57 protein-coding genes, 2 pseudogenes and 1 other annotated feature (2 of these 60 running past the window's edge) are annotated in these 56,649 nt (G+C 52.5%); of the genes and pseudogenes, 31 read left to right on the top strand and 28 right to left on the bottom strand.

All coding sequences use genetic code 11. The annotated features are described in order from the left end of the window. From trpB to trpL, 5 genes are all read right to left on the bottom strand, one after another. Positions 1 to 715: the 5' portion of a tryptophan synthase subunit beta gene (gene trpB / locus J1G48_RS12250; protein ID WP_000209485.1), read on the bottom strand. 479 nt of this gene lie to the left of the window's left edge; only the first 715 of its 1,194 coding nucleotides appear in the window; it begins with the start codon at positions 713 to 715; its stop codon lies off the left edge, out of view. Positions 716 to 724: 9 nt separating this feature from the next. After that, positions 725 to 2,083: a bifunctional indole-3-glycerol-phosphate synthase TrpC/phosphoribosylanthranilate isomerase TrpF gene (gene trpCF, locus J1G48_RS12245; protein ID WP_001195280.1), complete on the bottom strand. Its 1,359-nt coding sequence runs from the start codon at positions 2,081 to 2,083 to the stop codon at positions 725 to 727. 3 nt (positions 2,084 to 2,086) lie between these two features. Then, entirely contained in the window at positions 2,087 to 3,682 is a 1,596-nt protein-coding gene (gene trpD, locus J1G48_RS12240; protein WP_000763488.1) for a bifunctional anthranilate synthase glutamate amidotransferase component TrpG/anthranilate phosphoribosyltransferase TrpD, read from the bottom strand. Then, positions 3,682 to 5,244: an anthranilate synthase component 1 gene (locus tag J1G48_RS12235; RefSeq protein ID WP_001194386.1), complete on the bottom strand. Its 1,563-nt coding sequence runs from the start codon at positions 5,242 to 5,244 to the stop codon at positions 3,682 to 3,684. Before J1G48_RS12235 ends, trpD begins: the two co-directional genes overlap by 1 nt. Before the next feature lie 22 nt (positions 5,245 to 5,266). Then, positions 5,267 to 5,362: a sequence feature (Trp leader region), on the bottom strand. Beyond that, on the bottom strand, positions 5,339 to 5,383 hold the full coding sequence (trpL, locus tag J1G48_RS12230) for a trp operon leader peptide (protein ID WP_010989026.1): 45 nt from the start codon (positions 5,381 to 5,383) through the stop codon (positions 5,339 to 5,341). (Overlaps the previous feature by 24 nt.) A 121-nt stretch (positions 5,384 to 5,504) precedes the next feature. Here trpL and rnm point away from each other — a divergent pair, with 121 nt between their 5' ends. The 3 genes from rnm to rluB all read left to right on the top strand — a co-directional run bounded on the left by rnm (position 5,505) and on the right by rluB (position 7,990). Further along, positions 5,505 to 6,386, top strand: a complete 882-nt coding sequence (gene rnm, locus J1G48_RS12225) for an RNase AM (RefSeq protein WP_000500446.1) — start codon at positions 5,505 to 5,507, stop codon at positions 6,384 to 6,386. Positions 6,387 to 6,393: 7 nt separating this feature from the next. Continuing rightward, on the top strand, positions 6,394 to 7,014 hold the full coding sequence (locus J1G48_RS12220) for an L-threonylcarbamoyladenylate synthase (RefSeq protein WP_000077250.1): 621 nt from the start codon (positions 6,394 to 6,396) through the stop codon (positions 7,012 to 7,014). Positions 7,015 to 7,114: 100 nt separating this feature from the next. Beyond that, positions 7,115 to 7,990 (top strand): 23S rRNA pseudouridine(2605) synthase RluB, encoded by an 876-nt coding sequence (gene rluB / locus J1G48_RS12215; protein ID WP_001291233.1) that lies wholly within the window; start codon positions 7,115 to 7,117, stop codon positions 7,988 to 7,990. 86 nt (positions 7,991 to 8,076) lie between these two features. On the opposite strand, the gene cobO is transcribed toward rluB, so the two are convergent. Beyond that, positions 8,077 to 8,667: a cob(I)yrinic acid a,c-diamide adenosyltransferase gene (gene cobO, locus J1G48_RS12210; protein WP_001278856.1), complete on the bottom strand. Its 591-nt coding sequence runs from the start codon at positions 8,665 to 8,667 to the stop codon at positions 8,077 to 8,079. Continuing rightward, a complete protein-coding gene (locus J1G48_RS12205) occupies positions 8,664 to 9,425 on the bottom strand; it encodes a YciK family oxidoreductase (RefSeq protein ID WP_000559310.1) in 762 nt (253 codons plus the stop codon). The genes cobO and J1G48_RS12205 overlap by 4 nt, the downstream gene beginning before the upstream one ends. 237 nt (positions 9,426 to 9,662) lie before the next feature. Between J1G48_RS12205 and sohB the strand changes: the two genes are divergently transcribed. Continuing rightward, on the top strand, positions 9,663 to 10,709 hold the full coding sequence (gene sohB, locus J1G48_RS12200) for a protease SohB (protein ID WP_000422028.1): 1,047 nt from the start codon (positions 9,663 to 9,665) through the stop codon (positions 10,707 to 10,709). 41 nt (positions 10,710 to 10,750) lie between these two features. On the opposite strand, the gene J1G48_RS12195 is transcribed toward sohB, so the two are convergent. Beyond that, complete coding sequence (locus tag J1G48_RS12195) at positions 10,751 to 11,002, bottom strand: YciN family protein (RefSeq protein WP_000548616.1); 252 nt, start codon at positions 11,000 to 11,002, stop codon at positions 10,751 to 10,753. A gap of 402 nt (positions 11,003 to 11,404) precedes the next feature. On the opposite strand from J1G48_RS12195, the gene topA reads away from it, so the two are divergent. The 6 genes from topA to acnA all read left to right on the top strand — a co-directional run bounded on the left by topA (position 11,405) and on the right by acnA (position 19,039). After that, positions 11,405 to 14,002: a type I DNA topoisomerase gene (gene topA / locus J1G48_RS12190; RefSeq protein WP_000513597.1), complete on the top strand. Its 2,598-nt coding sequence runs from the start codon at positions 11,405 to 11,407 to the stop codon at positions 14,000 to 14,002. 410 nt (positions 14,003 to 14,412) lie between these two features. Then, positions 14,413 to 15,387 carry an HTH-type transcriptional regulator CysB gene (cysB, locus tag J1G48_RS12185; RefSeq protein ID WP_000776233.1) on the top strand — a complete coding sequence of 325 codons (975 nt, stop codon included), beginning with the start codon at positions 14,413 to 14,415 and terminating at the stop codon, positions 15,385 to 15,387. A 280-nt stretch (positions 15,388 to 15,667) separates the two neighbouring features. Then, complete coding sequence (locus J1G48_RS12180; protein WP_213083631.1) at positions 15,668 to 15,808, top strand: YmiA family putative membrane protein; 141 nt, start codon at positions 15,668 to 15,670, stop codon at positions 15,806 to 15,808. Further along, the gene (locus tag J1G48_RS12175; RefSeq protein WP_000029027.1) at positions 15,809 to 15,979 is read left to right on the top strand and encodes a hypothetical protein; all 171 of its coding nucleotides are present in this window, start codon (positions 15,809 to 15,811) and stop codon (positions 15,977 to 15,979) included. A gap of 109 nt (positions 15,980 to 16,088) precedes the next feature. Beyond that, positions 16,089 to 16,181, top strand: coding sequence for a small membrane protein YmiC (gene ymiC / locus J1G48_RS23335; RefSeq protein WP_223148964.1), 93 nt, complete (start codon positions 16,089 to 16,091; stop codon positions 16,179 to 16,181). 182 nt (positions 16,182 to 16,363) lie between these two features. Continuing rightward, positions 16,364 to 19,039: an aconitate hydratase AcnA gene (gene acnA / locus J1G48_RS12170; protein ID WP_000099470.1), complete on the top strand. Its 2,676-nt coding sequence runs from the start codon at positions 16,364 to 16,366 to the stop codon at positions 19,037 to 19,039. Between the two features lie 55 nt (positions 19,040 to 19,094). Here acnA and ribA read toward each other — a convergent pair whose 3' ends face one another. Continuing rightward, the gene (gene ribA / locus J1G48_RS12165; RefSeq protein WP_001176284.1) at positions 19,095 to 19,685 is read right to left on the bottom strand and encodes a GTP cyclohydrolase II; all 591 of its coding nucleotides are present in this window, start codon (positions 19,683 to 19,685) and stop codon (positions 19,095 to 19,097) included. Between the two features lie 195 nt (positions 19,686 to 19,880). On the opposite strand from ribA, the gene pgpB reads away from it, so the two are divergent. From pgpB to yciH, 5 genes are all read left to right on the top strand, one after another. Beyond that, positions 19,881 to 20,645 carry a phosphatidylglycerophosphatase B gene (pgpB, locus tag J1G48_RS12160; protein WP_000948651.1) on the top strand — a complete coding sequence of 255 codons (765 nt, stop codon included), beginning with the start codon at positions 19,881 to 19,883 and terminating at the stop codon, positions 20,643 to 20,645. Positions 20,646 to 20,794: 149 nt separating this feature from the next. Beyond that, the gene (locus tag J1G48_RS12155; RefSeq protein WP_000876301.1) at positions 20,795 to 21,103 is read left to right on the top strand and encodes a LapA family protein; all 309 of its coding nucleotides are present in this window, start codon (positions 20,795 to 20,797) and stop codon (positions 21,101 to 21,103) included. Between the two features lie 6 nt (positions 21,104 to 21,109). Beyond that, a complete protein-coding gene (gene lapB / locus J1G48_RS12150; protein ID WP_000891378.1) occupies positions 21,110 to 22,279 on the top strand; it encodes a lipopolysaccharide assembly protein LapB in 1,170 nt (389 codons plus the stop codon). 190 nt (positions 22,280 to 22,469) lie between these two features. After that, entirely contained in the window at positions 22,470 to 23,207 is a 738-nt protein-coding gene (gene pyrF, locus J1G48_RS12145; protein ID WP_001675160.1) for an orotidine-5'-phosphate decarboxylase, read from the top strand. Beyond that, the gene (gene yciH, locus J1G48_RS12140; protein ID WP_001285199.1) at positions 23,207 to 23,533 is read left to right on the top strand and encodes a stress response translation initiation inhibitor YciH; all 327 of its coding nucleotides are present in this window, start codon (positions 23,207 to 23,209) and stop codon (positions 23,531 to 23,533) included. The genes pyrF and yciH overlap by 1 nt, the downstream gene beginning before the upstream one ends. Positions 23,534 to 23,652: 119 nt before the next feature. On the opposite strand, the gene osmB is transcribed toward yciH, so the two are convergent. The 9 genes and pseudogenes from osmB to J1G48_RS12100 all read right to left on the bottom strand — a co-directional run bounded on the left by osmB (position 23,653) and on the right by J1G48_RS12100 (position 32,228). Next, complete coding sequence (gene osmB, locus J1G48_RS12135; protein ID WP_000481166.1) at positions 23,653 to 23,871, bottom strand: osmotically-inducible lipoprotein OsmB; 219 nt, start codon at positions 23,869 to 23,871, stop codon at positions 23,653 to 23,655. Positions 23,872 to 24,129: 258 nt separating this feature from the next. Further along, complete coding sequence (locus tag J1G48_RS12130; protein ID WP_001088593.1) at positions 24,130 to 24,882, bottom strand: DNA-binding transcriptional regulator YciT; 753 nt, start codon at positions 24,880 to 24,882, stop codon at positions 24,130 to 24,132. Positions 24,883 to 24,968: 86 nt separating this feature from the next. After that, the gene (locus J1G48_RS12125) at positions 24,969 to 25,148 is read right to left on the bottom strand and encodes a hypothetical protein (protein ID WP_001279854.1); all 180 of its coding nucleotides are present in this window, start codon (positions 25,146 to 25,148) and stop codon (positions 24,969 to 24,971) included. A gap of 121 nt (positions 25,149 to 25,269) precedes the next feature. Further along, positions 25,270 to 27,252 carry a cyclic di-GMP phosphodiesterase gene (gene pdeR / locus J1G48_RS12120; RefSeq protein ID WP_001675620.1) on the bottom strand — a complete coding sequence of 661 codons (1,983 nt, stop codon included), beginning with the start codon at positions 27,250 to 27,252 and terminating at the stop codon, positions 25,270 to 25,272. A gap of 261 nt (positions 27,253 to 27,513) precedes the next feature. Then, on the bottom strand, positions 27,514 to 29,448 hold the full coding sequence (locus tag J1G48_RS12115) for an exoribonuclease II (protein ID WP_000485048.1): 1,935 nt from the start codon (positions 29,446 to 29,448) through the stop codon (positions 27,514 to 27,516). Positions 29,449 to 29,692: 244 nt separating this feature from the next. Then, positions 29,693 to 30,670, bottom strand: a pseudogene (locus J1G48_RS12110) (CMD domain-containing protein); the annotation flags it as partial. Positions 30,671 to 30,869: 199 nt separating this feature from the next. Then, positions 30,870 to 31,658: an enoyl-ACP reductase FabI gene (gene fabI / locus J1G48_RS12105; protein WP_000506501.1), complete on the bottom strand. Its 789-nt coding sequence runs from the start codon at positions 31,656 to 31,658 to the stop codon at positions 30,870 to 30,872. Between the two features lie 117 nt (positions 31,659 to 31,775). Beyond that, a pseudogene (locus tag J1G48_RS23330) lies at positions 31,776 to 32,074 on the bottom strand (hypothetical protein). Then, positions 32,049 to 32,228, bottom strand: coding sequence for a hypothetical protein (locus J1G48_RS12100; RefSeq protein WP_014341090.1), 180 nt, complete (start codon positions 32,226 to 32,228; stop codon positions 32,049 to 32,051). Before J1G48_RS12100 ends, J1G48_RS23330 begins: the two are co-directional and overlap by 26 nt. A 34-nt stretch (positions 32,229 to 32,262) precedes the next feature. On the opposite strand from J1G48_RS12100, the gene steC reads away from it, so the two are divergent. Next, complete coding sequence (steC, locus tag J1G48_RS12095) at positions 32,263 to 33,636, top strand: SPI-2 type III secretion system effector kinase SteC (protein WP_001116913.1); 1,374 nt, start codon at positions 32,263 to 32,265, stop codon at positions 33,634 to 33,636. 466 nt (positions 33,637 to 34,102) lie between these two features. Continuing rightward, positions 34,103 to 34,810: a diguanylate phosphodiesterase gene (locus J1G48_RS12090; protein ID WP_001268405.1), complete on the top strand. Its 708-nt coding sequence runs from the start codon at positions 34,103 to 34,105 to the stop codon at positions 34,808 to 34,810. Positions 34,811 to 34,825: 15 nt separating this feature from the next. Here J1G48_RS12090 and sapF read toward each other — a convergent pair whose 3' ends face one another. The 6 genes from sapF to pspF all read right to left on the bottom strand — a co-directional run bounded on the left by sapF (position 34,826) and on the right by pspF (position 41,206). Then, positions 34,826 to 35,632 (bottom strand): peptide ABC transporter ATP-binding protein SapF, encoded by an 807-nt coding sequence (sapF, locus tag J1G48_RS12085; RefSeq protein ID WP_000230462.1) that lies wholly within the window; start codon positions 35,630 to 35,632, stop codon positions 34,826 to 34,828. Between the two features lies 1 nt (position 35,633). Continuing rightward, a complete protein-coding gene (gene sapD / locus J1G48_RS12080; protein WP_001128869.1) occupies positions 35,634 to 36,626 on the bottom strand; it encodes a peptide ABC transporter ATP-binding protein SapD in 993 nt (330 codons plus the stop codon). After that, positions 36,626 to 37,516, bottom strand: a complete 891-nt coding sequence (gene sapC / locus J1G48_RS12075; protein ID WP_001146150.1) for a peptide ABC transporter permease SapC — start codon at positions 37,514 to 37,516, stop codon at positions 36,626 to 36,628. The genes sapD and sapC overlap by 1 nt, the downstream gene beginning before the upstream one ends. Next, positions 37,503 to 38,468 carry a peptide ABC transporter permease SapB gene (gene sapB, locus J1G48_RS12070; protein WP_000583297.1) on the bottom strand — a complete coding sequence of 322 codons (966 nt, stop codon included), beginning with the start codon at positions 38,466 to 38,468 and terminating at the stop codon, positions 37,503 to 37,505. Before sapB ends, sapC begins: the two co-directional genes overlap by 14 nt. Continuing rightward, positions 38,465 to 40,114 carry a peptide ABC transporter substrate-binding protein SapA gene (gene sapA / locus J1G48_RS12065; protein WP_001241620.1) on the bottom strand — a complete coding sequence of 550 codons (1,650 nt, stop codon included), beginning with the start codon at positions 40,112 to 40,114 and terminating at the stop codon, positions 38,465 to 38,467. The genes sapB and sapA overlap by 4 nt, the downstream gene beginning before the upstream one ends. A gap of 111 nt (positions 40,115 to 40,225) precedes the next feature. Beyond that, positions 40,226 to 41,206 carry a phage shock protein operon transcriptional activator gene (pspF, locus tag J1G48_RS12060; RefSeq protein WP_001676912.1) on the bottom strand — a complete coding sequence of 327 codons (981 nt, stop codon included), beginning with the start codon at positions 41,204 to 41,206 and terminating at the stop codon, positions 40,226 to 40,228. A 170-nt stretch (positions 41,207 to 41,376) separates the two neighbouring features. Here pspF and pspA point away from each other — a divergent pair, with 170 nt between their 5' ends. The 8 genes from pspA (at position 41,377) to tyrR (ending at position 47,606) form a co-directional block, all read left to right on the top strand. Continuing rightward, a complete protein-coding gene (pspA, locus tag J1G48_RS12055) occupies positions 41,377 to 42,039 on the top strand; it encodes a phage shock protein PspA (protein ID WP_000511011.1) in 663 nt (220 codons plus the stop codon). Between the two features lie 59 nt (positions 42,040 to 42,098). Continuing rightward, on the top strand, positions 42,099 to 42,323 hold the full coding sequence (gene pspB, locus J1G48_RS12050; protein ID WP_001274953.1) for an envelope stress response membrane protein PspB: 225 nt from the start codon (positions 42,099 to 42,101) through the stop codon (positions 42,321 to 42,323). Continuing rightward, positions 42,323 to 42,682 (top strand): envelope stress response membrane protein PspC, encoded by a 360-nt coding sequence (gene pspC / locus J1G48_RS12045; protein ID WP_000508938.1) that lies wholly within the window; start codon positions 42,323 to 42,325, stop codon positions 42,680 to 42,682. Before pspB ends, pspC begins: the two co-directional genes overlap by 1 nt. A 22-nt stretch (positions 42,683 to 42,704) precedes the next feature. After that, the gene (gene pspD / locus J1G48_RS12040) at positions 42,705 to 42,923 is read left to right on the top strand and encodes a phage shock protein PspD (protein ID WP_001097610.1); all 219 of its coding nucleotides are present in this window, start codon (positions 42,705 to 42,707) and stop codon (positions 42,921 to 42,923) included. A gap of 75 nt (positions 42,924 to 42,998) precedes the next feature. Further along, a complete protein-coding gene (gene pspE / locus J1G48_RS12035; protein WP_000913432.1) occupies positions 42,999 to 43,313 on the top strand; it encodes a thiosulfate sulfurtransferase PspE in 315 nt (104 codons plus the stop codon). Positions 43,314 to 43,461: 148 nt separating this feature from the next. Further along, positions 43,462 to 44,859, top strand: coding sequence for a YcjX family protein (locus tag J1G48_RS12030; RefSeq protein WP_000825860.1), 1,398 nt, complete (start codon positions 43,462 to 43,464; stop codon positions 44,857 to 44,859). Beyond that, positions 44,856 to 45,917 (top strand): YcjF family protein, encoded by a 1,062-nt coding sequence (locus tag J1G48_RS12025; protein WP_001294466.1) that lies wholly within the window; start codon positions 44,856 to 44,858, stop codon positions 45,915 to 45,917. Before J1G48_RS12030 ends, J1G48_RS12025 begins: the two co-directional genes overlap by 4 nt. A gap of 147 nt (positions 45,918 to 46,064) precedes the next feature. After that, positions 46,065 to 47,606 carry a transcriptional regulator TyrR gene (gene tyrR, locus J1G48_RS12020; protein ID WP_001235493.1) on the top strand — a complete coding sequence of 514 codons (1,542 nt, stop codon included), beginning with the start codon at positions 46,065 to 46,067 and terminating at the stop codon, positions 47,604 to 47,606. An 89-nt stretch (positions 47,607 to 47,695) separates the two neighbouring features. Here tyrR and tpx read toward each other — a convergent pair whose 3' ends face one another. After that, positions 47,696 to 48,202, bottom strand: a complete 507-nt coding sequence (tpx, locus tag J1G48_RS12015) for a thiol peroxidase (RefSeq protein WP_000084401.1) — start codon at positions 48,200 to 48,202, stop codon at positions 47,696 to 47,698. A gap of 115 nt (positions 48,203 to 48,317) precedes the next feature. Between tpx and ycjG the strand changes: the two genes are divergently transcribed. Then, positions 48,318 to 49,283 (top strand): L-Ala-D/L-Glu epimerase, encoded by a 966-nt coding sequence (ycjG, locus tag J1G48_RS12010; RefSeq protein WP_001258064.1) that lies wholly within the window; start codon positions 48,318 to 48,320, stop codon positions 49,281 to 49,283. On the opposite strand, the gene mpaA is transcribed toward ycjG, so the two are convergent. Then, entirely contained in the window at positions 49,258 to 49,986 is a 729-nt protein-coding gene (gene mpaA, locus J1G48_RS12005) for a murein tripeptide amidase MpaA (protein ID WP_000219111.1), read from the bottom strand. The genes ycjG and mpaA overlap by 26 nt on opposite strands. Positions 49,987 to 50,175: 189 nt before the next feature. On the opposite strand from mpaA, the gene J1G48_RS12000 reads away from it, so the two are divergent. After that, complete coding sequence (locus J1G48_RS12000) at positions 50,176 to 51,789, top strand: peptide ABC transporter substrate-binding protein (RefSeq protein WP_001216563.1); 1,614 nt, start codon at positions 50,176 to 50,178, stop codon at positions 51,787 to 51,789. A 96-nt stretch (positions 51,790 to 51,885) separates the two neighbouring features. Here J1G48_RS12000 and J1G48_RS11995 read toward each other — a convergent pair whose 3' ends face one another. Next, on the bottom strand, positions 51,886 to 52,815 hold the full coding sequence (locus J1G48_RS11995) for an aromatic alcohol reductase (RefSeq protein WP_000814354.1): 930 nt from the start codon (positions 52,813 to 52,815) through the stop codon (positions 51,886 to 51,888). Between the two features lie 118 nt (positions 52,816 to 52,933). Between J1G48_RS11995 and J1G48_RS11990 the strand changes: the two genes are divergently transcribed. Both J1G48_RS11990 and J1G48_RS11985 read left to right on the top strand, forming a co-directional pair. Further along, positions 52,934 to 53,839: a LysR family transcriptional regulator gene (locus tag J1G48_RS11990; RefSeq protein WP_000359195.1), complete on the top strand. Its 906-nt coding sequence runs from the start codon at positions 52,934 to 52,936 to the stop codon at positions 53,837 to 53,839. A gap of 275 nt (positions 53,840 to 54,114) precedes the next feature. Next, positions 54,115 to 54,984, top strand: a complete 870-nt coding sequence (locus tag J1G48_RS11985) for an aldo/keto reductase (RefSeq protein ID WP_000456781.1) — start codon at positions 54,115 to 54,117, stop codon at positions 54,982 to 54,984. Between the two features lie 90 nt (positions 54,985 to 55,074). Here the strand turns inward: J1G48_RS11985 and bdcA are convergent, their stop codons facing one another. Continuing rightward, positions 55,075 to 55,788, bottom strand: coding sequence for an SDR family oxidoreductase (bdcA, locus tag J1G48_RS11980; protein ID WP_000979084.1), 714 nt, complete (start codon positions 55,786 to 55,788; stop codon positions 55,075 to 55,077). A gap of 77 nt (positions 55,789 to 55,865) precedes the next feature. Here bdcA and J1G48_RS11975 point away from each other — a divergent pair, with 77 nt between their 5' ends. Both J1G48_RS11975 and J1G48_RS11970 read left to right on the top strand, forming a co-directional pair. Then, positions 55,866 to 56,456, top strand: a complete 591-nt coding sequence (locus tag J1G48_RS11975; protein WP_000208474.1) for a TetR/AcrR family transcriptional regulator — start codon at positions 55,866 to 55,868, stop codon at positions 56,454 to 56,456. A 128-nt stretch (positions 56,457 to 56,584) separates the two neighbouring features. Then, positions 56,585 to 56,649, top strand: partial view of a YgdI/YgdR family lipoprotein gene (locus J1G48_RS11970; RefSeq protein ID WP_001168014.1) — the beginning only. The gene runs 172 nt beyond the window's last position; 65 of the gene's 237 nt are visible here — the first part of the coding sequence; the start codon lies at positions 56,585 to 56,587; its stop codon lies off the right edge, out of view.

The raw sequence follows: 56,649 nt of genomic DNA, 5'->3' as shown, positions 1-56,649 counted from the left end.
CGATAGCGTTTGAGCCGCCGCCGACGCAAGCGATAACGGCATCTGGCAGACGGCCCTCTTTGTCGAGGATTTGCGCTTTCGTCTCTTCGCCAATCATGCGTTGGAACTCGCGAACGATGGTGGGATAGGGATGCGGTCCTGCCGCCGTGCCGAGCATATAGTGCGCGGTTTCGTAACTACCGGACCAGTCGCGCAGCGCCTCGTTACAGGCATCTTTTAGCGTAGCGGAGCCGCTATGAACCGGGATAACCTCAGCGCCCATCAGACGCATACGGAAGACGTTCGGCGACTGGCGCTCAACGTCTTTGGCACCCATATAGATACGGCATTTCAGACCCAGCAGGGCGCTGGCGAGCGCAGAGGCGACGCCGTGCTGACCGGCGCCGGTTTCAGCGATAATCTCGCTTTTACCCATCCGTTTGGCCAGCAGCGCCTGACCCAGTACCTGATTGGTTTTGTGTGCGCCGCCGTGCAGTAAATCTTCGCGCTTTAAATACAACGTGGTACGCGTACCGGCGGTAATGTTCTGGCATTTCGTCAGCGCGGTGGGGCGTCCCGCGTAGTTTTTTAGCAGATCGGCGAATTGCGCCTGAAATTCAGGATCTTTTTGCGCGCTGACGAAGGCCTCTTCAAGCTGGTTCAGCGCAGGCATCAGGATCTGCGGCACATACATGCCGCCGAATTCACCAAAGTAGGGGTTGAGAAGTGTTGTCATGTTTTTTCCTTAATATGCGCGCAGTGTCTGAAAAACCGAGGCCAGAAGACGAGCATCTTTGATGCCCGGCTGTGACTCCACACCTGAATTAAAATCGAGACCGGCACAGCCGACTTGCGCCGCCTGGACGCAGTTATCGGCCGCCAGCCCGCCCGCCAGTAACACATCATCCAGCGGTTGCCCCTGTAGCAGTGACCAGTCGAAGCGCTGCCCGCTGCCGCCTTGCCCATTGTCGAAAATGTATTTATCGACATGGTGATAATCGCGTGCGGGAAGGGCATTGCTAACGCTCAGCGCCTTCCAGATTTGCACATTGCGCGGCAACGCCTCGCGCAGCGCGTTGACATACGCCTGGTCTTCGCTGCCATGTAGCTGTACGGCAGAAAGCGACAGGACGGCGGCTTTCTGGCAAACATCGGCGATATCAGCGTTCTGGAAAACGCCGACATACTGCAATGGCGCGCCGCTTATCACTTCTCGCGCCTGCTCAACGCTCACCGCGCGTGGAGATGAGGGCACAAAAATCAACCCGCCATATATTGCGCCAGCGTCACAGGCCGCTTTAGCGTCCTGGGCGCGGGTCAGGCCGCAGACTTTATTTTCGCCAAGCAGCACGCGACGGACGGCGGCGTTAAGATCGTCATGCGCCATTAACGCCGAGCCAATTAAAAAACCGTTGGCGAAGTGGCTCAGTTCGCGTACCTGACCATAGGTGTTAATCCCGGACTCGCTGATGACAGTCACGCCGTGGCCCAGTTTTGGCGCCAGCTGGCGGGTGCGATTCAAATCAATCGACAGATCGCGCAGATCGCGATTGTTGATACCTACCACTTTTGCGCCTAACGCTATCGCGCGCTCCCGTTCTTCGTCATTACTGACTTCCGTGAGCACGCCCATTTTCAGACTGTGCGCGACGGCGGAGAGTTGGCGATACTGTTCGTCATCCAGAACCGAGAGCATCAGTAAACAGGCATCGGCCTGATAGTAACGGGCAAGGTAGATCTGATAGGGATCGATAATAAAATCCTTACACAGAATCGGCTGCGGTGCGCTTTGGCTAACGACCGGCAGAAAATCGAAGCTACCCTGAAAATATTTTTCGTCGGTGAGCACCGAGATTGCCGAGGCGTAATGTTGATAAATATTGGCAATACGCGCCGGATCGAAATCATCGCGAATCACGCCTTTTGATGGCGATGCTTTCTTACACTCCAGAATAAAGGCGGTACGCGCGCCCTGGAGCGCATCATAAAAATGGCGTGTACTTGGCTGGATCTCATTTTGAAAGCTGGCCAGCGGCTGTTGCTGTTTGCGGGCTTCTACCCAAATCGCCTTGTCTGCGACGATTTTCGCTAAAACGGTTTGCATTATTTACCCTCTTGCCGCCAGTGCGGTGACTCTGTCATATGCGGTGCCGTTGCGCAGAACATCAAGCACGGTTTGCGCGTTGGCTTTGAGATCTTCCTGACCATGCAGACGCATCAGCATCGCCACGTTGGCGGCGACGGCGGCCTCATGCGCGGCATCGCCTTTACCTTGTAATAACCGCGTCAGAATGTCACGGTTTTCTTCCGGCGTGCCGCCAGCCAACTGATCCTGATGGTAAGGCGTCAGGCCAAAATCCTCCGCCGTAAGTTGATAGCTTTTAATTTCGCCGTCATGCAGCTCCGCGACAATCGTCGGCGCATGGAGCGAAACCTCATCCATGCCGCCGCTATGTACCACCGCCGCGCGCTGATAGCCCAGTACCCGTAAGGTTTCCGCAATCGGCAGCACCAGTTCCGGGCTATAGACGCCAATCAATGCCAGCGGCGGATGCGCCGGGTTGATCAGCGGGCCGAGTACGTTGAACAGGGTTCGCGTTTTTAACTGTTGGCGAACCGGCATCGCGTGACGGAATCCGGCGTGATATTTCGGCGCGAACAGGAAACAGACGCCCAGTTCATCTAACGCCTGACGTGATTTATCGGCGTTCATATCCAGATTAATACCGAACGCCGCCAGCAGATCGGATGACCCCGATTTGCTGGACACGCTACGGTTGCCGTGTTTCGCCACTTTCAGTCCACAGGCCGCTGCGACAAAGGCGCTGGCGGTAGAGATATTGATACTGTTACTGCCATCGCCGCCGGTACCAACGATATCCGCAAACAGGTAGTCCGGGCGCGGGAACGGGGCGGCATTTTCCAGCAACGCAGTGGCGGCGCCGGCAATTTCATTGGGATGCTCGCCGCGAATTTTCATGCTCACCAGCGCGGCGGCGAGCTGTTCAGGTTTAAGTTCGCCGCGGACGACCGCCGAAAACAACTGATGGCTCTCTTGTTGCGTCAGAGTTTGCGCCTGATAGAGTTTCTCCAGAATTGGCTGTAGGGTGTTGGTCGGTTCCAGCTTTTGCTGCGCCCAGGCTAATGTTTGCTCCAGTAGACGCGCACCCTGTGTCGTCAGGATGGACTCAGGATGAAATTGAAAACCGCAAACGCGATCCGCATCATGACGTACCGCCATCACCATGCCGTTGAAATGGGCGTTAATGGTTAGCCCGGCAGGAACATTACTGCCGACCAGCGAATGATAACGCGCGACCGGTAGCGGATTCGCCAGCCCGGCGAACATCGCCTGACCGTCATGCTCAATGCTGGAGGCTTTGCCATGCAGGATTTCTCCCGCCTGACCGACATAACCGCCGTAAGCTTCGACAATCGCCTGATGCCCCAGACAAATGCCGATGATCGGTAACTTGCCGCGTAGTCGGGTCAGCAGCTCCGGCATACAGCCTGCCTCGCTGGGAACGCCCGGACCGGGGGAGAGCATTAGCACCGGATTTTTCATTGTTGCCAGGCGATCGATAAGCGTCTGCGCCGGAATATGGTTACGGTAAATCACCACGTTATGACCGTTGGTCCGTAGCTGATCTGCCAGGTTCCAGGTAAACGAGTCGATGTTATCGAGCAGCAGAATATCAGCCATCAGAAGGTCTCCTGTGCATGATGCGCGGTGGCGATAGCACGCAATACGGCGCGCGCTTTATTACGGGTTTCATCGGCTTCAGACTGCGGAACAGAGTCCAGCACGATTCCGGCGCCCGCCTGTACGGTGGCGATACCGTTCTCCACCAGCGCGGAGCGGATAACAATACAGGTGTCCAGATCGCCGTGGGCGGTGAAGTAACCGACCGCGCCGCCATAGCTGCCGCGGCGCTGTCCTTCCGCATCGGCAATCAACTGCATGGCGCGTACTTTCGGCGCGCCGCTCAGGGTGCCCATGTTCATGCAGGCGCGATAGGCGTGCAGCGCGTCGAGATCGTGACGCAGTTCGCCCACTACCCGGGAAACCAGATGCATCACGTACGAATAGCGGTCAACTTTGGTCAGATCGGCAACGTAGCGACTGCCCGGCGTACAGATGCGCGCCAGGTCATTGCGCGCCAGATCGACCAGCATCAGATGTTCGGAAAGCTCTTTATGGTCGGTACGCATGTCCAGCTCAATACGGCTGTCGAGATCTCTGTCCAGCGTACCATCGGCGCGGCGACCGCGTGGACGGGTACCCGCGATGGGGTAAATCTCAATCTGACGACTGGCGGCGTCATATTTCAGCGAGCTTTCCGGCGACGCGCCGAAAAGCGTGAAATCATTATCCTGCATAAAGAACATATACGGGCTGGGGTTGCTCTTTTTCAGCACGTAGTAGGCAGCCAACGGCGACGGGCAGGGCAGTGAAAAGCGGCGCGACGGCACCACCTGAAATATCTCCCCCGCGCGGATGGCTTTTTGCAACTGGCGTACCACCGCGCCGAACGCGTCATCGCTCTGATTGCATTCGCAGCGCATGTCCGGCACCGGCGTGACCGGCAACGGCGGCGCAGGCTGGGTTAACTGTTGGCTAAGGTAAGCCAGGCGGGCGTTCAGGCGCTGTTTTTCCCGGTCGCTTGCGGTGAACAGACTGGCCTGAATACGGGTGCTTTTTTTCTGATGATCTATGACCATCAGCGTTTCCGCTAAATAAAAGCAGTAGTCCGGGCAGTTATTGCCAGCCTCAAGGTGTGGCAGCGCTTCAAAGCCAGCGACCAGGTCGTAGGCAAACAGACCGCCGAAAAACATAGCCTCCCGCTCTTGCGTCGGTATGTTCACCACTCCCTGTAACAGACGGAACGCATCAAATACCGACAGAGAGCATAAACGGGCGTCTTCATCTAATAATGGGCTGACGGGCGGGAAGCGTAGAACGCGACCGGCAGGCAGGACTTCGTTCTCCACGCCAGCGGGCAGGGCGGTATCCAGTAGCGGCAATAACGAGGCGCCATTATCAGATAACGCCTGAATGGTGACAGTGTCACCTAAAGCGGTAATGCGCAGCGCGCTATCTACCAGCAGCAGGCTTTTTAAATCATCTTTACTGTCGATATCCGCGGATTCCAGCAGCAGCGTTGCCGGGCGATCGCCGCAGACCTGGTGAAAAAGCGCCGTTGGGTTTTCCCGATAGGCGGCATCGCAGGTCAACAGTTCGAGCGTGGGTTTTGGTGTTTGCATGGTTATTCTCATTATTTTGTTCAAAAAAAAGCCCGCTTAACAGGCGGGCCGGGTATCGTTTGGCTGATTACAGCTGTTCATACACCGCCCGCTATCAGGAAGTGCGCCACCAACCGTGTAATGCAAATGTCGCTGCCATTTTAGATACCCTCTTCATGTGAACTTTCGTACTAGTTAACTAGTTCGATGGAATAATGTCAACACCTATTTCAGTATATTTGCCGGAACCGTTATGATGTACATGACATAACTTTATCTCTATGGGAGCCGCCTTGAGCGACACGAATTACGCAGTGATTTACGATCTGCACAGTCATACCACGGCGTCCGATGGACTGTTGACGCCAGAAACATTAGTACACCGTGCGGTAGAGATGCGAGTCGGCACGCTGGCGATTACCGATCATGACACCACAGCCGCGATTCCTGCGGCAAGAGAAGAAATTTCACGTTCCGGGCTGGCCCTGAATCTTATTCCCGGCGTGGAGATTTCAACGGTCTGGGAGAATCATGAGATTCACATTGTGGGTCTGAATATTGATATTGCGCATCCGGCAATGCGCGATTTTCTGGCGCAGCAGACACAGCGGCGTCAGGCGCGTGGTCGGCTCATTGCGGAGCGTCTGGAAAAAGCCCATATTCCCGGCGCGTGGGAAGGGGCATTGAGACTGGCCAATGGCGGCGCGGTGACGCGCGGCCACTTCGCCCGCTTTCTGGTGGAGTGCGGCAAAGCCGCGACCATGGCGGATGTTTTTAAAAAATATCTCGCGCGTGGGAAAACCGGTTACGTTCCGCCGCAGTGGTGTACAATAGAACAAGCTATTGATGTCATTCATCATTCTGGCGGTAAGGCGGTGTTGGCCCACCCGGGACGCTACGACCTTAGCGCTAAGTGGCTGAAAAGATTAGTGGCGCATTTTGCCGACCATCACGGCGACGCGATGGAAGTGGCGCAGTGCCAACAATCACCCAATGAACGCACCCAACTGGCGACGCTTGCGTGTCAGCATCATTTATGGGCATCGCTTGGATCTGATTTCCATCAGCCCTGCCCGTGGATTGAGTTGGGGCGTAAACTCTGGCTGCCCGCTGGCGTTGAAGGCGTATGGCAGGCATGGGAACAGCCGCAAATATCACAGTGAGGGAAGTATGAGCCAGTTTTTTTATATCCATCCGGATAACCCACAGCAACGGCTGATTAATCAGGCCGTCGACATTGTGCGTAAAGGCGGTGTTATTGTTTATCCAACCGATTCCGGCTATGCCCTTGGTTGTAAAATTGAAGACAAAGGCGCAATGGAGCGCATTTGCCGCATCCGTCATCTGCCGGACGGCCACAACTTCACGCTGATGTGCCGCGATTTGTCCGAGTTGTCGACCTACTCCTACGTCGACAACGTGGCATTTCGTCTGATGAAAAACAATACGCCGGGTAATTACACCTTTATCCTGAAGGGGACAAAAGAGGTGCCGCGCCGTCTGTTGCAGGAAAAGCGTAAAACTATCGGCCTGCGCGTACCGTCAAACCCGATTGCGCTGGCGTTATTGGATACGCTGGGCGAACCGATGCTCTCGACGTCGTTGATGCTGCCTGGCAGCGATTTTACCGAGTCGGACCCGGAGGAGATTAAAGATCGGCTGGAGAAGCAGGTGGATCTGATCATCCACGGTGGTTACCTCGGTCAACAGCCTACCACGGTAATCGATTTGACCAATGACTCCCCGGTGGTGCTGCGCGAAGGCGTCGGCGACGTTACACCTTTCTTATAAGGGCGTAAGCCTGTATACTACGCGGCCTTAAAATGGCGCGGCAACGCGCCGTTCATTCTCCTGTTCGACGCCTGTGAAGGCGACACCTGAAGGAAGCTCTATGAGCGAAAAGTTACAAAAAGTGCTGGCGCGCGCTGGCCACGGCTCTCGCCGTGAAATCGAATCCATTATTGAAGCGGGACGTGTCAGCGTTGACGGTAAAATCGCCACGCTTGGCGATCGTGTTGAAGTCACTCCCGGTTTGAAAATCCGTATCGACGGTCACCTGATTTCGGTGAAAGAGTCGGCGGAACAAATTTGCCGCGTTCTGGCCTATTACAAACCAGAAGGTGAACTGTGTACCCGCAATGACCCTGAAGGGCGGCCAACCGTTTTTGATCGCTTACCGAAATTGCGCGGCGCGCGGTGGATTGCGGTAGGACGTCTGGATGTCAACACCTGCGGGCTATTGTTGTTTACCACCGACGGTGAACTGGCGAACCGCCTGATGCACCCTAGTCGTGAAGTTGAACGTGAATATGCCGTGCGCGTGTTCGGTCAGGTGGATGAATCGAAACTGCGTGATTTAAGCCGTGGCGTACAGTTGGAAGATGGTCCGGCGGCATTTAAGACCATTAAATTCAGCGGCGGCGAAGGCATTAACCAGTGGTACAACGTGACGCTGACGGAAGGGCGCAACCGCGAAGTTCGCCGACTGTGGGAAGCGGTAGGCGTTCAGGTCAGCCGTCTGATCCGCGTTCGTTACGGCGATATCCCGCTGCCGAAAGGCCTGCCGCGCGGCGGCTGGACTGAGCTCGACCTCGCGCAAACGAACTATCTGCGTGGTCTGGTAGAGCTCCCGCCGGAAACCTCGTCGAAGGTTGCCGTCGAAAAAGACCGCCGTCGTATGAAAGCGAACCAGATCCGTCGGGCGGTAAAACGCCACAGCCAGATCGCTGGCGGACGCCGCTCCGGTGGGCGTAATAACAACGGGTAATCTCTACCGCGGTCTATAGGCCGAGAATCATCAGACAAGAGGGTTTGTGCCGGATGGCGGCGCAAACGCCTTAATCCGGCCTACGGTTAATAATCAATTCCCATCTGGGCTTTTACGCCCGCGTCAAAAGCATGTTTAACCGGACGCAGTTCGCTGACGGTATCCGCAAGATCAAGAATATCCCGGTGACAGCCGCGACCTGTAATAATCACCGTCTGGTGACCAGGGCGCGCGTTTAGCGCGCTTATGACCTCTTCCAGCGGCAAATAGTCATACGCCACCATATAGGTCAGCTCATCCAGGACCACCATATCAAGCAGCGGATCGGCCAGCATCCGTTTCCCATGCTGCCAAACGGCCATACATGCTGCGGTGTCTGCCTCGCGATTTTGCGTCTCCCAGGTAAATCCCGTTGCCATCACCTGAAATTCGACGCCATGCGGTTCCAGCAGATTACGCTCGCCGTTGGGCCAGGTGCCTTTAATAAATTGCACCACGCCTACGTTTTTACCGTGTCCTACGGCGCGGGCGGCAGTTCCGAAAGCCGCCGTGGTTTTGCCCTTACCATTGCCAGTAAACACGATAATAATACCGCGCTCTTCCTGTGCCTGGGCGACACGGGCGTCAACCCGATCTTTTACCTTCTGCTGGCGCTGCTGATAACGTTCATCACTCATTGGGCGATTCCTGGTTTACGGCCCGGTTGGGCGTCAAAGGTCATACCGGTTTTACGGCGACTGTCGTCGCCCATAAGCCACAGGTAAAGCGGCATAATATCGGCAGGCGTTTTTAATTTCTGTGGATCTTCCGTCGGAAAGGCGCTGGCGCGCATACTGGTGCGCGTGCCGCCCGGGTTAATGCAGTTAACACGCAGAGAACGATTCTGGTATTCGTCCGCCAGCACCTGCATCATTCCTTCAGTAGCAAACTTCGAGGTGGCATAGGCGCCCCAGTTGGCGCGTCCCTGACGGCCAACGCTTGATGACGTAAAGACCAGCGAGCCGGCATCGGACTTCAGCAATAACGGTAACAGCGCCTGGGTGAGCATAAAGGTGGCGTTAACGTTTACCTGCATGACATCCTGCCAGATCTGCGGATCTTGTTCGCTCATTGGACCGATTTCCCCCAGTAACCCGGCATTGTGCAGGACGCCATCCAGGCGGGGATAGTGCGCGGCGATGCGGTCGGCCACTTGCCGGCACTCTTCAGCGGTGCAGGTCAGCAGATCGAGCGTAAACCACTGTGGTTGAACATGTTGCTCGTCAGCAATGTGCTGCGCGACCCGACGCAGTTTCTCTTCGTTGCGTCCCAGCAGAATCACCGTTGCGCCGTAACGCGCATACGTAAGCGCGGCTTCCCGCCCAATGCCATCGCTGGCGCCAGTGACCAGAATAATGCGGTTTTGCAATAGATCTTGTTTCGGTTGGTAATGCATGGCTACTCCTCAACGGTGTGGTGCACCGTCCTGCCAGGTTGTCTTATCTTCGCGTTAACTTTTCGGGTTTATGCCTGAAAGCGCCTTTTTTTTCAATCAGACAGGGGCGATAACGCCGTAAAATGAACGTCTTGTCATACTTTTTCTTCCTCAACAGGCATACGGATGAAGAGAGACTGACTTCGATGCCTGTTGTACACTGAGCGCAAGTCGCGTTATTTAATCAAGGTGGGAGTCGTGGAATTGTTGTCTGAATATGGCTTATTTTTGGCAAAAATCCTCACCGTTGTGGTGGCCATTGCCGTCATTGTGCTGCTGATCGTGAATGCTACGCAACGCAAACGTCAGCGCGGCGAGCTGCGCGTGACCAATTTGAGCGAGCAGTATCAGGAGATGAAGGATGACCTTGCTGCGGCGTTGATGGATGGCCATCAGCAAAAACTGTGGCATAAAGCGCAGAAAAAAAAGCATAAGCAGGAGGCGAAAGCCGCCAAAGCGAAAGCGAAGCTGGGGGACATTGCGACATCGGACAAACCGCGCGTATGGGTGATAGATTTCAAAGGCAGTATGGACGCTCACGAAGTTAATGCGTTACGCGAAGAGGTCACGGCGGTGCTGGCAGTGGCGAAACCCGGCGATCGGGCGGTTGTGCGTCTGGAAAGCCCCGGTGGCGTTGTGCACGGCTATGGCCTGGCGGCATCGCAATTGCAGCGCCTGCGCGATAAAAATATTCCGCTGACCGTGACGGTGGATAAAGTCGCGGCAAGCGGAGGCTACATGATGGCCTGCGTGGCGGAAAAAATTATCGCGGCGCCGTTCGCTATTGTGGGGTCAATTGGTGTTGTCGCGCAAATCCCGAACTTTAACCGCTTTCTCAAAAGTAAAGACATTGATATTGAACTGCATACCGCAGGGCAGTACAAACGTACCCTGACTTTGTTAGGCGAGAATACGGAAGAAGGGCGGCAGAAGTTTCGTGAAGATCTCAACGAAACGCACCATCTGTTCAAAGAGTTTGTGCAGCGGATGCGTCCGGCTCTGGACATTGAACAGGTCGCCACGGGCGAACACTGGTACGGTCAGCAGGCGCTGGAGAAGGGACTGGTTGATGAGATTAACACCAGCGATGAGGTTATCCTCGGCCTGATGGAAGGGCGCGAGGTGCTGAATGTGCGCTATATGCAGCGTAAAAAACTGATCGATCGTGTTACCGGCAGCGCGGCGGAAAGCGCGGATCGGCTGCTGCTGCGCTGGTGGCAGCGTGGACAAAAGCCGTTGATGTAAACCGCTATTGCCGGATGGCATTCAGCGCCATCCGGCATGGATTAATCAACCAGGTGATACTTCTCAGACAGCACATGCGCCAGGTGTTTAAACATGTTAAACACCGCGGTGCTTTTAGGGGTCGGTAACCCTTGCTCGTCTAAAAAGTAATCGCCGCTGAAAACCAGCACGCCATTTCTCTGCGTTACGCCGGTGGCGACAATACCTGCCATCGTGTCTTCATGTTCCCGAATAATTTTGTTGGCTTCAAGCAACAGTGTTTCGCGATCGATAGGTTGCGTCTCTTTATGCATTTTTTACTCCTTAAACAAGGAGATTAGTCTACGCTGAGCACTTCTGATGGGCAAATATTCTCACAGGAAATTGATGGATTTGTCATGTTGCGTTCACTGGCAAGATTTGTTTTTGCATGCTAATAAAGTTGCGTATCGAATTTTATCAGGTACAGTGTGACGCTTTCGTCAATCTGGCAACAGAATTGCTTGACATTCGACCAAAATTCCGTCGTGCTATAGCGCGTGTGTGCAAAAAAGCCTGTTAACTCAGTCACCTGAGGGTTACATTTCGTACACAAAGCCAGTACAAGGGGTTGATATCCGCAGACGCAGAGACCATATATCGTTGTCTCGTCGCCAGTGGAAGGTGAATCAACGTGCGACGCATTCCTGGAAGAATCAACTTAGGTAAAGGTGAATATGGGTAAAGCTCTTGTCATCGTTGAGTCCCCGGCAAAAGCCAAAACGATCAACAAGTATCTGGGTAATGACTACGTGGTGAAATCCAGCGTGGGTCATATCCGTGATTTGCCGACCAGTGGCTCAGCAGCTAAAAAGAGCGCCGACTCTACCTCCACCAAAACGGCTAAAAAGCCCAAAAAGGATGAACGTGGCGCTCTCGTCAACCGTATGGGGGTTGACCCGTGGCACAACTGGGATGCGCACTATGAAGTGCTGCCCGGTAAAGAGAAGGTCGTCTCTGAACTGAAACAGTTGGCGGAAAAAGCCGACCACATCTATCTCGCAACCGACCTTGACCGCGAAGGGGAAGCCATTGCATGGCACCTGCGGGAAGTGATCGGCGGCGATGACGCGCGCTACAGTCGCGTAGTCTTTAACGAAATAACCAAAAATGCCATTCGCCAGGCGTTTGAACAGCCGGGCGAGCTGAACATTAACAGGGTCAACGCCCAGCAAGCGCGCCGCTTTATGGATCGCGTGGTAGGCTATATGGTCTCGCCGCTGCTGTGGAAAAAGATCGCCCGTGGTTTGTCGGCAGGTCGCGTTCAGTCTGTCGCGGTCCGTCTGGTCGTTGAACGCGAGCGCGAGATTAAAGCGTTTGTTCCGGAAGAGTTCTGGGAAATTGACGCTAATACGACGACGCCGTCTGGCGAGGCGCTACCGCTACAGGTCACGCATCAGAACGACAAGCCATTCCGGCCGGTAAATCGCGAGCAGACGCTTGCTGCGGTGAGCCTGCTGGAAAAAGCCAGCTATAGCGTGCTGGAGCGAGAAGACAAGCCGACCAGCAGCAAGCCAGGCGCGCCGTTTATCACCTCCACGCTACAACAGGCGGCCAGCACCCGGCTGGGCTTTGGCGTGAAGAAAACCATGATGATGGCGCAGCGTCTGTATGAGGCGGGCTACATCACCTATATGCGTACAGACTCCACCAACCTGAGTCAGGATGCGGTCAACATGGTGCGCGGCTATATTGGCGATAATTTCGGCAAGAAATACCTGCCGGATAACCCGAACCAGTACGCCAGCAAAGAAAACTCTCAGGAAGCGCACGAAGCGATCCGTCCTTCCGACGTTGCGGTCATGGCGGAGTCGCTGAAAGACATGGAGGCTGACGCGCAGAAGTTGTATCAGCTAATTTGGCGTCAGTTTGTCGCCTGTCAGATGACGCCAGCACAATATGACTCCACTACGCTTACCGTTGGTGCAGGCGAGTTCCGTCTGAAAGCGCGTGGGCGTATTTTGCGCTTTGACGGCTGGACAAAAGTGATGCCGGCGCTGCGTAAAGGCGATGAAGATCGCACATTGCCTGCCGTGAATAAGGGCGATGCGCTGACGCTACTTGAATTGACGCCTGCTCAGCACTTTACTAAACCGCCAGCCCGTTTCAGCGAGGCTTCTCTGGTTAAAGAGCTTGAGAAGCGCGGTATTGGTCGTCCGTCTACCTATGCGTCGATTATCTCGACCATTCAGGATCGCGGCTATGTTCGCGTTGAAAACCGTCGCTTCTATGCGGAAAAAATGGGTGAAATCGTCACCGATCGGCTGGAAGAAAACTTCCGCGAATTGATGAACTACGATTTTACTGCGCAGATGGAAGATAGTCTGGATCAGGTTGCGAATCACCAGGCCGAGTGGAAAGCGGTACTGGATAACTTCTTCAGCGATTTTACTCAGCAGCTCGATAAAGCCGAGAAAGATCCGGAAGAAGGGGGGATGCGTCCTAACCAGATGGTGCTGACCAGCATCGACTGTCCAACCTGTGGCCGTAAAATGGGAATTCGTACTGCCAGTACGGGCGTTTTCCTTGGATGTTCAGGTTATGCGCTTTCGCCGAAAGAGCGTTGTAAAACGACCATTAACCTGGTGCCGGAAAATGAAGTTCTGAACGTGCTGGAAGGCGACGACGCCGAAACCAACGCCCTGCGCGCCAAGCGTCGCTGCCAGAAGTGCGGTACGGCGATGGACAGCTATCTGATCGATCCGAAGCGTAAATTGCATGTGTGTGGTAATAACCCGACCTGTGACGGCTACGAGATTGAAGAAGGCGAGTTCCGCATCAAAGGGTATGACGGCCCGATCGTTGAGTGTGAGAAATGTGGTTCCGAAATGCACCTTAAAATGGGGCGTTTTGGTAAGTACATGGCCTGTACTAACGACGAATGTAAAAATACCCGTAAGATCTTGCGTAACGGCGAAGTTGCGCCGCCGAAGGAAGATCCTGTTCCATTACCGGAACTGCCGTGTGAAAAATCGGACGCGTACTTTGTGCTGCGCGATGGCGCCGCAGGGATATTCCTGGCGGCCAATACGTTCCCGAAATCACGCGAAACGCGCGCGCCATTAGTCGAGGAGCTTTACCGGTTCCGCGATCGCCTGCCGGAAAAACTGCGGTATCTGGCGGATGCGCCGCAGCAGGATCCGGAAGGTAATAAAACCGTTGTTCGCTTTAGCCGCAAAACAAAACAGCAGTACGTTGCGGCGGAAAAAGACGGGAAGGCGACGGGATGGTCAGCGTTCTTCGTCGACGGCAAGTGGGTTGAAGGTAAGAAATAACCCCGGCCTGTCGCCACTGTAGTCAAGCGGGCCGCGTAAGCGGCCCTTTTTTATATCCCCTTCATACTTCAAGTGGCTTATGTGTTGGCTACGGATTACTCGGCCCATCTATGGCCTCGCCCTGACGGGCCGTCGCACGCGACGTTCAAATCTGCTCCCGGCAGATTTGTCGCTCACCCCAGTCATATAGTTATCTATGCTCCTGGGAACTCACTCCCTTGCCGCCTTTAAGCAACTCGAATTATTTTAGGTATAGCGGTCTTATTATTTTATCGCGCTGGCTATACAGTTCAGATATAAATGATATAGTGGTTATAGTTAACACCTTTTTTATTATTAAATCGTATTAGCAGCCCGATTAAGTCTGCAGATAAACGATGGCCTGATGGCGCTAATCTGGATGATGTATTATGAAATTGCAGCAGCTTCGTTACATTGTTGAAGTGGTTAATCATAACCTTAACGTCTCCTCTACCGCTGAGGGGTTGTATACTTCCCAGCCGGGGATCAGCAAGCAGGTTAGGATGCTGGAAGATGAGCTTGGCATCCAGATTTTCGCCCGCAGTGGTAAGCATCTGACTCAGGTGACGCCCGCAGGTCAGGAGATTATTCGTATTGCGCGTGAGGTGCTTTCCAAAGTCGATGCCATTAAGTCGGTCGCCGGCGAGCACACCTGGCCGGATAAAGGCTCGCTCTATATTGCCACTACCCATACTCAGGCGCGTTACGCATTGCCAGGCGTGATTAAAGGCTTCATCGAGCGTTACCCGCGCGTTTCGCTGCATATGCACCAGGGGTCGCCAACGCAGATTGCGGAAGCGGTATCGAAAGGGAACGCCGATTTCGCGATTGCCACGGAAGCGCTGCATTTATATGACGATCTGGTGATGTTGCCATGCTATCACTGGAACCGTTCGATAGTGGTGACGCCGGATCATCCATTGGCGGCAACGTCTTCCGTAACGATCGAAGCGCTGGCGCAGTATCCGCTGGTGACGTATACCTTCGGCTTTACCGGGCGTTCCGAACTGGATACCGCTTTTAATCGCGCAGGATTAACGCCGCGGATCGTCTTTACTGCAACCGATGCGGATGTGATTAAAACGTATGTCAGGTTGGGACTGGGCGTTGGCGTCATTGCCAGCATGGCGGTCGATCCGCTTGCCGATCCTGATTTAGTGCGGATTGACGCGCACGATATTTTTAGCCACAGCACCACAAAAATTGGTTTTCGCCGTAGTACTTTTTTACGCAGCTATATGTATGATTTTATCCAGCGTTTTGCGCCACATCTGACGCGTGATGTGGTGGATACGGCGGTGGCGTTGCGTTCTAATGAAGAAATTGAAGCGATGTTTCAGGATATAAAGCTGCCTGAAAAGTAATATCACCGTCGGTTTGTGTCGTAGTGGCATGGCAGACAAAGCCGCCTTTTGCAATATCCCTCGAAGTATTACGGGTAATGATCAGCAAAATAGTGTTGAATTACCCGTCCCGCCAGTTTCTTTTTCCAAATAGTTATCTTGAGTCAAAAGATTGATTTATTCACTGGCAACGATTCGTAAATTGACTGGATTTTTGACTAAAGTTTATTTAGGATTTGTCTCATCTGATGATTAATTGTACCGATTGTTTGGTGCTGAAATGATAAGTGATACCGATAGCATGAGGTTAGTAATGCCTTCTGAAAACCAGGAACCGCGCCGCGACCCTGAGCTCAAACGTAAAGCATGGCTGGCGGTTTTTGTGAGTTCTGCGTTGTTCTGGGTAGTGGTAGCGCTTGTTATCTGGCATTGGTGGGGCTAAGTGAGCATTACGTCGGAACGCGAGCGCGTGGTCGCGCCCCCGATTCAATCTGGTGACGATGATAACACCCCGGATACGACCGTTTTTCGGTCTGTTCCGCAACACTGGACGCTCACACCGCAGCAGCGGGCATTTATTGATGCTTTTGCTGACGAGGTGTCACAAAAATAATATTCGTCTTTTTATTGGCGTTACTGTTTTATTAACGCTGTCTTATTACACCGCAGCAACCGTGTGCTGAGCGCTTCTCAGTATTGATTAAACACAGTTGGTGTCGCCTATGTTAACGTCAAATATAAAGTATTGGTCATGGACTGGCGCGTTTATATTATCGCTACTGTTCTGGGCCGAGTTAATCTGGATTGCCGTCTAATCTCGTCAAAGCCCGATAATGCGTTATTTATCGGGCTTTTTCATCTTCGTTCCTCGCCTGTTAGGTTTCTCCTCTTTTAGCAATTTGGGTTGTTATCAAAACGTTACATTTTGTTTGTGTTATCTTTAATACAACCCTGTGGAGAATCAGGGTAACGCAACCCTGTCATTTAAGGAGGAGCTATGTCGTCAACCCTACGAGAAGCCAGTAAGGATACATTGCAGGCCAAAGATAAAACGTATCATTACTACAGTCTGCCGCTGGCTGCCAAATCCCTGGGCGATATCGCCCGTTTGCCCAAATCACTTAAAGTGTTACTGGAAAACCTGTTGCGCTGGCAGGACGGCGAATCTGTGACTGATGAAGATATTCAGGCGCTGGCCGGTTGGCTTAAAAATGCCCATGCCGATCGTGAAATTGCCTGGCGGCCCGCCCGTGTCCTGATGCAGGACTTTACCGGCGTGCCTGCCGTTGTCGACCTGGCGGCGATGCGTGAAGCCGTTAAACGCCTCGGCGGCGATACGTCGAAAGTGAACCCGTTATCGCCGGTTGATCTGGTTATTGACCACTCTGTGACGGTCGATCATTTCGGCGATGACGATGCGTTTGAAGAAAACGTGCGGCTGGAAATGGAACGTAACCATGAGCGTTATATGTTCCTGAAATGGGGAAAGCAGGCATTCAGCCGTTTCAGCGTGGTGCCGCCCGGCACCGGCATTTGCCATCAGGTTAACCTGGAATACCTGGGTAAAGCCGTCTGGAGCGAATTACAGGACGGGGAGTGGATTGCTTACCCGGACTCGCTGGTGGGGACTGACTCCCATACGACCATGATTAATGGTCTGGGCGTATTGGGGTGGGGCGTGGGCGGTATCGAAGCGGAAGCGGCGATGCTTGGTCAGCCCGTGTCGATGCTTATCCCGGATGTTGTCGGCTTTAAGTTAACCGGTAAGCTTCGGGAGGGGATCACCGCTACTGACCTGGTGCTAACCGTCACGCAAATGCTGCGTAAGCATGGCGTCGTGGGTAAATTTGTTGAATTTTATGGTGATGGTCTGGATTCGCTGCCGTTGGCGGATCGCGCGACCATCGCTAATATGTCGCCGGAATATGGCGCCACCTGTGGTTTCTTCCCTATTGACGCCATCACCCTGGAATATATGCGATTAAGCGGACGTAGCGACGATCTGGTCGAGCTGGTTGAAGCCTACGCGAAGGCGCAGGGAATGTGGCGTAATCCCGGAGACGAACCGGTATTTACCAGTACGCTGGAACTGGATATGGGCGATGTCGAGGCCAGCCTGGCCGGGCCGAAACGCCCGCAGGATCGCGTGGCGTTAGGCGATGTGCCGAAAGCCTTTGCCGCCAGCGCCGAGCTGGAGCTGAATACCGCGCAAAGAGATCGCCAGCCGGTTGACTATACGATGAACGGACAGCCATATCAGCTTCCGGATGGCGCTGTCGTCATTGCCGCCATCACCTCCTGCACGAATACCTCGAATCCCAGCGTGCTGATGGCGGCGGGATTACTGGCGAAAAAAGCAGTAACGCTGGGGTTGAAGCGTCAACCGTGGGTCAAGGCTTCTCTGGCGCCGGGGTCAAAAGTGGTATCTGACTATCTGGCGCAGGCCAAACTTACGCCTTATCTGGATGAGCTCGGTTTTAACCTGGTCGGTTATGGCTGTACGACCTGTATCGGGAACTCTGGTCCGTTGCCGGAGCCTATTGAGACCGCGATTAAAAAAGGCGATCTGACGGTAGGGGCCGTGCTTTCCGGTAACCGAAATTTTGAAGGGCGTATCCATCCGCTGGTGAAAACGAACTGGCTGGCGTCGCCGCCGCTGGTGGTCGCGTATGCGTTGGCCGGAAACATGAATATTAACCTCGCGACAGACCCGCTGGGGTACGATCGTAAAGGCGATCCGGTATACCTGAAGGATATCTGGCCTTCGGCGCAGGAAATTGCCCGCGCCGTTGAACTGGTATCATCAGATATGTTCCGTAAAGAGTATGCGGAAGTGTTTGAGGGCACGGAAGAATGGAAATCGATTCAGGTTGAATCGTCCGATACCTACGGCTGGCAGTCGGATTCAACCTATATTCGCCTGTCGCCTTTCTTTGATGAAATGCAGGCCCAGCCTGCGCCAGTCAAAGATATCCACGGCGCGCGTATCCTGGCGATGCTGGGGGATTCGGTAACGACCGACCATATTTCTCCGGCCGGCAGTATCAAGCCGGACAGTCCCGCCGGACGCTATCTGCAAAACCACGGCGTTGAGCGGAAGGATTTTAACTCCTATGGATCACGGCGCGGCAACCATGAAGTGATGATGCGCGGTACGTTCGCCAATATTCGTATTCGCAACGAAATGCTGCCCGGCGTCGAAGGTGGGATGACGCGGCATTTGCCGGGTACGGAAGCGATGTCGATTTATGATGCTGCGATGCTCTACCAGCAGGAAAAAACGCCGCTGGCGGTAATTGCCGGGAAAGAGTATGGGTCGGGATCGAGCCGTGACTGGGCGGCAAAAGGTCCGCGGCTGTTAGGTATCCGCGTGGTGATCGCCGAGTCGTTCGAACGTATCCACCGCTCAAACCTGATTGGGATGGGGATCCTGCCGCTGGAGTTTCCACAGGGCGTAACGCGTAAAACGCTGGGACTGACCGGGGAAGAGGTGATTGATATCGCGGATCTGCAAAACCTGCGCCCTGGCGCGACCATTCCGGTGACGTTAACGAGATCGGACGGCAGCAAAGAAACGGTGCCTTGCCGCTGTCGCATTGATACCGCCACCGAGCTGACTTACTACCAGAATGACGGCATATTGCACTATGTCATTAGAAATATGCTGAACTAAAGCCGTTTATCGGGCCTGCCGTAAACAGGCAGGCCCGCGCTTTAATACCGGTGGCTTACTTGCTTAGTAGGTGGCCCATTTTGGCCGCTTTAGTATCGAGATAATGCTCATTATTTGGATTACGACCCACAATGAGCGGAACGCGTTCGACGATATTAATTCCCGCCTCGGTCAGTATTTCGACTTTCTTCGGATTATTGGTCAGCAGGCGAACTTCATCTACGCCCAGTAATTTGAACATATCCGCGCACAGGGTGAAATCACGCTCATCGGCGGCAAAGCCGAGCTGATGATTGGCCTCCACCGTGTCATAGCCTTGATCCTGTAACGCATAAGCGCGAATTTTATTAAGCAGGCCGATATTGCGGCCTTCCTGACGGTGGTAAATCAGAATACCGCGTCCTTCTTCCGCAATATGCGTCAGCGCGGCTTCCAGTTGAAAACCACAATCACAGCGCAGACTAAAAAGCGCGTCCCCGGTAAGACATTCGGAATGAACGCGAGCCAAGACCGGCGTTTTACCTGAAATATCGCCAAAAACCAGCGCGGCATGGTCGTGTCCGGTTGCCAGTTCTTCAAATCCCACCATCAGAAAGTCACCCAATGGGGTTGGCAGTTTGGCTTCTGCCACACGTTTAAGCTGCATGTATTTCTCCAGATTATGCTGACGCCTGCGGTGTCGTCGCCTGTTGGATTGTATCCCGCTATTTTGCCATAAGGCGGCGGTCATCACCTAATCACTACCACGTAATTGCTCAGGAATGGCACAAATTTGTCAATTTTCCAGTCCGGCGAGAATTTTCAGTTATGATTGTGATACTTACTTATAAAAGGAGCATCCATGCTTTCAATTGCGAGGCGCACCGCGGCAGGCGCCGCCCTGTTGCTTATCATGCCGCTTGCCGTATGGGTATCAGGCTGGCAGTGGCAGCCAGGACATCAGGTCTGGTGGCTAAAAACGCTATTCTGGATAACGGAAACCGTGACCAAACCCTGGGGCGTTATCACGCATGTGATTCTTTGTGGATGGTTCTTATGGTGCCTGCGATTTCGCCTGCGCGCCGCCATTATGCTGTTTGCGATCCTCGGCGGGGCGATTATCGTCGGGCAGGGTGTGAAGTCATGGGTAAAGGAGCGCGTACAGGAGCCGCGGCCATTTGTGGTCTGGCTTGAAAAAACGCACCATATTCCCGTCGATGAGTTCTACACTTTAAAGCGTACAGAACGCGGACATTTAGTGAAAGAGCAGTTGGCCGGGCAACAGAACATCCCCGTTTTCCTGCGTCAGCACTGGCAAAAAGAGACGGGCTTTGCGTTTCCCTCCGGACACACCATGTTTGCAGCGAGCTGGGCGCTTTTGGCCGTGGGTCTGTTATGGCCGCGCAGACGGACTTTCACCATCGCGTTTTTGTTAGTCTGGGCGACCGGCGTAATGGGCAGCCGTTTGCTTCTGGGAATGCACTGGCCGCGAGATTTAGTGGTCGCCACGCTCATCTCCTGGCTATTAGTTACCCTGGCGACCTGGCTGGCGCAGCGAATTTGCGGGCCGCTTATGCCGCCTCGCGAAGAAGCGCAAGAAATTGCTGAACGCGAGCAGGAAAGCTGACAACGGTTGATTTTCTGACTATTGCCCTTAAATCATCTGATGGTGGGCGCATTTCCATTTCGCGCGAGGCGGGAAAATGGTAATTTAGAAGGCTGGATGCGGTAAGTTGGACACGATTTATTCGCGCAAACCACATAACGGGAAGTAATGTGAAATATTTACTCATTTTCTTACTGGTATTGGCGATTTTTGTTATTTCGGTGACGCTGGGCGCGCAGAATGATCAACAGGTGACGTTTAACTACCTGCTGGCGCAAGGGGAGTATCGTATCTCCACGTTGCTTGCTGTGTTGTTCGCCGTCGGTTTTGCGATTGGCTGGCTGATTTGCGGCCTGTTCTGGCTGCGGGTCCGCGTTTCCCTTGCCCGTGCTGAACGTAAAATTAAACGACTGGAAAACAAGCTCTCGCCAGCAACCGACGTTGCGGTCCCTGCCGACTCGTCGGTTGTAAAGGAATAATCATTTATGTTGGAGTTGTTATTTCTGCTGTTGCCTGTAGCCGCTGCCTATGGGTGGTATATGGGTCGCAGAAGTGCGCAACAAACAAAACAGGATGAAGCTAACCGCCTGTCGCGCGATTATGTCGCAGGGGTTAACTTCCTGCTGAGTAACCAACAAGATAAAGCGGTGGATCTGTTCCTCGATATGCTTAAAGAGGATACGGGCACCGTTGAGGCTCATCTCACTCTCGGTAATCTGTTTCGCTCTCGCGGCGAAGTCGATCGCGCCATTCGTATTCATCAAACGCTCATGGAAAGCGCTTCATTGACCTATGAACAGCGTTTACTGGCTGTTCAGCAACTGGGGCGCGACTATATGGCCGCCGGTTTATATGACCGCGCGGAAGATATGTTTAACCAACTTACCGACGAAACGGAATTTCGCGTAGGCGCGTTACAGCAGCTCTTGCAAATCTATCAGCTAACCAGCGACTGGCAAAAGGCGATCGAAGTAGCAGAACGGCTGGTGAAGCTGGGCAAAGATAAACAACGTATCGAAATCGCCCATTTTTACTGTGAGTTAGCGTTACAGCAGATGGGCAACGACGACATGGATCGCGCGATGGCGTTGCTGAAAAAAGGTGCCGCCGCAGATAAAAATAGCGCCCGGGTGTCTATCATGATGGGGCGCGTTTATATGGCGAGAGGGGATTACGCCAAAGCGGTCGAAAGCCTGCAACGTGTGATCGTTCAGGATAAAGAGCTGGTCAGCGAAACGCTGGAGATGCTGCAAACCTGTTATCAACAGCTCGGTAAAAATGCCGAGTGGGCGGAGTTTTTACGTCGCGCCGTTGAGGAGAATACCGGTGCTGGCGCTGAGTTAATGCTTGCCGATATTCTGGAAGCGCGTGAAGGTAGTGACGCAGCTCAAGTCTATATCACGCGTCAGCTACAGCGACATCCTACCATGCGGGTGTTCCATAAGCTGATGGATTACCATCTCAACGAGGCGGAAGAAGGGCGAGCGAAAGAAAGCCTGATGGTACTGCGTGATATGGTTGGCGAGCAGGTGCGCAGTAAACCGCGGTATCGTTGTCAGAAATGCGGTTTTACCGCCTATACCTTGTACTGGCACTGTCCGTCCTGCCGGGCATGGTCGACCATTAAACCTATTCGCGGACTTGATGGGCAGTAGTATATAAAAAAAGCTTCAATTTAGTTACAACATACTTGATGACGTAAAGCTAGAAACGACGCTGGCATCGGCGGCCAGGGCTTATCAGGTTGTCAATCGAACCTGTTAATTTCCCTGCGCCGCAGGTAGAATGCACGCCGTTTATCCAATTTGCGCCACTTCCGGTGCCCATCATCAAGAAGGTCTGGTCATGACGTTTACTGCTTCATCTTCTTCCTGCGCTATTACTGAATCGCCTGTCGTTGTGGCGTTGGATTACCATGAACGCGATAAAGCCCTGGCGTTTGTCGACAAAATCGATCCTCGCGATTGTCGCTTAAAAGTGGGCAAAGAGATGTTCACGCTGTTTGGTCCACAACTCGTTCGGGATCTCCAGCAACGTGGGTTTGATGTCTTTCTTGATCTAAAATTTCATGATATTCCCAACACCACGGCCCGGGCAGTCGCCGCAGCGGCAGACCTGGGCGTCTGGATGGTAAACGTTCACGCGTCTGGTGGGGCGAGAATGATGGCCGCAGCGCGCGACGCGCTGGCGCCATTCGGTAAAGATGCGCCGTTGCTCATTGCCGTGACCGTGTTGACCAGTATGGAAACCAGCGATCTACACGATCTGGGCGTGACGTTGTCACCGGCGGAACATGCGGAGCGGCTGGCGCGCCTGACGCAGCAATGCGGGCTGGATGGCGTGGTCTGTTCCGCTCAGGAAGCTGTCAGATTTAAACAGGCCTTTGGCGCTGCATTTAAGCTGGTGACGCCGGGCATTCGGCCCGCAGGCAGCGAGGCAGGCGACCAGCGACGCATTATGACGCCCGAACAGGCATTATCCGCTGGCGTCGACTATATGGTGATTGGCCGCCCGGTTACGCAATCGGTAGATCCGGCGCAAACGCTGAAGGATATTAACGCGTCACTGAAACGGGAGGCATAATGAGCGATTCCAATAGTCGTCTGGTTTATTCAACACAGACGGGGCGCATTGAAGAACCTAAAACGGCGCCGGTTCGTCCCAAAGGGGATGGTATCGTTCGCATTCAGCGTCAAACCAGTGGCCGTAAGGGTAAAGGCGTATGTTTGATTACCGGTATCGAGATGAATGATGCGGAATTAACCAAACTGGCGGCTGAACTGAAGAAAAAATGCGGCTGTGGCGGGGCAGTAAAAGAAGGGATTATTGAAATTCAGGGTGATAAACGCGACTTGATAAAATCATTGCTGGAAGCTAAAGGAATGAAAGTAAAATTAGCTGGCGGCTAATGAAAACGCCACGGTTGTAAATTACCGTGGCGTAAAAGTCAACTTTGTCTATTTTTGTAATCCAGACCTGAAAAGAATAAACGTATTATTTTGAGCCGTTCAATATTTAAACGTCTGGATTATTTTCCAACCTGGTGACCAATCACGCCGCCGACCGCCGCGCCGCCCAGGGTGCCTAATGTACTGCCGTCCGTTAACACTGCGCCGCCTAACGCCCCCGCACCTGCGCCAATAGCCGTGTTGCGATCGCGCTTGGACCAGTTTGAGCAGGCGCTCAGAGACATTGCTACGGTGATTGCCAGCACAGCAGCGGCCATTTTTTTGCTCGTCATAAACATAATACTCTCTCCTGAATTAACGATTCACGGAATTAAGCTCACTATAACTATAGTTAAAATAAAACCTGTTAAGAGATTTTCCGTAAAACCTGATTGCGCAGGGGTATATCACGCAGGTGATAGTCACTTCCTGTTATTTCGCTAATATTAATTTTACGACGTTACGCTCGTTACAACAGGTAAATAGTCTTAATTGGGATGTCAGAAAAGTCTTAGAGAGAGGATGATTTGCCATAGGGCAAACCATCGGGAAATATTTTAAACGGATGAGCCAATAACATTGACTAGCAGCCCCGCATGTTCTAACTGCATTTGATCGCTGGCGGAAATTTTGGAATCCGTAATGACACGATGGAAGCGAGAGAGCGGGCCCAGGGGATAGGGATGCACACAGCCAAATTTGGAGCTGTCGGTGAGGACAATCGCTTCTGAGCCTTTTTCCAGAACAGCGTTAACCACATCCGATCGCATCATGTCGCGTCCGGTAAAACCGGTATCAGCCTGCCAGCCATCAATACCGATAAATGCTTTGCTGAAATGCACTTGATGGATAAACTGTCGCGTCAACGGCCCTACCATGCTTTCACTTTTTTTCTGATAGATTCCACCGAGGAGAATGACTTCGCAAGGGGTCTCTTTGAGCAGGTGCGCGATATAACTGCTCACGGTGATGATCGTGACATCTTTTTGTTCCGCCAGCGTCCGGGCCAATAGCGCATTGCTGCTGCCATTTTCAATAAAAACGGATTCCCCTGGACTGACCAGCGAGGCGGCGAACTCCGCCAGTCGGCGTTTTAGCGTGTAGTTCGTCATCATGCGAGTCTCTACGTCATCGCTCTCAAGCGAAACGGCGAAACCGTGCGCACGGCGTAAATAGCTCTGCTTTTCCAGGGTATTCAGATCCTGACGAATCGTGACTTCAGATACGCCGGTAATTTTCGCCAGTTCAGCAACGCTCATCTGGCCTTTATCAACCACCATTTGCAAAATTGATTGTTGTCGGGAGTTCATAGTATTAATTTTATTCGTTAAGAGGAGTCAACAGACAGTCAGAGAGCCGGGAAGGGCTAACGGCCATCCCGGACAAATAATCGCTATCAGATTTCCCAGGGCGACCCGGGAGCCTGGGATGGCGAGATACCGTCTTTAACCTGATCTAACAGCTCTGCTCTCAATATTTCAAGGTTATTGATGGCCGAGTGGTAATCGCCAGCAACAAGGATATCCAGCACGGTATCAATGCGTGCGGCAATTCGTTGTGCTTCGATATCAGACATGTTTGTCATCCTTAATGTCAGAAAAGGTTTCAATTCATGATGCAGAAATTAATCTGAAAAGAGAAGGGAAAAATAGGGCTATGCCTGTCTGCACAGGCTGTTCTCCCTATTATCGCCGCCATTAACGCATTTTTTTCGTCTGATAACGTTTGTACCAGCGTTCAAAAGAAACGGCGGGCATAGGTTTGGCGAATAAAAAGCCCTGTCGTTCATTGACGCCGTTTTTTGTCAGGAAGGCATCTTCTTTAGCATTTTCTACGCCTTCGGCAATCACTTGTAAATTTAGCGCCTGAGCCACCGCGACAATCGCCCGAACCAGAGATTGCGACAGCGGTTGCTTATGGATATCTCTGACGAAAGCCTGATCCAGTTTAACGGCATCAATAGGGAACCGGGCGAGTTGAGAAAGCGAAGAATACCCGGTGCCAAAATCATCCAGATGAATCTGGGCGCCGAGCTGACTAAATTGCTGGATAACCGATAGCGCCAGCGTGTCGTTTTCGATCAGGCAGCTTTCCGTTAGCTCGACATCGATCGGGCAATACTCAAAATTCAGATCGTACAAAGCCTGTTTAAGCGCAGTAAAAAGCGTCTGGTCGGCCAGTTGTCGCGCCGAAAAGTTAACGGCTACGCGCAAGTTAATCCCCTTATCGCGCCATCTCGCAATCTGGCGAACCACATCCAGAATCACCCAGCGGCCCAGCGGGACGATGAGTCCTGACTCTTCGGCGTATGAGATGAACTCCAGCGGCGGAATTAATCCGCGTTCCGGCGATTGCCAGCGTACCAGCGCTTCCAGGCTACGTACTTCGCCGCGCCAGGTAATTTTGGGCTGATAGTGAATAAGTAACTGGTCGTTTTCCAGCGCTTTTCGCAGGTTTGTATCCAGCCAGTGATAGTCAAATACGCGCTGATTCATTTCCGGCGAAAAAACGCAGAACTGACCGCGGCCGCCTTCTTTGGCGTTATACATTGCGGTGTCGGCAGTGCGAATGAGACTGTCGCTGTCCTGTCCGTGCCGGGGGGCCAACGAAATGCCAATGGCGCATCCCGTGTAAACTTCAATGAGTCCAATACGAAACGGTTGCCGCAGACGGGTAAGGATTCGTGAGGCTACTGCTTCCAGCGCGGCCTGAGACGTATGGGCAGCGAGGACAATGAATTCATCTCCCCCCAGTCTGGCCAGCAATTGATCTTCCTCCAGACAACTCAACAGCGCCAGCGAAACGGCCTGTAAGAGCTGATCGCCAAACATATGCCCATAGGCGTCATTAATTTTCTTGAAGTTATCCAGATCGAGATAAACGATACCCACTTGCGACTCGCCAGCCGAGGCAATAGCATGATTAATAAATTCATGGATCGCATTGCGATTGGGCAGGCCGGTGACGGTGTCTGTATTCGCCAGTATGCGTAAACGCTCCTGAGCCCGCCTTTCTTCGGTGATATCCGTGCCTGCGCAGATCAGGAAAATTTCGTTTTTTCCGCTACCGTTATGGACAAATTTATTACGAAATAAGAACAGGCGTTGGCCTTTACGGGTCTTTATCCAGCGTTCGATTTCATAGGCATTGCCATTGCGAAAAAAATTCTCAATGTAGTGCCGGGAGGCAACCGCCTCCCGGCGACTCATAAATAATTTAAAGACGCTTTGACCAATTACATCTCGCTCTTTTAAGCCCGTGTACTCTTCGCATAACCGATTAAATCGACAGATTTTTCCCCGACTATCCAGTATCGCAATGACTGAGTTGGCTTCTGATACGATTTGCTCGGCAAAAGAGAGCTCCTGCGCCTGCGTTGGCGCGACGGCAGGCGTATCAGGCCAGGTTGCCAGGCTGCCAGCCCATTCACGGTTATTAATCTTACGGCCTACCAGGTGCACAGCGGTAACCTGTTTTTCTATCAACAACGTTATCAGCAGACTGGACGTAATCGCCGTTATTTCCCGGATACGCCCGGCTTGCTCCGGCGATAGCTCGACCGTTTTTTCTGTATCCGTTTCACCTGTCGGGGAGAGATACAGCACGTTGCGGTCATCAGCCAGACGCCAGTGAGAGTGAAGGGGATTTAGCGCCGTTTGTTCCTGAATCTGTTTCATCATGCGTACCATCCCATTTAAGCGCCAGGTGCCCGAAAAGAAAGGTTAGCCATGTTATACATAAGGGTAATTATGGCTGAACGTATTGTTTTATCTATGTATTCATATGTAATCCAGATTCTGGAAAAAGCATAGTCGCCAGCTAAAAATAACAAGAAATGGGGCGCTTGAATAAGATTAAACTTAGAGCATGACGGAAGGGAGAAGAAGAAAAGAAACGGCCTTTGCCTTCTCAGCAAAGGCCGTTGAGCGAGCTAAGCGTGGTTACGCTGCCGGTCGGGCAATAATGCTGCGGGTTTCCATGCGAACTTCCGCAATAGTGACATCAATGACATCCGTCACTTTATAAACCGTCTCACCTTTAATCTGTACCGTACCGTTTTCCTGGCTGCATACCAGTTCATCGCGAACGGCGTGCAGGAACGGGGCAGGGATAAAGGCGATAGCGCCGTTATCGACCAGTCGCACACGCATACCACCGCGGCTGACGTCAATAATTTCTGCCGCGAAACGGGTATTTGTCCCCGCCTTATCGTTAAGGAAGCGTGCATATAACCAGTCGCCGACATCGCGCTCCGCCATGCGGTTCAGGCGACGGCGTTCCGCCATTTGCTGGGTGATATCTTCCTGCGGACGCGCAATAGCCTCCCCCTTGATGACCGCTTTCAGCAGGCGATGGTTAATCATATCGCCATACTTACGGATAGGAGAGGTCCAGGTGGCGTAAGCCTCAAGACCAAGACCGAAATGCGGCCCCGGCTCGGTGCTGATTTCCGCAAAAGACTGGAAGCGACGAATGCGGCTGTCAAGGAAACCGGAGGGCTGCGCATCCAGTTCGCGACGCAGTTTACAGAAGCCTTCCAGCGTCAGCACCTCTTCGGCATCGACATGCAGACCATGCGTTTTCAGCAGCGCGGCCAGCGCGTCGGCATTCGCGGGATCGAAGCCCGTATGTACGTTGTAAATACCGAAACCGAGCTTATCGCGCAGTACGCGCGCGGCGCAAAGGTTAGCGGCGATCATCGACTCTTCTACGATACGGTTAGCGATACGGCGCGGTTCCGCCACAATATCCAGTACTTCGCCTTTTTCGCCAAGCACAAAGCGGTAATCCGGGCGGTCTTTAAAGACTAACGCATGATGATGACGCCACTCACTGCGGCTTAGGCAAATACGGTGCAACAGACGAATCTGGTGGGCAATGCCTTCGTTATCCGGCTGCCAGGTGCCGTTATTTTCCAGCCAGTCGGAGACATTGTCGTACGCCAGCTTGGCCTTCGATTCGATGGTGGCCGCAAAAAAGGCGATATCATCGTCAATGGTGCCGTCCGCGGAGATTATCATGCGACAGGCGAGCGCCGGACGCACTTCGTTGGCGCGCAGTGAGCACAGATCGTCAGACAGCTCACGTGGCAGCATAGGAATATTGAAGCCCGGCAGGTAGTTGGTGAAGGCGCGAATTTTCGCGGCGTTATCCAGCTTACTGCCTTCGGCAATCCAGGCGGTAGGATCGGCGATAGCCACCGTAAGCTGGAGTCTGCCGTCCGCTAATTCCTCAGCATATAGCGCGTCATCCATATCTTCAGTGCTGGCGCTATCGATAGTGACGAAATTCAGCGCGGTCAGATCCTGACGCTCCAGCCCTTCGTCCAGCATCTCCGTCGCTACGCCGTTCGGCGCTTCTTTTTCCAGGTTATGGCGGGCAAGCGTAACCCACCAGGGAACAAAGTGATCGTCGGCAAAGGTGATGTACTGCGTTAAATCGGCGTAAAACGAACGGTCGCCTTTAAGCGGATGGCGGCGCATTTCGGCAACCGCCCAGTCACCTTCTTTGAACTCATGCTGAACGCCGCGCGCGGCGCGGCAGGGAATCGCGTCTTTCAGCAACGGATGATCCGGCACGATGGACAGGCGGTCATTTTTACCCTGAACTTTTCCCACAAAACGCGTCAGGAACGGTTCGATCAGTTCTTCCGGCTCGGCAGACTCACGTTCTTTTTCCGTGTGGATGACCGCGACGATACGATCGCCATGCATCACTTTTTTCATCTGCGGCGGAGGAATGAAATAGCTTTTTTGCGCGTCAACCTCAAGGAAGCCAAAGCCTTTTTCCGTGGCTTTTACGACCCCTTCAGCGCGCGGCGTCTGGGAATGCAGTTGCTGTTTAAGCTGCGCTAGCAGCGGGTTGTCCTGAAACATATTCGTCTATTTTCGTAGCCAAAAGAGCGGCTGACAGTTTTACGCGATTCTGCCTGGCGCAGCAAGCGCTCTTTCAGTAATGGATGAGTTAATAGGTTTCGCCCAACGCGATTTTTAAACGATTTAACCATCCGCACACGCCGCACCAGCCTAACATATTAATGGCCTGCTCCGATGAAACTCCCCTGGTGAGTAGCGGGAAAAAATGCGCGGCGCTAAAGCGATCGGGCGCTCTGGTGAGCCATTGTATCGCCTGTGTCAGCGCAGGCTCAAGTTCCCAACGAGCGATGTCGTCGTCTTCCTGGCGTAACGTGATGACAGCGCGACGCCACGCGCCAGGTTGGGTTGCCTGTTCGTTAAAGCAGGCGGCGCTGCCGTTGATACGTGATGTGAGGAGCGTGATAAGTGGAAGTAAAGAAGGGGGCGATGCAGTGTGTAATGTGCTGGTCAGTATGCGTTCGAGTAACGCGAATGAAGACGGATCGCGCATGAGTACCGGCGCCATCATTTGGCATTGTGAAGACGAATATTGCCGCCGAACTTTGGTATGGGCTGGAGGATATTCTACCAGACTGGCGGCGGGCCGCCATATCGTCTGGGGGTTTTGAAACCGCGCGGCCCTGGCAAAGCGCTGCATCTCCTGGCCGGGCAGTTCGCGCACGGGCAGACGGCAAAACGCCTGAAATATCGCCGCTACCCGCGCCTGAAAACCGATAAACCCAATGATCTGATTGATGAGTACGGTATCCCGGGCGGTTAATCCCACCTCTGCAAGCTGTTCGCGGGCTCGCGTATTGATAACGGAGGGGGAGCCGGCAAGCTGACGAGCGTATTGCGTAATTTGCGCCAGCCGTTGATTGCTCTCTCTTGAGGCATCAGGGCCAGGTAGCGGCGCCAGACGCGCGGCATAATAGCGGCACAAACGCTGAACCCCAAATACCTGAGCGGCGGTCAGCGCGGTGCTCATACGTTCATAGGTGCTAAACGTATGAAGCCGGTCGTTGAGAACCGTGCGGGGAAATAAGACATCCGCCAACTGGTGAGCGGGCTTTAACCATGACTCAAAAGGCGTCAACGCGGTTTCTGATACCGTTAAATCCAGTAAAAAACGATCGTTAACATACGCGGCTTCCGGCATCAGCGAAAGCGGGGGTTGTGACGACATAGTGGATTGTGTTTCATGATACCAGTGGCTTTTACCCGCTTTTCGGCATTGTTCCATAGGGTTTCCCGAGGATGAAATGGCGATCGATAATGATTCGGCGTCGGATCGTTTATGCTGGATTATCCTGGCGTATGCGGGAAAGGGATGAAAGATTGTTAGGTGATAACAAATATCAGAACGCTATATAACGAGATGAGCGGTGAGTGAGGGGAATGGGGCAGCACAGCCGTGCCGCCCGCTAATAAACTTAATGCGCTTACTTCAGTTCCAGTTCATTCATTGCCGCAATGCTGAACCCGCCGTCAACATGGACGACTTCGCCAGAAATGCCTGCCGAGAGATCGGAACACAGAAACGCCGCTGAGTTACCCACATCTTCAATGGTCACGGTGCGACGAATTGGCGTAACGGCTTCACAATGCGCCAGCATTTTACGGAAGTCTTTAATACCGGACGCCGCCAGCGTGCGGATTGGACCCGCAGAGATGGCGTTGACGCGAACGCCTTCCGGCCCCATTGCATTTGCCATATAACGCACGTTGGCTTCCAGAGAGGCTTTCGCCAGACCCATGACATTGTAGTTCGGGATGGCGCGCTCCGCTCCCAGATAAGACAAGGTCAACAGCGCAGAACCCGGATTCAGCATGGTGCGGCAGGCTTTCGCCATGGCAACAAAGCTGTAAGAGCTAATATCGTGAGCGATTTTAAAGCCTTCGCGGGTAACCGCATTAACATAATCGCCGTCCAGCTGATCGCCAGGCGCGAAACCGATCGAGTGTACAAAACCGTCAAATTTCGGCCAAACGTTACCCAGCTCCGCAAACATAGCGTCAATGCTGGCATCTTCAGCGACATCACACGGTAAAACGATGCTGGAACCCAGCTGGGCAGCAAATTCTTCTACGCGGCCTTTCAGTTTGTCGTTCTGGTAGGTGAACGCCAGTTCAGCTCCTTCGCGGTGCATCGCCTGTGCGATACCGTAGGCGATGGACAGTTTACTGGCCACGCCAGTGACCAGAATGCGCTTACCGGAAAGAAAACCCATAGCTTTAATCCTTATAGTCATTGCTTATTTTTTGCTTTTACGAACAATGGTTAACAGCAACTTTTCAACATTATTCGAAATTAGTCTGAAATTATATCCCACTCCTGGCCCCGTGTGTCACGCTATTTTTCCGCCGCTATCTCCGGCAGGTGACGTTCTAAAACCACACGGTAACGAAGCCCCTGAGGATTTTGAGCACTCCCAGGGCCAAACTGGCAAATCAAAGAGTCTAATGGGACAGGCCCTAGGGTGCAGTATACCAGCTGGTGTAAGGTTCGCCTCATCCAACCAGAGACACCGGGACGGATAGCAAGTACGATAGCGATGCGCTTTCCACCAGACAAATAAAGGTTCTGTAGGAAGCCTGAATATTCATCCAAATGGTTTACCTCACCTATTAGCGGTGTTATGGACATGTAATTTTAACCAGCAAATGCTTAACAAAAATAATTTCTTTTTTAAGCGCTGAAGGTTTTCTCTATTTATTGATGCAGAGTAATACTGAATATGAAAAATTTTGGAAATCAGGTGATTACAGTAGTTACAAACCAGGTTTTTATATGTTTGCATGTGTATTATAATAAATTTTCAGAGGATGAGACATATGCCGTTTACATTTCATATCGGAAATCATAGTTGCCAGATATCAGAAAGGTATTTAAGAGATATCATCGATAATAAAAGAGAACATGTTTTTTCAACGTGTGAGAAATTTATAGATTTTTTCAGGAATATATTTACCAGGCGAAGTTTAATTTCTGATTATAGAGAAATCTATAATCTACTGTGCCAAAAAAAAGAGCATCCCGATATTAAAGGGCCTTTCTCTCCAGGACCATTTTCGAAGCGAGATGAAGACTGTACACGATGGCGCCCCCTTCTTGGATATATTAAACTTATTGATGCCTCCAGACCTGAAACAATAGATAAATACACTGTAGAGGTATTAGCACATCAAGAAAATATGTTACTACTACAGATGTTTTACGATGGAGTATTAGTGACCGAGACGGAGTGTTCTGAACGTTGCGTCGATTTTTTAAAAGAAACGATGTTTAATTATAATAACGGGGAAATTACGCTTGCCGCTTTGGGTAATGATAATCTACCGCCGAGCGAGGCAGGTAGTAATGGAATCTATGAGGCTTTTGAGCAACGTTTGATAGGCTTCCTGACCACGCCCGCCACGGCGTCTGGTGATGAGAGCGGCGCTATTGATCAGACGGATGCATCACAACCAGCGGCAATAGAGGCGTTTATTAACTCGCCGGAGTTTCAGAAAAATATTCGCATGCGTGATATTGAAAAAAATAAAATAGGTAGCGGAAGTTATGGGACAGTCTATCGGTTACATGATGACTTTGTTGTTAAGATTCCAATTAATGAGCGGGGAATAAAAGTGGATGTTAACTCTCAGGAACATCGTAATTGTCATCCTGAGCGTGTCAGTAAGTATTTGAATATGGCCAATGGCGACAAGAATTTTTCTCGTTCGGCCATCATGAATATTAATGGTAAAGACGTTACGGTTTTAGTTTCAAAATATATTCAAGGTCAGGAGTTCGATGTTGAAGATGAAGATAACTATCGAATGGCGGAGGCGCTTCTTAAATCCCGGGGGGTTTATATGCATGATATAAATATCTTAGGTAATATTCTGGTTAAAGAGGGGGTTCTTTTCTTTGTGGATGGCGATCAAATCGTGTTATCACAAGAATCACGGCAACAGCGAAGCGTTTCTCTTGCAACAAGGCAACTGGAAGAGCAAATTAAGGCCCATCACATGATAAAATTAAAGCGGGCCGAGACCGAAGGAAATACTGAAGATGTTGAATATTATAAGTCACTTATTACGGATCTTGATGCGTTAATCGGAGAGGAAGAACAGACACCTGCGCCAGGAAGACGTTTTAAACTAGCCGCGCCGGAGGAAGGGACTCTTGTGGCTAAGGTATTAAAGGATGAATTAAAAAAATAGCATTTAGTTCCGTTCTTTTCTGCGAATCGCCGGGGGCACATTCGCTACAGATTTACCGATCAATTATTGAGAGTTGCTATTCGCTTAAAGGTCGTTCGGGGGATCTGGACAGCCTGTAGCGGAGATGCAACTCGCCACTAGGGTTGGCGATGCCGCGCTGCCATAGTGGGTGAAATGCCTCGCAATGGTGTAACAACATTAACTCGCCTTGATTTTTCCCCTCTGCCTGACAAGAAAAACCTGGCTTTACGGATGGTCTCATGCCGTCGTATTAGCGTTGTTCGGCGTAGTATGTAAATTTCCTTATAGCAATAGAGGAACATTCTCAAAACATAAAATTAGCAAGTTATCATGAAGTTAACATATATTGTTTTTTTCGATCATTTTTTATATATTGATCGTTTTTATTGATTGATTTGCGTTAAAAGCGCATTATCAGGGAGTTAAGATCAAGTGGAGTGGTCACATGCGCTATTTTTTTATGGCAGAGCCGATAAGGGCAATGGAGGGGGATTTACTGGGTGTCGAAATCACTACCCATTTTGCATCGTCGCCCGCTCGTCCGCTACACCCTGAGTTTGTTATCTCGTCATGGGACAATTCGCAGAAGCGCCGTTTTCTGCTTGATCTGTTGCGGACAATCGCGGCCAAACATGGCTGGTTTCTACGCCACGGCCTATTCTGTATCGTAAATATTGATCGGGGTATGGCGCAGCTTGTCCTTCAGGATAAAGATATTCGCGCATTACTACACGCCATGCTATTTGTGGAGCTGCAGGTCGCTGAACATTTTTCATGTCAAGATAACGCCTTAATCGATCCTTTAATACACGCGCTTCATAAGCAACCTAATCCATTATGGCTGGGCGACCTGGGCGTAGGGAATGCAACTGCTGTGCCATTAGTTTGCGGGTGTTTTAGCGGCGTAAAACTTGATCGCAGCTTTTTTGTCTCACAAATTGAAAAAATGACGTTTCCGCTGCTTGTCAAACATATCCGGCGTTATTGTGACAAGATCGTGGTGGGGGGCCAGGAAAACACACGCTATTTGCCGGTGTTAAAAACGGCAGGCATTTGGGCAACCCAGGGCACGTTATTTCCTTCCGTTGCGTTAGAAGAGGTTGAAACATTGCTGTTGGGCAGTCGCATGAACACCCTCAGAGAATCGAACTGAGGGTATTTGTTTCGCTTAGCGATCCTTTCGCCATGCGTCAGCGGTCAGCGCCTCGCCAAAATGGCCTGCGATTAAACGGCGGGTAAGCTCATGTAGCGGAGAGGCGAGCACATCGGCGGTGCTGCCGCGTTCAACCACTTCCCCCTGATGCATCACTAATACCTGATCGCTAATATGCTTCATCATGCCGATATGCTGCGTGACATAGATATAGGAGATGCCTTGCTTTTCCTGCAATTCAAGCATCAGATTGATGAGCTGCGAGCGCATGGACATATCAAGCGAAGCCAGCGCTTCGTCCGCGATAATGACTTTAGGGCGTAAAATCAGCGCGCGGGCCAGGCCCAGACGCTGTTTCTGCCCCGGCGCCAGCATATGCGGGTAGTAGCTCACGTGATCGGGCAATAGCCCCACCATACGCATCGTCTCGACAATCTGTTTGCGCCGCTGTTCCGGCTCCAGATCGGTATTAAGGCGCAGGGGGAAGTCAAGGATCTGCGAAATACGTTGACGTGGATTCAGTGACGTTGAGGGGTCCTGAAAAATCATTCGAATACGTTGGCTTCGAAACGAATAGTCGCCGTAATGCAGGGGATGATCGTCAATAAGAAGCTCGCCGCTGGTGGGTTCAATCATGCCGGCCAGCATCTTTGCCAGCGTGGATTTGCCGGAACCGTTTTCGCCGATAATGGCCAGGGTCTGACGCTCACGAAGCGTAAAGCTTAATGGTTTCACGGCGTCGACGGTCTGGCGGCGAAACCATCCTGTCCGGTAGCGAAAGGTTTTACTCAGGTTGCGCACTTCAAGCAGAGTTTCCACCATATCACTCTCTCTCCATATTCAGCGGAAAATGACAGGCATAGAGATGATTTTTCGCGCCGGTTAAGCGTGGCGTGATAATGCATTCTCGTTGCGCGTAAGGGCAGCGCGGCCCCAGACGACAACCTATCGGTAACTGCTCCAGTAGCGGGATCGCGCCCGGCAGCGTATTGAGACGGCTTTTATGCGGCATCGCGCTGCCAAAATCCGGAATCGCACGGATAAGCGCCTGCGTATAAGGATGATGTGGCGTCGTCACCAGATCTTTACTTGGCGCGGTTTCTACCGTCTGGCCGCAGTATAAAACGTTGATTTTGTCAGCCCACTGACTCAGCATTTGCAGGTCGTGGCTAATCAACAGAATGGTGGTATTACTGTTTTGATTCAGTCGCGTCAACAGGCGAAAAATTTGCGCCTGCGTCGTCGGTTCCATTGAGTTGGTGGGTTCATCAGCGATCAGGAGTCGCGGTTGATTCGCCAGCGCGATAGCGATCATAACTTTCTGACACTCGCCATCGGTCAGTTCATAGGGAAAACTGCGCATCGCGTCTTTATGATCTTTAATTCCCACCCGGTGCAGTAATTCAATTGCACGCCGTTTACGCCAGCCTAAACGCTGCCACCAGCGGCCTTTATAGGTCCAGGCGGGAATATTTTGCATTAACTGGCGGCCGACGCGTTCGGAAGGATCAAGGCACGACTGCGGCTCCTGGAAGATCATCGACACATTATGTCCGACCAGCTTACGCCGTTCACGTGAGGAGAGGCGCAGCAGATCGATATCATCAAAACGCATACGGTCGGCAGTGACTCGCCAGTTGTCTTTCGCGACGCCGCAAATAGCTTTAGCAATCAAGCTCTTTCCGGAACCCGATTCACCTACCAGGCCGCGAATTTCACCTTCGCTTAATGTCATACTGACGCGATCGACCGCTTTTACCCAACCTTCGCTGGTTTTAAATTCAATGGTGAGATTGCGGATATCCAGTAACGGCATTATTCCACCCCCGCAATAATCGCACGACGAATCCCATCTCCGAGCAGGTTTACCAGTAAAACACTGAGCGTTATCGCCGCGCCGGGTAGCATAACGGTCCACGGCGCGACATAGATTAGCTCCAGCGCATCCCCCAACATGGCGCCCCATTCAGGAGAGGGAAGCTGCGCGCCGAGATCTAAAAATCCCAGCGCGGCGATGTCCAGAATCGCCATCGACAGCGCCCGGGTAATTTCGGTGACCAGACCGGCGGTAATATTCGGTAAAATGGCGAACCACAGAATATTCAGCGTTGTCGCTCCATCCAGACGGGCGGCAATGACGTACTCTTTTTCCAGTTCATCATGCACCATGCTGTAGACGGAACGTACCATTCGCGGCAACAGGGCCAGCCAGACGGCAAACATCGCGTGTGACAGATGTGGGCCGGCAAATGCCACGACGATAATCGCCAGCAAGAGCGAAGGGATGGAAAGCAGCGTGTCCAGAATATGGTTCAGCACGGCAGAGCGTAAACCGTGCGTCGCGCCTGCCACTACGCCGAGGACTAATCCACATAGCGTAGCCGCCAGCGTTACGATAAACGCGCCGCCGACCGTGGGCGCCGCGCCGCTTAACAGGCGGCTCAGCACATCGCGCCCCAGATCGTCAGTCCCCAGAAAAAAGGAGACTTCGCCATAGCGTGACCAGGAGGGTGGCAGTAGCTGATAGCCCAGAAATTGCTGATCGATACCATAGGGCGCGATCCAGCCGCCAAAAATACACAGCAACGCCAGACCGGCGCATCCATACAGACCCACCATCGCAGGCGCGTCGCTATAAAATTTACGCCAGGCAGTGCGCAGGGTGCCTGGCGGGCGCTTTTCGCTGTATACGCTATCGTAAGGCATACCATTCCTTATGTTTCAGATGGTTAGCCATAGCACCCAAAATATCGGAAATCACATTGACCACAATAACCAGCGACCCAATGACCATCACGCCAGCGGAAATAGCGGCATAGTCCTGCTGACGAATGGCGTGAATTAACCATCGTCCCAGCCCAGGCCAGCTGAAAACCATTTCGGTAATCATCGCCAGCGTTAACATGGTTGAAAACTGCAGACCAAGACGGGGAATGACCGGCGGCAGCGCATTATGCAACACGTGACGGCGTAAAATCGTAAAGCGCGATAAGCCGCGCGTGGCCGCCGCTTTAACGTAGTTCTGATCGTAGACCTCAATAGTGCTGATTCGCATCAGGCGGATCACTTCTGTGGTCGGCGCGACGGAGAGCGTGAGCACCGGTAAAACCATATGCCGTATGGCGCTCATCACCATTTCATCACGCCATGGCGAATCTGAAATCCAGGCGTCAATGATGGCGAAACCGGTAACCGGTTTAACTTCATAAAGCAGGTCAAATCGCCCGGATACCGGCAGCCACCCCAGCGTGAGCGAAAAGAACAGTGTGAGCAGAAGCGCCAGCCAGAAAACCGGAATTGAGAAACCTAATAGCGCCAGCGCGCTGATAAAACGATCCGGCCATTTGCTACGCGTCACGCCAGCCAGCATCCCGACCGGGATGCCGACCATCAGCGCAAAACCAAAGGCGAGAATGCACAGCTCCATCGTGGCGGGAAACACCTCTTTAAGCTGTTCGGAGATCAGCTGGCCGTTAATGCTGGACACGCCAAAGTCCCAGTGCAGCAGACCGTTGAACCAGAAAACCCAGGCATTCCATAATGATGCGCCTTGTAGCGGCGCGTGCGGCGTAAAATAGCTCAGGCTAAAGCCGATAAAGGTCAGGAAGAATAGCGTCACCAGCAACAGCAATAACCGACGCAGGGTGAAGATAATCATGGTTTTTTCACCTCTTCGTGTTTTTCGCGGGAGACGCCGGCAAAAGACGCATTGCCGAACGGGCTTAACACCAGCCCTTTAATATCGTAGCGGTAAGCCTGCAGGCGTAGTGATGATGCCAGCGGCAGTATCGGCAGCTCTTTCTCCAGGATATTCTGCGCTTCCTCATATGCTTCTATGCGCGAAGCCAACTGCTGCGACGACAGTGCTTTACGCAGCACGCTGTCAAATTCAGGGTTACACCAGTGGGCGAAATTGGTTTGCGAATTGATGGCCGCACAGCTTAACAGTGGTCTGAAAAAGCTATCCGGATCGTTGCTGTCCGTGGCCCAGCCGGATAAGGTCAGATCGTGATTCATATCCATCAGGCGCGCCTCCTGAAAACGACCTTCAACCGGCACAATGACCACTTTTACGCCAACCTGCGCCATATCCGCCTGAATAAGCTCCGCCGTTTTTAGCGGACTTGGGTTCCAGGCCTGAGAACTGGTCGGCACCCAGAGATGCAGCGTAAGATTCTCAATGCCCAGCGCTTTTAGCTGTTCGCGCGATTTTTCCGGATTGTACTCCGTAATTTTGGCATCGTTATCGTAAGCCCATGAGGCTCTCGGTAAAATGGAGGCTGCGGTTTCCGCCGTGCCGTAATAAATCGACTGCATCAGACGCTGGTTGTTGATCGATAAGGCCAGCGCATGGCGCACTGCGGGATTATTCAACGGCGGCTTATCGGTGTTAAAGGCCAGATAGGCGATATTCATCCCCGGGCGCAACGTCAGACGTAAACGCGGATCGTCGCGTAAAATAGTTAGCTGGCTGGCGGCGGGCCAGGCCAGAACATCGCATTCACCGGTCAGTAATTTCGATAAACGCCCGGTACCGCCGGAGCCTAAATCCACTACCACTTGCGGCATCAGCGGTTTGCCGCGCCAAAACCCATCGTGGCGCTGGAGACGAATAAACTGTCCGGCACGGTACTCCGAAAGCTGGAAAGGCCCGGTGCCGACCGGTTGGCGGTCTAGCAGTTCCTGACGATCTTTTCGGCTAAGCTGCGCGGCGTACTCAGCGGACATGACGGAAGCGTAGTGTGTAGCCAGATGCCATAAAAAGGAGGCGTCTGGCTGCGTCAGGCGAAACTCAACGGTGTTATTGTCCAGCTTACGCACGCTTTTTACATTGTCGGCGAACTGTAGGCTATCAAAGTAGGGGAAGCTACTGCCGTTGATGTTATGCCACGGATGCCGACGATCAAAAATCCGCTGAAAGGTAAAGACGACATCATCAGCATTGAGTTTTCGGGTCGGCGTAAACCAGGCGGTTTTTTGAAAGGAAACGTCGCGGCGCAGGTGAAAACGGTACGTTGCCCCGTTATCCAGCACTTCCCAGCTTTCTGCCAGCTCTGGGACTAAACGATAAGTATAGGGATCGACATCCAACAGGCGGTCATATAACTGGGCTGCCAGGGTATCGACGATGAGGCCGCTGCTCGCTTTTTGCGGATTAAAGGTGTTGACCTGCCCGCTGACACAATACACAAAGCCGCTATCGCGAATATCTGCACTCGCAGTTTGTTCGGGCGCAGCCGCAGCCGTAGCCTGACTACTCAGTAGACCCGCTATCACGATCAGAGACGATAAAACCAGGCGCATAATAGTTAAGTTTTTGAAGTTCAATTTGCAAAGTGTATCGCACTTCGGCCCGCCACGTAAAAATGTCGGTGGATAACTGGCGTAAATGTCGTCAATTAGCCGGAGAAATAGCTAAAGCTGATGCTTTTTAAGCAAGGCGCGAAACTGGTGGTAGGTGAGTGCCAGCAAATCGGCGGCTCGTTTCTGGTTAAATTTCGCCTGTTGTAAGCTACGTTGCAGCAGCGCTTTTTCCTGTTGCAGTTGAAACTCCCGCAACTTGAGCGGCAGGTCAGGCGTGGCGGATGCCGCTGGCAGGGCGGGCGTGGGCGGTTCGGCGGAATGGCGTTGAAAAGGATCGATAACAATTTCATCCAAAGGATGTTCACTGCTGCCGTGGCGATACACTGAACGTTCGACTACGTTTTTCAGCTCGCGGACATTACCCGGCCAGGCGTAATGCAACAACGTTTCTTTTGCCCGATCGGTAAAACCGGGAAATAAGGGCAGACGTAGCTCACGACACATCTGAATAGCAAAATGCTCGGCTATCAGCATAATATCGCTTTGACGTTCGCGCAGCGGCGGCAGTTGTACAACGTCAAAAGCCAGCCTGTCGAGCAGATCGGCACGAAATGTTCCTTCCTTTACCATGGCGGGTAAATCGGCATTGGTGGCGCATACTAATCGCACATTAACCTGTAACGGCTGGCTGCCGCCGACGCGCTCTAGCTCGCCATATTCAATCACCCGCAGTAGCTTTTCCTGTACCAGCATTGGCGCTGTCGCCAGTTCATCCAAAAACAGCGTGCCGCCATCGGCGCGTTCAAAGCGACCGGGATGGCGTTTTTGCGCCCCGGTAAAAGCACCCGCTTCATGACCAAACAGTTCGGAGTCCAGCAGATTTTCGTTAAGCGCTGCGCAGTTAAGCGAGATAAGCGGCCCCTGCCAGCGTGAAGAGAGATAGTGCAGGCGATTGGCGATAAGTTCTTTACCCGTACCGCGTTCGCCAATAATCAGCACTGGCTTATCCAGCGGCGCGAGCCGGGAGACTTGTTCCAGTACTTCAAGAAAACGGTTTGCCTCGCCGAGCAGGTTATCTTTAAATTCAGCCATGATGAAAATCGCCACTTGTTAGTGTTTTTCACCACTTTATCCTTTTTTGCTGGCGAGGTAAAACGAAATAATTCCTTTACTATCAGTGGTATAAAAAGTTGGCACGCAAATTGTATTAACCATGTAGCAGGGCATCGCCCGTTATCAGAACATTATGTGAGGATTGAATTATGGGTATTTTTTCTCGTTTTGCCGACATCGTGAACGCCAATATCAATGCGTTGTTGGAAAAAGCGGAAGATCCGCAGAAGCTGGTGCGCCTGATGATTCAGGAGATGGAAGATACGCTGGTGGAGGTTCGCTCGAACTCCGCGCGTGCTTTAGCGGAAAAGAAACAGTTATCCCGTCGCATTGAACAGGCTACGGTTCAGCAGACCGAGTGGCAGGAAAAAGCGGAACTGGCTCTGCGCAAAGATAAAGACGATCTGGCGCGCGCCGCATTGATTGAAAAACAAAAGCTGACCGATTTAATTGCTACGCTTGAACAGGAAGTCACGCTGGTGGATGACACGCTGGCGCGCATGAAGAAAGAGATTGGCGAGCTGGAAAACAAACTCAGCGAAACACGCGCTCGCCAGCAGGCGCTGATGCTGCGTCATCAGGCGGCGAGTTCTTCCCGCGATGTCCGTCGTCAGCTTGACAGCGGCAAACTGGATGAAGCCATGGCGCGGTTTGAATCCTTTGAACGTCGTATCGATCAAATGGAAGCGGAAAGCCATCGTTTTGGTAAGCAGCAATCGCTGGACCAACAGTTTGCCAACCTGAAAGCCGATGATGAAATCAGCGAGCAGCTGGCGCAGTTGAAAGCCAAAATGAAGCAAGATAATCAATAATGACAATGGCGGCGCCGATACGCGCCGTCGCTCATCAGCTTTAGGTGTAAGGAGAACGCATGAGCGCGCTATTTTTGGCCATCCCGTTAACCATTTTTGTGTTGTTTGTGTTACCGATTTGGCTGTGGCTGCATTACAGCAACCGCGCCGGTCGGGGAGAACTGTCGCAAAGCGAGCAGCAACGCTTACTGCAACTCACAGACGATGCGCAACGTATGCGCGAGCGCATTCAGGCGCTGGAAGACATTCTTGATGCAGAGCATCCGAACTGGAGAGAGCGCTAATGGGTGGAATCAATCTGAATAAAAAACTATGGCGTATGCCGCAAAAGGGCATGGTGCGTGGCGTTTGCGCCGGGATCGCCGACTACCTTGATGTACCGGTAAAACTGGTGCGTATTCTGGTCGTGCTGTCGATTTTCTTTGGGCTGGCGTTTTTTACCGTAGTGGCCTATATCGTTCTGTCTTTTGTACTGGACCCTATGCCGGATAATCTGGCCGCAGGCAAACCGCAGCCGACCAGCGGCGAACTGCTGGATACCGTAGACAGAGAGCTTGCCGCAGGCGAAAAGCGTTTGCGAGAAATGGAACGCTACGTCACGTCAGATACGTTCACACTGCGTAGTCGTTTCCGTCAACTTTAAGTGTTATATCGGGAAGGTGAAGATGAATACTCGCTGGCAACGCGTCGGGCAGAAGGTGAAGCCCGGCTTCAAAATAGCAGGTAAGCTGGTTCTGTTGACCGCGTTACGCTACGGGCCTGCCGGCGTGGCGGGATGGGCGGTAAAATCCGTCGCCCGTCGTCCGCTAAAAATGTTGCTGGCGTTTGCGCTGGAGCCAGTACTTCGTAAGGCGGCGAATAAAATTTCGCAGCGTTACAAATAGCGAGTCTGGTCATAATATTTCGTTAAGCTCTGGCGTATAGTGTGTGCGAAATACATTACGTGTCAGGACGGAAGTATGTTGAAAAAAGGAATATTTGCGTTAGCGTTATTCGTAGCCATGCCGCTTTATGCCGCAGAATACTGGATAGATGTCCGCATTCCGGAACAATATCAGCGTGAGCATATTCAGGGCGCGATTAATATCCCATTGAAGGAGATTAAATCTCATATCGAAACGGTAGTTCCAGACAGGAACGATACGGTAAAGTTATATTGCAACTCCGGACGACAGTCGGGCATGGCAAAACAAATGTTGCTTGATATGGGGTATACGCACGCGATGAATATGGGCGGCATCAGTCGTCTTGATATGCCGAAAGTAAAAAAATAGATAATCTATTGCTCAATACTCATACTAACCGCGGCGCTTAATGCGCCGTTGTTGATCTCTCCGGGTAGTTGATAATAACGTTTTTGCACATATCTATAACGCAGGCTCGTTATTATTTTTTCTTCTCTTCAGGCTCAACAGGATGTCAATGAAGCGACTTAAAACTGAACTCAACGCGCTGGTCAATCGTGGGGTAGACAGGCATTTGCGTCTTGCCGTAACCGGGTTGAGCCGCAGCGGTAAAACAGCGTTTATCACGGCGATGGTTAACCAGTTGCTTAATGTCCACGCGGGCGCGCGCTTACCGTTGCTCAGCGCGGTACGCGAAGAACGCCTGCTTGGCGTAAAGCGCGTGCCTCAACGTGATTTTGGTATTCCCCGTTTTACCTACGATGAGGGGATACTTCAGCTTTATGGCAATCCTCCCGCATGGCCCACACCGACGCGCGGCGTCAGTGAGATTCGGCTGGCGTTGCGCTATCGCTCCAACGACTCGCTGCTGCGCCATTTTAAAGATACCTCGACATTGTATCTGGAGATTGTGGACTATCCAGGGGAATGGTTACTCGATCTGCCCATGCTGGCTCAGGATTATTTAAGCTGGTCCCGTCAGATGAACGGCTTGTTACAAGGACAACGCGCTGAGTGGGCCGCAAAATGGCGGCAACTTTGCGACGGGCTCGATCCGCTGGCACCCGCCGATGAAAACCGGCTGGCGGAGATTGCCGCCGCCTGGACGGATTATTTGCATCAGTGTAAATCGCAGGGATTGCATTTTATTCAACCTGGACGGTTTGTTTTGCCGGGCGATATGGCGGGTGCGCCAGCGTTGCAGTTTTTCCCGTGGCCGGATGTGGACGCCTTCGGCGAGTCAAAACTGGCGCAGGCGGATAAACAGACCAACGCTGGAATGCTGCGCGAACGCTTTAACTACTATTGCGAAAAAGTGGTCAAAGGGTTCTATAAAAATCATTTTCTACGCTTTGATCGCCAGATTGTACTGGTCGACTGTCTGCAACCGCTTAATAGCGGGCCGCAGGCGTTTAATGATATGCGTCTCGCCTTAACGCAGTTGATGCAAAGTTTTCACTATGGCCAGCGGACTCTGTTTCGCCGCTTGTTTTCGCCGGTGATTGATAAATTGCTGTTCGCCGCGACGAAAGCCGACCATGTCACCCTCGACCAACATGCCAATATGGTGGCCTTGCTCCAGCAGCTTATTCAGGATGCCTGGCAAAATGCCGCGTTTGAAGGCATTAGTATGGATTGCCTAGGGCTGGCGTCGGTACAGGCGACCACCAGCGGCGTGATTGAGGTCAACGGTGAAAAAATCCCGGCTTTACGTGGAAACCGTTTGAGTGACGGCGCGCCGTTAACCGTGTACCCCGGCGAAGTGCCTTCGCGTTTGCCGGGACAAGCGTTTTGGGATAGTCAGGGTTTTCAGTTCGAAGCCTTTCGTCCGCAGGTGATGGATGTTGATAAACCGTTACCACATATTCGTCTGGACGCTGCGCTGGAGTTTTTAATAGGAGATAAGCTGCGATGAGCGAACCGTTAAAACCGCGTATTGATTTTGCAGAACCGCTAAAGGAGGAACCTACGTCGGCCTTCAAAGCGCAGCAAACTTTTAGCGAAGCGGAGTCGCGTACATTTGCGCCTGCAGCTATCGATGAGCGCCCGGAAGACGAAGGCGTGGCAGAAGCGGCGGTCGATGCCGCGCTGCGCCCCAAACGCAGTCTGTGGCGTAAAATGGTGATGGGAGGGCTGGCGCTGTTTGGCGCGAGCGTGGTCGGGCAAGGCGTACAGTGGACAATGAATGCCTGGCAAACTCAGGACTGGGTCGCTTTAGGCGGCTGTGCCGCAGGCGCGCTGATCATTGGCGCTGGCGTGGGATCGGTGGTCACGGAGTGGCGGCGATTATGGCGCTTGCGCCAGCGGGCGCATGAGCGCGATGAGGCGCGTGAACTGTTACATAGCCATAGCGTCGGGAAAGGTCGCGCATTTTGCGAAAAACTGGCGCAGCAGGCGGGGATTGATCAATCACATCCGGCATTACAACGTTGGTATGCCGCTATTCACGAAACGCAAAACGACAGGGAAATCGTCGGCTTGTATGCGCATCTGGTACAGCCGGTACTTGACGCGCAGGCGCGACGTGAGATTAGCCGTTTCGCCGCGGAATCGACTCTGATGATCGCCGTCAGCTCGTTAGCGTTGGTGGATATGGCGTTTATTGCCTGGCGTAATTTACGCCTGATTAACCGCATCGCAACGCTGTATGGCATTGAACTTGGTTATTACAGCCGCCTTCGTCTGTTCCGTCTGGTGTTGCTGAATATCGCGTTCGCGGGGGCCAGTGAGCTGGTGCGTGAAGTCGGTATGGACTGGATGTCTCAGGATCTGGCCGCACGCCTGTCTACGCGCGCGGCGCAGGGGATTGGCGCAGGTCTCCTTACCGCTCGACTGGGAATAAAAGCGATGGAGCTATGTCGACCATTGCCGTGGATCGATAACGATAAACCACGTCTCGGTGATTTTCGTCGTCAGCTTATCGGTCAGCTAAAAGAGACGCTGCAAAAGAGTAAGTCGTCGCCTGAGAAATGACCTTCCACAGGGCGCTGATTGCCTGGCTTTACGCCGCAGCGCCCGTTTTTCCGTCATGCTGTCAATATTTGTTGACAGAATCCTTCCTGCCAGCCGAATAGTGGCTTATCATCTATTTAATGGTTCATTATTCAGGTGAAGGTTCCCATGCGTCTGGAAGTCTTTTGTGAAGACCGACTTGGTCTGACCCGCGAATTACTTGATTTACTGGTGTTACGTAGCATTGATTTACGCGGAATCGAGATTGATCCCATTGGGCGAATTTATCTTAATTTTGCTGAGCTGGAATTCACCGACTTCAGCAGCCTGATGGCAGAAATCCGCCGTATTTCCGGCGTAACGGATGTCCGTACCGTTCCCTGGATGCCGTCCGAACGTGAACATCTGGCCCTGAGCGCGCTGCTTGAGGCGTTGCCGGAGCCGGTGCTCTCATTGGATATGAAGAGTAAAGTGGAGATGGCGAACCCGGCGAGTTGTCAACTTTTTGCCCAGAGCCAGGAGCGAATGCGGCACCATACCGCCGCACAATTAATCAACGGCTTCAATTTTCAGCGCTGGCTGGACGGTAACCCGCAAAGCTCCCATAACGAACATGTCGTGATCAACGGGCAAAACTTCCTGATGGAGATTACGCCGGTACATTTACAAAACGAAAATGACGAATACGTGTTGACCGGGGCGGTCGTGATGTTGCGTTCCACGATTCGTATGGGACAGCAGCTACAGAATTTGTCCACGCAGGATCTGAGCGCGTTTAGTCAGATTATTGCCGTGAGCGCAAAGATGAAGCACGTCGTTGAGCAGGCGCGCAAACTGGCGATGCTCAGCGCGCCGCTGCTGATTACCGGCGATACGGGAACCGGCAAAGATCTTTTCGCCTATGCCTGTCACCAGGCAAGCCCTCGTTCAGCGAAACCGTATCTGGCGCTCAACTGCGCTTCAATCCCGGAAGATGCGGTAGAAAGCGAACTATTTGGCCATGCGCCGGAAGGTAAAAAAGGTTTCTTTGAACAGGCGAATGGCGGTTCGGTGCTGCTGGATGAAATTGGCGAAATGTCGCCGCGTATGCAGGCGAAGCTGCTGCGTTTTCTCAACGATGGTACGTTCCGTCGCGTCGGCGAAGATCACGAAATTCATGTTGATGTCCGCGTTATCTGCGCCACGCAGAAAAATCTGGTGGAGCTGGTGCAAAAAGGACTGTTCCGCGAAGATCTCTATTATCGACTTAACGTTCTGACGCTTAATTTGCCGCCGTTGCGCGATTGTCCGCAGGATATTATGCCGTTGACCGAACTGTTCGTGGCGCGTTTTGCCGACGAACAGGGCGTTCCGCGACCGAAACTGTCTGCCGATCTGAGTACGGTCCTCACTCGTTACGGCTGGCCGGGTAACGTTCGCCAGCTTAAAAATGCGATTTACCGGGCGCTGACGCAACTGGAAGGGTATGAGCTGCGTCCGCAGGATATCCTGCTGCCTGACTACGATGCCGCGACGGTGGCAGTCGGCGAGGATGCGATGGAAGGCTCGCTGGATGACATTACCAGTCGTTTTGAACGTTCTGTCCTGACCCAGCTTTATCGTAGCTATCCGAGTACGCGTAAACTGGCGAAACGGTTGGGGGTATCGCATACCGCGATTGCCAATAAGCTGCGTGAATATGGTCTGAGCCAGAAGAAGGGTGAAGAGTAGAAAAAAAGAAGGCCTCCGGATAGAGGCCTTCTTGTGACAAAAGAGCACCGCCTGTAGTACTGACAAACGTAGCGCCAGCAGGCGCTGGCTTATGCCTTCAGGACATTAAGCGCGGCGTCGTAATCCGGCTCGTGGGTGATTTCATCCACCAACTGGCTGAAAATAACGTTGTCGTTTTCGTCAAGCACGATGACTGCGCGCGCCGCCAAACCTTTCAGCGGGCCGTCAACGATTTCGACGCCGTAGTTTTTCAGAAACTCGTTATTACGCAGAGTGGAAAGCGTAATAACGTTGCTCAGGCCTTCCGCGCCGCAAAAACGCGACTGTGCAAAAGGCAGGTCAGCAGAAACGCACAATACGACGGTATTCTCCACTTCTGTGGCCAGTTGATTAAACTTACGAACTGATGCGGCGCATACGCCAGTATCAATGCTTGGGAAAATATTCAGCACTTTGCGTTTGCCTGCATATTGGCTGAGGGAAACGTCAGACAAATCTTTTGCGACAAGAGTAAAAGCCTGTGCTTTGCTACCAGCCTGCGGAATAACGTTGGCAACGGTGACCGGGTTACCCTGGAAATGTACAGTCTGTGACATAATTATGTTCCTATTTACTTATAGTTAACGTCGAAATCCAGTTTAAGTCATTATTCATTAACACGGCAAATACTATTTGTAGCAAGCCGCGTCCGGCGCTATCAGAGGGGAAGAGATGAGATCTGTTAAGGTATATGAGGAAACCTGGCCGTTACATACGCCTTTTGTTATTGCGCGTGGTAGCCGAAGCGAAGCGCATGTTGTCGTTGTCGAACTGGAAGAAGAGGACGTAAAAGGCATCGGGGAATGTACGCCATATCCACGTTATGGTGAAAGTGATGCCTCGGTCATGGCGCAAATCATGAGTATTGTGCCTCAGTTGGAAAACGGGCTGACTCGCGAAGCATTGCAGAAACTGTTGCCGGCAGGCGCGGCGCGCAACGCGGTGGATAGCGCCTTATGGGATTTGCAGGCCCGCCAGCGGCAGCAAAGCCTTGCCGGGCTGCTCGGCGTGACGCTGTCCCCGGTTTTTACTACCGCGCAAACGGTAGTGATAGGTACGCCGGAACAGATGGCAGCCAGTGCGGCGGCACTATGGGAAAAAGGGGCGACGTTGCTGAAAATTAAACTCGATGCTCGTCTGATTAGCGAACGTATGGTGGCGATCCGCTCGGCGGTGCCGGAGGCGACGCTCATTGTGGACGCCAATGAATCGTGGCGTCCGGAGGGGCTGGCGGCGCGTTGCCAGTTACTGGCGGATCTGAATGTCGCGATGCTGGAGCAACCGCTGCCCGCGCAGGATGACGCCGCCCTGGAAAATTTTATTCATCCGTTGCCCATCTGTGCAGATGAGAGCTGCCATACTCGCAGTAGTCTGAAAGCCCTGACGGGGCGCTACGATATGATCAACATTAAGCTGGATAAAACCGGCGGTCTGACTGAGGCGCTGGCGCTGGCAACGGAGGCGCGGGAGCAAGGATTCGGCCTGATGCTGGGCTGTATGCTCTGTACATCAAGAGCGATTAGCGCCGCGCTGCCGCTTATGCCGCAGGTGAGCTTCGCCGATCTTGATGGCCCAACATGGCTGGCGGTTGATGTTGAGCCCGCGCTACGCTTTACGACGGGTCAACTCCATCTTTAGGATGCCAGCGGAGCAGATTCGACATAGCCAGCAAGTATTTTTCGCTGGCTTCATCGGCAGAAACAGGGGGAAACTCGGCGGTAATGCAGTGCAGGTTGAGGTCGGCGCACCAGCTGCCAAACGAACCGGGCGTTTCGTAACCTACGCTGGTCACCAGCGGCAACGCAAACGCATCGGCCAGCCACTCGCCTAGCTCGCTGCGACGTGGATCTTCAATGCAGGCTAGCGGATCGTGAAAAGAGACGACCCAGGCGGGTTGGAGTCGATGAATTAACTGGCAAAGCGCCTGGGTTTCCGGTTCTGAGCCGGGATGGTCGCCGGTTAGCAGCACGACATCACGCTCTTGCGCGCGGCTATTCCAGCGATAAACTGTCTCACCCGCTTTCCAGTTGGCGGCGGGAAAGTTACGGTTTAGATCAACGCCATTCGCATTTGCCCTTAACCCCAGTTGACAGCCATCAGGATTAACGGCAAGTACGACATGATGACGGCGAAGGGTTGGATTTAAGGTGCGTAACGCACAGGAGAGCGTCACCACGGATGAGGTTTCATCCCCGTGGGTGCCAGCCAGTATCAGACCGCTTTCGCGATTGGCTGCAGGTGCCGGAAACCAGATTAGCGGCGCGCCTAGTAGCGAACGTCCATAATGTTCAGTGCCTGGCGGAAATGCGCCGCGCTCGGCACGGGGGCGGGTGACAGTCATACGCGTTTCCCGAAGCTGAGACCAGTAGGGTAATCATCGTAGTGTTGTGTAAAACCCGCCGATTATCAAATGGTTTCTATTTACCCTCTTGTATGGCGCGATATCAACTTTCTGGCGGAAGATAATTGCATTTCTTTTTGCTGAAACAAATAATTACGTTGTCATTTAACTCATCTTTGAGGAACTTCTATGAGACATTCTGTTTCAGTAACCTGTTGTGCGCTGTTGGTTAGCAGCTTTTCCCTGGCATATGCTGCGGATGTTCCCGGCGGAACGGTACTGGCAGAAAAACAAGAACTGGTGCGTCATATCAAAGATGAGCCCGCTTCGTTAGATCCAGCGAAAGCCGTTGGGCTGCCTGAAATTCAGGTGATCCGCGATCTGTTTGAAGGGCTGGTTAACCAGAACGAAAAGGGTGAAATTATCCCTGGCGTCGCCAGCCAGTGGAAGAGCAATGATAATCGTATCTGGACGTTTACGTTGCGGGATAATGCGCAATGGGCCGATGGAACGCCGGTGACCGCCCAGGATTTTGTCTATAGCTGGCAACGTCTCGTTGATCCCAAAACGCTTTCCCCCTTCGCCTGGTTTGCCGCGCTGGCTGGCATCACTAATGCGCAAGCCATTATCGACGGTAAAGTCACGCCGGATCAGCTTGGCGTCAGTGCCGTGGACGCGCACACTTTGCGTGTTCAGCTTGACAAGCCGTTGCCCTGGTTTGCCAGTCTGACCGCCAGTTTTGCCTTTTATCCGGTCCAAAAAGCGAATGTCGAAAGCGGCAAAGACTGGATGAAGCCGGGAAAACTGATTGGCAATGGCGCGTATGTGCTTAAAGAGCGCGTGGTAAATGAAAAACTGGTGGTCGTGCCTAATACGCATTACTGGGATAACGCGAAAACGGTACTGCAAAAAGTAACATTTTTACCCATTAACCAAGAATCGGCTGCGACGAAACGTTACCTTGCCGGTGATATTGATATCACCGAATCTTTCCCTAAAAATATGTACCAGAAATTATTGAAGGATATTCCAGGGCAAGTTTATACGCCGCCGCAATTAGGGACTTATTATTATGCGTTTAATACGCAGAAAGGGCCGACGGCGGATTCCCGCGTTCGTCTGGCGCTAAGTATGACCATTGATCGCCGTTTGATGGCGGAAAAAGTCTTAGGTACCGGTGAAAAACCGGCCTGGCATTTTACACCGGATGTCACGGCAGGATTTAAGCCCGATCCTTCACCGTTTGAACAAATGAGCCAGGAAGAACTTAACGCCCAGGCGAAAACATTGCTGCGTGCAGCAGGCTACGGATCGCAGAAGCCGCTTAAATTAACTCTGCTTTACAATACCTCAGAAAACCATCAGAAAATCGCGATTGCGGTGGCGTCAATGTGGAAGAAAAATCTGGGGGTGGATGTGAAATTGCAAAACCAGGAGTGGAAAACGTATATCGACAGCCGGAATACAGGTAATTTTGATGTTATTCGCGCCTCCTGGGTGGGTGATTACAACGAACCGTCGACTTTCTTATCCTTATTAACGTCCACGCATACGGGGAATATTTCACGCTTTACTAATCCGACTTATGACAAAATCCTGACGCAAGCGACGATGGAAAATACCGCCGAAGCGCGTAACGCGGATTACAATGCAGCGGAGAAAATTTTAACGGAACAAGCGCCTATAGCGCCTATTTATCAGTATACCAATGGCCGGTTAATTAAACCGTGGGTAAAGGGATACCCCATTACTAACCCGGAAGATGTGGCCTATAGCCGTACAATGTATATCGTGAAGCACTGATGCGTACTGGTTTCTTGTTAACTCAAGGTAGCCAAGCCCGCCGCCTGATGCTGGCAGAAGGCATGGGGATTAAGCGAGCGCCTGATGCCGCCGTTCTCATTGCTGTGTTTTCAGCCAGGCGGCAATATCCTGTGTCGGCAGATGATGTTGTGCATTCCAGGTGTCACTCATCGGCCACCACATACCGTCACCACGCGCGAAGGCGACGCGATAGCGCAGCATTGGGTCATGCGGATGTAAACGGAGCTGCTCCTGTAAGTCAGGTAGCGTCAATACGCCTCGGGTAAAAGTTTGCTGCGTCACGCGTTCGACCGTTTCCGCCAGTTTTGCATAAGAGGTCGTTTCCCCCGCGACAAAGACGACTTCGTTAGTGATACGCGGCTGATGCAGATAAATTTCAGTGGTCAGGCGACCAATATCCGTAGGCGACGTGACGGTGACCTGCATTTCCCATCCGCCGAGGGCATTGATGGTTTTTTGGGCTAAGTTGACCACACCAAAGGCCGGTTCGAAGAGAAAAGAGGTAAATATACCGGTTGAAACAATCACCCACTCCGTGACGTTTTGCTCGCGCAAAAGCGTCCTGACGTCATACTGTTCGTCCCACACCGGCTGGCCACTACCTTTGCCGACCACATCGTAATTCACGCCAAACTGCCAGGGGAAATAGCGCTTAACGCCCGCCTCCAGTACCGCGCGGGTGATTTTTATCTGGGTACCCGCACCGGCGACAAACCCCATACAATTGATGATCGTATCAAAACCGTGGAATTGATCTTTTAACGCTGCAACCGAACTGCCTGCGATGTCGACCGGGATAAACCGCGCACCGGCATCCGCCAGTTGTTGATGAATGCTGGAACGTCGTTTGCTCTGTTTATCCCTGGATCGCCCTGACACAATAACGCAAACGGAACCATTACGCTGTGTGACCGCCGGAACCAACGACGCCAGCACTGACGCCCCCAGTTGTCCCGCGCCCAGCACCAATACTTTTTCACCCACCTGATTATTGGATTGTTTCATTTGCACCTCTCTGTGTTGATTCACCTGTAGATAGAGATTACGTCAGGGATCTGCGTTCGATAAGACGCCGAAGACGGGTTAGACTGTTCTGATAAATGGGATAATTGGCGGGGGGAAAATGGACAAGCTGGAAGCGATGCAGGTCTATGTTTGCGTAGTGGATACCCATAGTTTTATCAGAGCCGCCGAAGTGCTTGGCGTGCCGCGCTCAACGGTATCGCGAGTGGTTAAAGAACTGGAATCCTGGCTTAAGATTCAACTTTTGCAACGTACAACCCGCAAACTTAGCGTGACCGCAGAGGGGCGGCGTTACTACGAAGAGTGCAAAAGAGTGCTGGCAGATATCGCGGCCATGGAGTCGTCATTTCCCGGCCGGGCGGCACAACCCAAAGGGCGTTTTAAAGTGGGGATGCCGCAATCTCTCGCCCGGCATTGCATTATTCCTACGCTCCCGGCCTTTTTGTGCCAGTATCCGGAGCTGGAGCTGATACTTTGTTCCAGCGATAGCGTGGAGGATATTATCCTTCAAGGGTATGACTGCGTGATTCGGGCCGGCAGAATCGATGATTCCACCACGCTGGTTGCCCGTCCACTTGCCAGCTTTAACTGGGTGATAGCAGCATCGCCCACTTACATTGAGCGTTACGGTAGCCCTGAAAATTTAGATGATCTGCAAAAACACCATGCGGTCGGCTACCTGAACCACCGCACCGGGCGTACCACCGACTGGTTTTTTACGCGTGAGGGGGAGGATTACGCGATGCGGGTGCAGGAGACGCTGGTTGTCGATGATACGGACGCTTATATTCAGGCCGGAATACAGGGGCTGGGGTTAATTCGCGTCGCCAGCTATCTGGTTGCGCCGTATCTGCACAGCGGGGCGCTGGTGACCTGCATGGACAACCATTTTTATGATTTGCCGCTTGCGCTGGTCTATCCGCAAAACAGGTTTCTGCCGCCTGCGGTACGCGCTTTTTATGACTGGTGCAAAACGGCGCTGAACCAGCCGGAGCCTCTTCGCTAAAAATATTATTCCGGATATCGCATTGCCTGTTCAGAAAACTTTTTCACAGACGGTCAAAATGACGGTACTGGTTTTTGACGCATAAGTAAAAGGCATTATCAAACAGGTGCTACACGGCGAGGATATAGCAAGCACGGAACGTTTGGATGCAATAAAAAATCTGTACAACTGTTATTAATGAACTTTTTGTATAAATATAATCGGATTTAACAATACTCATTGTACCTGTATTTTGCTCTTATCATGGCGTCTTTACGACGAAAGGGTGCTTTAGCGTGGAATATTCAATATTAAGTAACAACCTTAAAATGCCTATGGTGGGTTTTGGCGTTTTTAAGGTAACCGACAAAGAAGAATGTCAGCAGTCAGTGTTAAGCGCTATTCGCAGCGGTTATCGTCTTATCGATACCGCTGCGGTATACGGCAATGAAGATGCCGTTGGTGACGCTGTTCGTAAAGCTATCGCGACAGGTCTGTGTACCCGTGAGGAGTTATTTATTACTTCTAAACTGTGGGTGCAAGATATGGCTAACTACGATCTGGCCAAAGCAGGTATTGAAGCGTCGCTGAAAAAATCCGGGTTAGATTATTTTGATCTCTATTTATTGCATCAGGCAATGGGCGATTATTTTAGTGCGTGGCGCGCGCTGGAAGACGCTTATGAAGCCGGTAAACTAAAAGCCATTGGCGTGTCCAACTTCTATGCGCATGTGTTAGCCAACTTCTGTGAAACCGTCAGAATTACGCCAATGGTAAACCAGGTCGAATTGCATCCATACTTTGCACAACCCGCCGCGCTGGAAACCATGAAGCATTATAACGTTCAGCCTGAAGCGTGGGCGCCGTTAGGCGGCGGGAGACATAAACCGTATGAAAATGTCATGCTTCAAAGGATTGCCGATGCCCATCAAAAAACCATCGCGCAGGTTGTCCTGCGTTGGAACGTGCAGCGTGGTGTCACGGTTATTCCTAAATCCACTCGACAGGAACGCATTGAAGAGAACTTTGCCATCTGGGATTTCTCACTAACGGATAATGAAATGGCTCAAATCAACGCCCTTGATTTAGGCTACGTTGGCGAAGCGGTGAAGCATTTTAATCCTGAATTTGTTCGCGGTTGTCTTGGCGTTAAAATCTACGATTGATCCCGGCGCTTGCGGATGTTTTCTCGCATGAACAGCTTCTAACACGGTTGCCGGAGCGTAGACGGCAACCGTGTGATATTCGCCTGGCCGTCAGGCGCCGAAGGCACCATCGATGGTGTGCATCGCGCCGGTGACGAAAGAGGCTTCCGGGCCGGCAAGCCATGCCACCATTCCAGCCACTTCTTCAGGTCTTCCGTGTCGTTTGATTGCCATGAAACTGTGCATCAGCTCTTTCATGGGGCCATCTTCCGGATTGATGTCGGTATCAATGGGGCCTGGCTGCACCACATTTATCGTAATCCCGCGGGGGCCAAAATCACGGGCCAGGCCGCGCGCCAGCCCTTGCAGGGCTGATTTACTGGCGGCGTACGCGGCCATTCCCGGTACGGGCATCCGATCGCCATTCACGGAACCGATAATAATAATGCGTCCACCTTCCGGCATGTTGCGGGCTGCTTCGACTGACGCATGGTAAGGCGCATGGATATTAATACGGAACAAACGATCTATCGCATCGCTATCTTGTTCCAGCGCATCGCCGAAGAGAGCCACGCCCGCATTGACGACCAGAATATCCAGTGGTCCGTACTCACGCACGAGGCTGATGACGGCATCCCGATCGGCGCTATCCGTCTGGATGGCGGTGCTTCCGGTTTCCGCTGCCAGTTTTTCGGCGGCTTCACGCGATCCGGCGTAGCTGAAAACGACCGATGCGCCGTCAGCGCTAAAGCGTCGTACAATAGCCGCGCCGATACCACGACTTCCCCCTAAAACCAGTACAGATTTGTTGCGAAATAGCATCATCAGGATGTCCTTTATGATATTGTAGTAGCCACTACAATATGCGTAATGAAATCATGCCGTCAAGGAGTTATGTAGTAATGACTACAAAACATAGCCGAACGCCGGGTCGCCCTCGCCAGTTCGATCCGGAGCAAGCCATTGAAACCGCTCAACACTTATTTCATTCGCGCGGATACGACGCGGTGAGCGTAGCGGATCTGACAAAAGCGTTCGGGATCAATCCTCCCAGTTTCTATGCGGCGTTTGGCAGCAAGCTGGGGCTGTATACTCGCGTATTAAAGCGTTACAGGATGACCGACGCGATTCCGCTCGGGGCGCTTCTGCGTCACGATCGCCCGACCGCGAAGTGCCTTATCGATGTGCTGATGGAAGCGGCAAGACGTTACGCTGCCGATCCTGATGCCACTGGATGTCTGGTTCTGGAGGGCGCTCATTGTAACGATAAACCGGCACGAGAGGCCGCCTGCGAGTTTTACATCGCTGCTGAAAACCTGATTCGCACTTATGTCGCCATGCGGTATCCGCAAGAGGCTGACCGGACGACGGACTTTATGGGGACGCTAATGGCGGGGCTTTCCGCCAAGGCGCGAGCGGGGTATAGCCTGGAGCGTCTTCAGGAGAGCGTGCTTCTGGCTGGGGATGTGCTGGAGCGATTACTGCCGGATTAACGCAGCGCATCAAAAAACCTGAGCCAGTCAGATACGGACAAACAGGGAGCAATAGCCCTAATCATCCATCTTGCCGTTGCGGTATTCGGTAAAGTACATCAAAAATAGAGGTGTCAGGGAAACAAGAAATGCAAAAGTGTAGTCTTATTACGGTACTTAGCTTATCAGTGTTGATGCTAGCCGGATGTACAAC

The organism is Salmonella sp. SAL-020, from assembly GCF_017372215.1.
Taxonomy (GTDB): domain Bacteria; phylum Pseudomonadota; class Gammaproteobacteria; order Enterobacterales; family Enterobacteriaceae; genus Salmonella; species Salmonella enterica.
This window is presented reverse-complemented; position numbering and strand designations above follow the sequence as displayed.

Bases quoted from the DNA above. Each gene is read 5' to 3' on its own strand.
- trpCF (WP_001195280.1), bottom strand. From the start codon at position 2,083: ATGCAAACCGTTTTAGCGAAAATCGTCGCAGACAAGGCGATTTGGGTA.
- trpD (WP_000763488.1), bottom strand. From the start codon at position 3,682: ATGGCTGATATTCTGCTGCTCGATAACATCGACTCGTTTACCTGGAAC.
- J1G48_RS12235 (WP_001194386.1), bottom strand. From the start codon at position 5,244: ATGCAAACACCAAAACCCACGCTCGAACTGTTGACCTGCGATGCCGCC.
- rnm (WP_000500446.1), top strand. From the start codon at position 5,505: ATGGGAGCCGCCTTGAGCGACACGAATTACGCAGTGATTTACGATCTG.
- J1G48_RS12220 (WP_000077250.1), top strand. From the start codon at position 6,394: ATGAGCCAGTTTTTTTATATCCATCCGGATAACCCACAGCAACGGCTG.
- rluB (WP_001291233.1), top strand. From the start codon at position 7,115: ATGAGCGAAAAGTTACAAAAAGTGCTGGCGCGCGCTGGCCACGGCTCT.
- cobO (WP_001278856.1), bottom strand. From the start codon at position 8,667: ATGAGTGATGAACGTTATCAGCAGCGCCAGCAGAAGGTAAAAGATCGG.
- J1G48_RS12205 (WP_000559310.1), bottom strand. From the start codon at position 9,425: ATGCATTACCAACCGAAACAAGATCTATTGCAAAACCGCATTATTCTG.
- J1G48_RS12195 (WP_000548616.1), bottom strand. From the start codon at position 11,002: ATGCATAAAGAGACGCAACCTATCGATCGCGAAACACTGTTGCTTGAA.
- topA (WP_000513597.1), top strand. From the start codon at position 11,405: ATGGGTAAAGCTCTTGTCATCGTTGAGTCCCCGGCAAAAGCCAAAACG.
- cysB (WP_000776233.1), top strand. From the start codon at position 14,413: ATGAAATTGCAGCAGCTTCGTTACATTGTTGAAGTGGTTAATCATAAC.
- J1G48_RS12180 (WP_213083631.1), top strand. From the start codon at position 15,668: ATGAGGTTAGTAATGCCTTCTGAAAACCAGGAACCGCGCCGCGACCCT.
- ymiC (WP_223148964.1), top strand. From the start codon at position 16,089: ATGTTAACGTCAAATATAAAGTATTGGTCATGGACTGGCGCGTTTATA.
- acnA (WP_000099470.1), top strand. From the start codon at position 16,364: ATGTCGTCAACCCTACGAGAAGCCAGTAAGGATACATTGCAGGCCAAA.
- ribA (WP_001176284.1), bottom strand. From the start codon at position 19,685: ATGCAGCTTAAACGTGTGGCAGAAGCCAAACTGCCAACCCCATTGGGT.
- pgpB (WP_000948651.1), top strand. From the start codon at position 19,881: ATGCTTTCAATTGCGAGGCGCACCGCGGCAGGCGCCGCCCTGTTGCTT.
- lapB (WP_000891378.1), top strand. From the start codon at position 21,110: ATGTTGGAGTTGTTATTTCTGCTGTTGCCTGTAGCCGCTGCCTATGGG.
- pyrF (WP_001675160.1), top strand. From the start codon at position 22,470: ATGACGTTTACTGCTTCATCTTCTTCCTGCGCTATTACTGAATCGCCT.
- yciH (WP_001285199.1), top strand. From the start codon at position 23,207: ATGAGCGATTCCAATAGTCGTCTGGTTTATTCAACACAGACGGGGCGC.
- osmB (WP_000481166.1), bottom strand. From the start codon at position 23,871: ATGTTTATGACGAGCAAAAAAATGGCCGCTGCTGTGCTGGCAATCACC.
- J1G48_RS12130 (WP_001088593.1), bottom strand. From the start codon at position 24,882: ATGAACTCCCGACAACAATCAATTTTGCAAATGGTGGTTGATAAAGGC.
- J1G48_RS12125 (WP_001279854.1), bottom strand. From the start codon at position 25,148: ATGTCTGATATCGAAGCACAACGAATTGCCGCACGCATTGATACCGTG.
- pdeR (WP_001675620.1), bottom strand. From the start codon at position 27,252: ATGATGAAACAGATTCAGGAACAAACGGCGCTAAATCCCCTTCACTCT.
- J1G48_RS12115 (WP_000485048.1), bottom strand. From the start codon at position 29,448: ATGTTTCAGGACAACCCGCTGCTAGCGCAGCTTAAACAGCAACTGCAT.
- fabI (WP_000506501.1), bottom strand. From the start codon at position 31,658: ATGGGTTTTCTTTCCGGTAAGCGCATTCTGGTCACTGGCGTGGCCAGT.
- J1G48_RS12100 (WP_014341090.1), bottom strand. From the start codon at position 32,228: ATGCAAACATATAAAAACCTGGTTTGTAACTACTGTAATCACCTGATT.
- steC (WP_001116913.1), top strand. From the start codon at position 32,263: ATGCCGTTTACATTTCATATCGGAAATCATAGTTGCCAGATATCAGAA.
- J1G48_RS12090 (WP_001268405.1), top strand. From the start codon at position 34,103: ATGCGCTATTTTTTTATGGCAGAGCCGATAAGGGCAATGGAGGGGGAT.
- sapF (WP_000230462.1), bottom strand. From the start codon at position 35,632: ATGGTGGAAACTCTGCTTGAAGTGCGCAACCTGAGTAAAACCTTTCGC.
- sapD (WP_001128869.1), bottom strand. From the start codon at position 36,626: ATGCCGTTACTGGATATCCGCAATCTCACCATTGAATTTAAAACCAGC.
- sapC (WP_001146150.1), bottom strand. From the start codon at position 37,516: ATGCCTTACGATAGCGTATACAGCGAAAAGCGCCCGCCAGGCACCCTG.
- sapB (WP_000583297.1), bottom strand. From the start codon at position 38,468: ATGATTATCTTCACCCTGCGTCGGTTATTGCTGTTGCTGGTGACGCTA.
- sapA (WP_001241620.1), bottom strand. From the start codon at position 40,114: ATGCGCCTGGTTTTATCGTCTCTGATCGTGATAGCGGGTCTACTGAGT.
- pspF (WP_001676912.1), bottom strand. From the start codon at position 41,206: ATGGCTGAATTTAAAGATAACCTGCTCGGCGAGGCAAACCGTTTTCTT.
- pspA (WP_000511011.1), top strand. From the start codon at position 41,377: ATGGGTATTTTTTCTCGTTTTGCCGACATCGTGAACGCCAATATCAAT.
- pspB (WP_001274953.1), top strand. From the start codon at position 42,099: ATGAGCGCGCTATTTTTGGCCATCCCGTTAACCATTTTTGTGTTGTTT.
- pspC (WP_000508938.1), top strand. From the start codon at position 42,323: ATGGGTGGAATCAATCTGAATAAAAAACTATGGCGTATGCCGCAAAAG.
- pspD (WP_001097610.1), top strand. From the start codon at position 42,705: ATGAATACTCGCTGGCAACGCGTCGGGCAGAAGGTGAAGCCCGGCTTC.
- pspE (WP_000913432.1), top strand. From the start codon at position 42,999: ATGTTGAAAAAAGGAATATTTGCGTTAGCGTTATTCGTAGCCATGCCG.
- J1G48_RS12030 (WP_000825860.1), top strand. From the start codon at position 43,462: ATGAAGCGACTTAAAACTGAACTCAACGCGCTGGTCAATCGTGGGGTA.
- J1G48_RS12025 (WP_001294466.1), top strand. From the start codon at position 44,856: ATGAGCGAACCGTTAAAACCGCGTATTGATTTTGCAGAACCGCTAAAG.
- tyrR (WP_001235493.1), top strand. From the start codon at position 46,065: ATGCGTCTGGAAGTCTTTTGTGAAGACCGACTTGGTCTGACCCGCGAA.
- tpx (WP_000084401.1), bottom strand. From the start codon at position 48,202: ATGTCACAGACTGTACATTTCCAGGGTAACCCGGTCACCGTTGCCAAC.
- ycjG (WP_001258064.1), top strand. From the start codon at position 48,318: ATGAGATCTGTTAAGGTATATGAGGAAACCTGGCCGTTACATACGCCT.
- mpaA (WP_000219111.1), bottom strand. From the start codon at position 49,986: ATGACTGTCACCCGCCCCCGTGCCGAGCGCGGCGCATTTCCGCCAGGC.
- J1G48_RS12000 (WP_001216563.1), top strand. From the start codon at position 50,176: ATGAGACATTCTGTTTCAGTAACCTGTTGTGCGCTGTTGGTTAGCAGC.
- J1G48_RS11995 (WP_000814354.1), bottom strand. From the start codon at position 52,815: ATGAAACAATCCAATAATCAGGTGGGTGAAAAAGTATTGGTGCTGGGC.
- J1G48_RS11990 (WP_000359195.1), top strand. From the start codon at position 52,934: ATGGACAAGCTGGAAGCGATGCAGGTCTATGTTTGCGTAGTGGATACC.
- bdcA (WP_000979084.1), bottom strand. From the start codon at position 55,788: ATGATGCTATTTCGCAACAAATCTGTACTGGTTTTAGGGGGAAGTCGT.
- J1G48_RS11975 (WP_000208474.1), top strand. From the start codon at position 55,866: ATGACTACAAAACATAGCCGAACGCCGGGTCGCCCTCGCCAGTTCGAT.